At 38.0% G+C, this 57671-nt stretch carries 62 protein-coding genes, 1 tRNA gene and 2 pseudogenes (2 of these 65 running past the window's edge); 23 read left to right on the forward strand and 42 right to left on the reverse strand.

Annotated elements, in window-relative coordinates; translation table 11 throughout:
- Together PI20285_RS11855 and PI20285_RS11860 are read right to left on the reverse strand one after the other, a co-directional pair.
- Nucleotides 1-284 carry the 5' portion of an ABC transporter substrate-binding protein gene (locus PI20285_RS11855; protein ID WP_245080686.1) on the reverse strand. The gene continues 613 nt to the left of window position 1, outside the view, so only the first 284 of its 897 coding nucleotides appear in the window; it begins with the start codon at nucleotides 282-284; its stop codon lies beyond the left edge, outside the window.
- A 5-nt stretch (nucleotides 285-289) separates the two neighbouring features.
- The gene (locus tag PI20285_RS11860; RefSeq protein ID WP_231908626.1) at nucleotides 290-1006 is read right to left on the reverse strand and encodes an ABC transporter substrate-binding protein; all 717 of its coding nucleotides are present in this window, start codon (nucleotides 1004-1006) and stop codon (nucleotides 290-292) included.
- 217 nt (nucleotides 1007-1223) lie between these two features.
- On the opposite strand from PI20285_RS11860, the gene PI20285_RS11745 reads away from it, so the two are divergent.
- Nucleotides 1224-1550, forward strand: coding sequence for a hypothetical protein (locus PI20285_RS11745; protein WP_082623282.1), 327 nt, complete (start codon nucleotides 1224-1226; stop codon nucleotides 1548-1550).
- Here the strand turns inward: PI20285_RS11745 and PI20285_RS09200 are convergent.
- Nucleotides 1547-2212, reverse strand: coding sequence for an endonuclease III domain-containing protein (locus PI20285_RS09200; RefSeq protein ID WP_236698833.1), 666 nt, complete (start codon nucleotides 2210-2212; stop codon nucleotides 1547-1549). The genes PI20285_RS11745 and PI20285_RS09200 overlap by 4 nt on opposite strands.
- A 5-nt stretch (nucleotides 2213-2217) precedes the next feature.
- Complete coding sequence (locus PI20285_RS11645; RefSeq protein ID WP_156406522.1) at nucleotides 2218-2355, reverse strand: hypothetical protein; 138 nt, start codon at nucleotides 2353-2355, stop codon at nucleotides 2218-2220.
- A 252-nt stretch (nucleotides 2356-2607) separates the two neighbouring features.
- Between PI20285_RS11645 and PI20285_RS09205 the strand changes: the two genes are divergently transcribed.
- A complete protein-coding gene (locus tag PI20285_RS09205) occupies nucleotides 2608-4026 on the forward strand; it encodes a C69 family dipeptidase (RefSeq protein WP_057773791.1) in 1419 nt (472 codons plus the stop codon).
- A gap of 53 nt (nucleotides 4027-4079) precedes the next feature.
- Here the strand turns inward: PI20285_RS09205 and PI20285_RS09210 are convergent, their stop codons facing one another.
- From PI20285_RS09210 to mutY, 4 genes are all read right to left on the reverse strand, one after another.
- Nucleotides 4080-5714 (reverse strand): peptide ABC transporter substrate-binding protein, encoded by a 1635-nt coding sequence (locus PI20285_RS09210; protein ID WP_057773789.1) that lies wholly within the window; start codon nucleotides 5712-5714, stop codon nucleotides 4080-4082.
- Between the two features lie 341 nt (nucleotides 5715-6055).
- Complete coding sequence (locus PI20285_RS11710; RefSeq protein ID WP_169790703.1) at nucleotides 6056-6232, reverse strand: hypothetical protein; 177 nt, start codon at nucleotides 6230-6232, stop codon at nucleotides 6056-6058.
- Entirely contained in the window at nucleotides 6233-6925 is a 693-nt protein-coding gene (locus PI20285_RS09215; protein ID WP_057773788.1) for an NAD(P)H-dependent oxidoreductase, read from the reverse strand.
- Nucleotides 6926-6941: 16 nt separating this feature from the next.
- Nucleotides 6942-8063 carry an A/G-specific adenine glycosylase gene (gene mutY / locus PI20285_RS09220; RefSeq protein ID WP_057773786.1) on the reverse strand — a complete coding sequence of 374 codons (1122 nt, stop codon included), beginning with the start codon at nucleotides 8061-8063 and terminating at the stop codon, nucleotides 6942-6944.
- A 167-nt stretch (nucleotides 8064-8230) separates the two neighbouring features.
- Between mutY and PI20285_RS11650 the strand changes: the two genes are divergently transcribed.
- Both PI20285_RS11650 and PI20285_RS09225 read left to right on the forward strand, forming a co-directional pair.
- Entirely contained in the window at nucleotides 8231-8383 is a 153-nt protein-coding gene (locus PI20285_RS11650; RefSeq protein WP_156406521.1) for a hypothetical protein, read from the forward strand.
- Between the two features lie 88 nt (nucleotides 8384-8471).
- Nucleotides 8472-9665, forward strand: coding sequence for an MFS transporter (locus PI20285_RS09225; RefSeq protein WP_057773784.1), 1194 nt, complete (start codon nucleotides 8472-8474; stop codon nucleotides 9663-9665).
- A gap of 62 nt (nucleotides 9666-9727) precedes the next feature.
- Here the strand turns inward: PI20285_RS09225 and PI20285_RS09230 are convergent, their stop codons facing one another.
- From PI20285_RS09230 to PI20285_RS09255, 6 genes and pseudogenes are all read right to left on the reverse strand, one after another.
- Nucleotides 9728-9943: a P8 family protein gene (locus PI20285_RS09230; protein WP_057773781.1), complete on the reverse strand. Its 216-nt coding sequence runs from the start codon at nucleotides 9941-9943 to the stop codon at nucleotides 9728-9730.
- Nucleotides 9944-10163: 220 nt separating this feature from the next.
- Nucleotides 10164-10397: a DUF2922 domain-containing protein gene (locus tag PI20285_RS09235; protein ID WP_057773779.1), complete on the reverse strand. Its 234-nt coding sequence runs from the start codon at nucleotides 10395-10397 to the stop codon at nucleotides 10164-10166.
- A gap of 59 nt (nucleotides 10398-10456) precedes the next feature.
- A complete protein-coding gene (locus PI20285_RS09240) occupies nucleotides 10457-10663 on the reverse strand; it encodes a DUF1659 domain-containing protein (RefSeq protein ID WP_057773777.1) in 207 nt (68 codons plus the stop codon).
- Between the two features lie 529 nt (nucleotides 10664-11192).
- Nucleotides 11193-12026, reverse strand: a pseudogene (locus tag PI20285_RS09245) (energy-coupling factor transporter transmembrane component T family protein).
- 4 nt (nucleotides 12027-12030) lie between these two features.
- Nucleotides 12031-13728 carry an ABC transporter ATP-binding protein gene (locus PI20285_RS09250; RefSeq protein WP_057773775.1) on the reverse strand — a complete coding sequence of 566 codons (1698 nt, stop codon included), beginning with the start codon at nucleotides 13726-13728 and terminating at the stop codon, nucleotides 12031-12033.
- A 4-nt stretch (nucleotides 13729-13732) separates the two neighbouring features.
- Nucleotides 13733-14290, reverse strand: a complete 558-nt coding sequence (locus PI20285_RS09255) for an ECF-type riboflavin transporter substrate-binding protein (protein WP_057773773.1) — start codon at nucleotides 14288-14290, stop codon at nucleotides 13733-13735.
- Between the two features lie 184 nt (nucleotides 14291-14474).
- Here PI20285_RS09255 and PI20285_RS09260 point away from each other — a divergent pair, with 184 nt between their 5' ends.
- Nucleotides 14475-15764 carry an ISL3 family transposase gene (locus PI20285_RS09260; RefSeq protein ID WP_245080589.1) on the forward strand — a complete coding sequence of 430 codons (1290 nt, stop codon included), beginning with the start codon at nucleotides 14475-14477 and terminating at the stop codon, nucleotides 15762-15764.
- A 381-nt stretch (nucleotides 15765-16145) separates the two neighbouring features.
- Here PI20285_RS09260 and PI20285_RS09265 read toward each other — a convergent pair.
- Nucleotides 16146-18163 (reverse strand): annotated as a pseudogene (locus tag PI20285_RS09265) (PTS sugar transporter subunit IIABC).
- Nucleotides 18164-18395: 232 nt separating this feature from the next.
- Between PI20285_RS09265 and treR the strand changes: the two are divergent.
- A complete protein-coding gene (gene treR, locus PI20285_RS09275; RefSeq protein WP_057775350.1) occupies nucleotides 18396-19112 on the forward strand; it encodes a trehalose operon repressor in 717 nt (238 codons plus the stop codon).
- A gap of 13 nt (nucleotides 19113-19125) precedes the next feature.
- Nucleotides 19126-20778, forward strand: a complete 1653-nt coding sequence (gene treC / locus PI20285_RS09280) for an alpha,alpha-phosphotrehalase (protein WP_057775352.1) — start codon at nucleotides 19126-19128, stop codon at nucleotides 20776-20778.
- A 71-nt stretch (nucleotides 20779-20849) separates the two neighbouring features.
- Here treC and PI20285_RS09285 read toward each other — a convergent pair whose 3' ends face one another.
- The 8 genes from PI20285_RS09285 to PI20285_RS11660 all read right to left on the reverse strand — a co-directional run bounded on the left by PI20285_RS09285 (nucleotide 20850) and on the right by PI20285_RS11660 (nucleotide 29361).
- Nucleotides 20850-21452 carry a hypothetical protein gene (locus PI20285_RS09285; protein ID WP_156406543.1) on the reverse strand — a complete coding sequence of 201 codons (603 nt, stop codon included), beginning with the start codon at nucleotides 21450-21452 and terminating at the stop codon, nucleotides 20850-20852.
- 190 nt (nucleotides 21453-21642) lie between these two features.
- A complete protein-coding gene (locus PI20285_RS09290) occupies nucleotides 21643-22245 on the reverse strand; it encodes a hypothetical protein (RefSeq protein WP_057775356.1) in 603 nt (200 codons plus the stop codon).
- An 8-nt stretch (nucleotides 22246-22253) separates the two neighbouring features.
- Entirely contained in the window at nucleotides 22254-22835 is a 582-nt protein-coding gene (locus tag PI20285_RS09295) for a hypothetical protein (RefSeq protein ID WP_057775358.1), read from the reverse strand.
- A gap of 222 nt (nucleotides 22836-23057) precedes the next feature.
- The gene (locus tag PI20285_RS09300) at nucleotides 23058-23960 is read right to left on the reverse strand and encodes a DMT family transporter (RefSeq protein ID WP_057775360.1); all 903 of its coding nucleotides are present in this window, start codon (nucleotides 23958-23960) and stop codon (nucleotides 23058-23060) included.
- A gap of 769 nt (nucleotides 23961-24729) precedes the next feature.
- A complete protein-coding gene (locus PI20285_RS09305) occupies nucleotides 24730-25881 on the reverse strand; it encodes a baeRF6 domain-containing protein (RefSeq protein WP_057774251.1) in 1152 nt (383 codons plus the stop codon).
- A gap of 148 nt (nucleotides 25882-26029) precedes the next feature.
- Nucleotides 26030-28543 carry an excinuclease ABC subunit UvrA gene (locus PI20285_RS09310; protein ID WP_057774254.1) on the reverse strand — a complete coding sequence of 838 codons (2514 nt, stop codon included), beginning with the start codon at nucleotides 28541-28543 and terminating at the stop codon, nucleotides 26030-26032.
- Between the two features lie 125 nt (nucleotides 28544-28668).
- The gene (locus PI20285_RS11655; protein ID WP_156406528.1) at nucleotides 28669-28818 is read right to left on the reverse strand and encodes a hypothetical protein; all 150 of its coding nucleotides are present in this window, start codon (nucleotides 28816-28818) and stop codon (nucleotides 28669-28671) included.
- A gap of 393 nt (nucleotides 28819-29211) precedes the next feature.
- Nucleotides 29212-29361 (reverse strand): hypothetical protein, encoded by a 150-nt coding sequence (locus tag PI20285_RS11660; protein ID WP_156406529.1) that lies wholly within the window; start codon nucleotides 29359-29361, stop codon nucleotides 29212-29214.
- A gap of 88 nt (nucleotides 29362-29449) precedes the next feature.
- Here PI20285_RS11660 and PI20285_RS09315 point away from each other — a divergent pair, with 88 nt between their 5' ends.
- On the forward strand, nucleotides 29450-29983 hold the full coding sequence (locus PI20285_RS09315; RefSeq protein WP_057774257.1) for a hypothetical protein: 534 nt from the start codon (nucleotides 29450-29452) through the stop codon (nucleotides 29981-29983).
- Nucleotides 29984-30048: 65 nt separating this feature from the next.
- On the opposite strand, the gene PI20285_RS09320 is transcribed toward PI20285_RS09315, so the two are convergent.
- From PI20285_RS09320 to PI20285_RS09370, 10 genes are all read right to left on the reverse strand, one after another.
- Nucleotides 30049-31350, reverse strand: coding sequence for a D-serine ammonia-lyase (locus PI20285_RS09320; RefSeq protein ID WP_057774259.1), 1302 nt, complete (start codon nucleotides 31348-31350; stop codon nucleotides 30049-30051).
- Between the two features lie 1025 nt (nucleotides 31351-32375).
- The gene (locus tag PI20285_RS09325) at nucleotides 32376-32690 is read right to left on the reverse strand and encodes a hypothetical protein (RefSeq protein WP_057774262.1); all 315 of its coding nucleotides are present in this window, start codon (nucleotides 32688-32690) and stop codon (nucleotides 32376-32378) included.
- A gap of 675 nt (nucleotides 32691-33365) precedes the next feature.
- The gene (locus tag PI20285_RS09335; RefSeq protein WP_057774263.1) at nucleotides 33366-34115 is read right to left on the reverse strand and encodes a response regulator transcription factor; all 750 of its coding nucleotides are present in this window, start codon (nucleotides 34113-34115) and stop codon (nucleotides 33366-33368) included.
- A complete protein-coding gene (locus tag PI20285_RS09340) occupies nucleotides 34116-35462 on the reverse strand; it encodes a sensor histidine kinase (RefSeq protein WP_082623296.1) in 1347 nt (448 codons plus the stop codon).
- A gap of 304 nt (nucleotides 35463-35766) precedes the next feature.
- Nucleotides 35767-36573 carry a PHP domain-containing protein gene (locus PI20285_RS09345; RefSeq protein WP_057774268.1) on the reverse strand — a complete coding sequence of 269 codons (807 nt, stop codon included), beginning with the start codon at nucleotides 36571-36573 and terminating at the stop codon, nucleotides 35767-35769.
- A gap of 12 nt (nucleotides 36574-36585) precedes the next feature.
- Nucleotides 36586-37050 (reverse strand): RrF2 family transcriptional regulator, encoded by a 465-nt coding sequence (locus PI20285_RS09350; protein WP_057774271.1) that lies wholly within the window; start codon nucleotides 37048-37050, stop codon nucleotides 36586-36588.
- 129 nt (nucleotides 37051-37179) lie between these two features.
- Nucleotides 37180-38088 (reverse strand): ROK family protein, encoded by a 909-nt coding sequence (locus tag PI20285_RS09355; protein WP_057774274.1) that lies wholly within the window; start codon nucleotides 38086-38088, stop codon nucleotides 37180-37182.
- A gap of 111 nt (nucleotides 38089-38199) precedes the next feature.
- A complete protein-coding gene (locus PI20285_RS09360; RefSeq protein WP_057774276.1) occupies nucleotides 38200-39639 on the reverse strand; it encodes a 6-phospho-beta-glucosidase in 1440 nt (479 codons plus the stop codon).
- A 167-nt stretch (nucleotides 39640-39806) separates the two neighbouring features.
- Nucleotides 39807-41192: a PTS sugar transporter subunit IIC gene (locus tag PI20285_RS09365; protein WP_057774279.1), complete on the reverse strand. Its 1386-nt coding sequence runs from the start codon at nucleotides 41190-41192 to the stop codon at nucleotides 39807-39809.
- 229 nt (nucleotides 41193-41421) lie between these two features.
- Entirely contained in the window at nucleotides 41422-42057 is a 636-nt protein-coding gene (locus tag PI20285_RS09370; protein WP_057774282.1) for an SDR family oxidoreductase, read from the reverse strand.
- A 111-nt stretch (nucleotides 42058-42168) separates the two neighbouring features.
- Between PI20285_RS09370 and PI20285_RS09375 the strand changes: the two genes are divergently transcribed.
- Nucleotides 42169-42945: an alpha/beta hydrolase gene (locus PI20285_RS09375; protein WP_057774285.1), complete on the forward strand. Its 777-nt coding sequence runs from the start codon at nucleotides 42169-42171 to the stop codon at nucleotides 42943-42945.
- Nucleotides 42946-42954: 9 nt separating this feature from the next.
- On the opposite strand, the gene PI20285_RS09380 is transcribed toward PI20285_RS09375, so the two are convergent.
- The 5 genes from PI20285_RS09380 to PI20285_RS09400 form a co-directional block, all read right to left on the reverse strand.
- Nucleotides 42955-43623 carry an MgtC/SapB family protein gene (locus PI20285_RS09380; RefSeq protein ID WP_057774288.1) on the reverse strand — a complete coding sequence of 223 codons (669 nt, stop codon included), beginning with the start codon at nucleotides 43621-43623 and terminating at the stop codon, nucleotides 42955-42957.
- A 101-nt stretch (nucleotides 43624-43724) separates the two neighbouring features.
- On the reverse strand, nucleotides 43725-44051 hold the full coding sequence (locus PI20285_RS09385) for a thioredoxin family protein (protein WP_057774291.1): 327 nt from the start codon (nucleotides 44049-44051) through the stop codon (nucleotides 43725-43727).
- A 48-nt stretch (nucleotides 44052-44099) separates the two neighbouring features.
- On the reverse strand, nucleotides 44100-45038 hold the full coding sequence (locus PI20285_RS09390; RefSeq protein ID WP_057774293.1) for an aldo/keto reductase: 939 nt from the start codon (nucleotides 45036-45038) through the stop codon (nucleotides 44100-44102).
- 169 nt (nucleotides 45039-45207) lie between these two features.
- Nucleotides 45208-46155: a diacylglycerol/lipid kinase family protein gene (locus PI20285_RS09395; RefSeq protein ID WP_082623298.1), complete on the reverse strand. Its 948-nt coding sequence runs from the start codon at nucleotides 46153-46155 to the stop codon at nucleotides 45208-45210.
- Nucleotides 46156-46300: 145 nt separating this feature from the next.
- Nucleotides 46301-47221 (reverse strand): alpha/beta hydrolase, encoded by a 921-nt coding sequence (locus PI20285_RS09400; protein WP_158694992.1) that lies wholly within the window; start codon nucleotides 47219-47221, stop codon nucleotides 46301-46303.
- Nucleotides 47222-47429: 208 nt separating this feature from the next.
- Here PI20285_RS09400 and PI20285_RS09405 point away from each other — a divergent pair.
- Together PI20285_RS09405 and PI20285_RS09410 are read left to right on the forward strand one after the other, a co-directional pair.
- Nucleotides 47430-47502: transfer RNA gene (locus PI20285_RS09405), tRNA-Ala, on the forward strand.
- Between the two features lie 187 nt (nucleotides 47503-47689).
- On the forward strand, nucleotides 47690-47917 hold the full coding sequence (locus PI20285_RS09410) for a hypothetical protein (protein WP_105782230.1): 228 nt from the start codon (nucleotides 47690-47692) through the stop codon (nucleotides 47915-47917).
- Here PI20285_RS09410 and PI20285_RS09415 read toward each other — a convergent pair.
- Nucleotides 47914-48798, reverse strand: a complete 885-nt coding sequence (locus PI20285_RS09415; RefSeq protein ID WP_105782231.1) for an IS3 family transposase — start codon at nucleotides 48796-48798, stop codon at nucleotides 47914-47916. The genes PI20285_RS09410 and PI20285_RS09415 overlap by 4 nt on opposite strands.
- A complete protein-coding gene (locus PI20285_RS09420) occupies nucleotides 48783-49040 on the reverse strand; it encodes a transposase (RefSeq protein WP_017866964.1) in 258 nt (85 codons plus the stop codon). Before PI20285_RS09420 ends, PI20285_RS09415 begins: the two co-directional genes overlap by 16 nt.
- Nucleotides 49041-49275: 235 nt before the next feature.
- Between PI20285_RS09420 and PI20285_RS09425 the strand changes: the two genes are divergently transcribed.
- The 10 genes from PI20285_RS09425 to PI20285_RS12015 all read left to right on the forward strand — a co-directional run bounded on the left by PI20285_RS09425 (nucleotide 49276) and on the right by PI20285_RS12015 (nucleotide 55232).
- A complete protein-coding gene (locus tag PI20285_RS09425; RefSeq protein WP_057775643.1) occupies nucleotides 49276-49812 on the forward strand; it encodes a hypothetical protein in 537 nt (178 codons plus the stop codon).
- A gap of 51 nt (nucleotides 49813-49863) precedes the next feature.
- On the forward strand, nucleotides 49864-50121 hold the full coding sequence (locus PI20285_RS09430; RefSeq protein ID WP_063698079.1) for a transposase: 258 nt from the start codon (nucleotides 49864-49866) through the stop codon (nucleotides 50119-50121).
- The gene (locus PI20285_RS09435) at nucleotides 50106-50990 is read left to right on the forward strand and encodes an IS3 family transposase (protein WP_105782154.1); all 885 of its coding nucleotides are present in this window, start codon (nucleotides 50106-50108) and stop codon (nucleotides 50988-50990) included. Before PI20285_RS09430 ends, PI20285_RS09435 begins: the two co-directional genes overlap by 16 nt.
- 350 nt (nucleotides 50991-51340) lie before the next feature.
- Nucleotides 51341-51691 (forward strand): hypothetical protein, encoded by a 351-nt coding sequence (locus PI20285_RS09440; protein ID WP_057775616.1) that lies wholly within the window; start codon nucleotides 51341-51343, stop codon nucleotides 51689-51691.
- A 669-nt stretch (nucleotides 51692-52360) separates the two neighbouring features.
- Nucleotides 52361-52618 (forward strand): transposase, encoded by a 258-nt coding sequence (locus PI20285_RS09445; protein ID WP_017866964.1) that lies wholly within the window; start codon nucleotides 52361-52363, stop codon nucleotides 52616-52618.
- Nucleotides 52603-53487 (forward strand): IS3 family transposase, encoded by an 885-nt coding sequence (locus PI20285_RS09450; protein ID WP_105782191.1) that lies wholly within the window; start codon nucleotides 52603-52605, stop codon nucleotides 53485-53487. The genes PI20285_RS09445 and PI20285_RS09450 overlap by 16 nt, the downstream gene beginning before the upstream one ends.
- An 85-nt stretch (nucleotides 53488-53572) precedes the next feature.
- On the forward strand, nucleotides 53573-54160 hold the full coding sequence (locus PI20285_RS09455; protein ID WP_057774427.1) for a hypothetical protein: 588 nt from the start codon (nucleotides 53573-53575) through the stop codon (nucleotides 54158-54160).
- Between the two features lie 139 nt (nucleotides 54161-54299).
- Nucleotides 54300-54845 carry a CvpA family protein gene (locus tag PI20285_RS09460; RefSeq protein WP_057774430.1) on the forward strand — a complete coding sequence of 182 codons (546 nt, stop codon included), beginning with the start codon at nucleotides 54300-54302 and terminating at the stop codon, nucleotides 54843-54845.
- Between the two features lie 2 nt (nucleotides 54846-54847).
- Complete coding sequence (locus PI20285_RS09465; RefSeq protein WP_057774433.1) at nucleotides 54848-55081, forward strand: hypothetical protein; 234 nt, start codon at nucleotides 54848-54850, stop codon at nucleotides 55079-55081.
- A gap of 19 nt (nucleotides 55082-55100) precedes the next feature.
- Nucleotides 55101-55232 (forward strand): hypothetical protein, encoded by a 132-nt coding sequence (locus tag PI20285_RS12015; RefSeq protein WP_269084009.1) that lies wholly within the window; start codon nucleotides 55101-55103, stop codon nucleotides 55230-55232.
- Between the two features lie 72 nt (nucleotides 55233-55304).
- Here the strand turns inward: PI20285_RS12015 and PI20285_RS09470 are convergent, their stop codons facing one another.
- On the reverse strand, nucleotides 55305-55949 hold the full coding sequence (locus tag PI20285_RS09470; protein ID WP_057774436.1) for an NAD(P)H-binding protein: 645 nt from the start codon (nucleotides 55947-55949) through the stop codon (nucleotides 55305-55307).
- Between the two features lie 184 nt (nucleotides 55950-56133).
- Between PI20285_RS09470 and PI20285_RS09475 the strand changes: the two genes are divergently transcribed.
- Both PI20285_RS09475 and PI20285_RS09480 read left to right on the forward strand, forming a co-directional pair.
- Entirely contained in the window at nucleotides 56134-56343 is a 210-nt protein-coding gene (locus PI20285_RS09475; RefSeq protein WP_057774438.1) for a CsbD family protein, read from the forward strand.
- A 137-nt stretch (nucleotides 56344-56480) separates the two neighbouring features.
- The gene (locus PI20285_RS09480; RefSeq protein WP_057774441.1) at nucleotides 56481-57008 is read left to right on the forward strand and encodes a GNAT family N-acetyltransferase; all 528 of its coding nucleotides are present in this window, start codon (nucleotides 56481-56483) and stop codon (nucleotides 57006-57008) included.
- On the opposite strand, the gene addA is transcribed toward PI20285_RS09480, so the two are convergent.
- On the reverse strand, nucleotides 57005-57671 hold the 3' end of the coding sequence (gene addA / locus PI20285_RS09485) for a helicase-exonuclease AddAB subunit AddA (protein WP_057774444.1). It continues 3098 nt past the right edge of the window; the window shows 667 of its 3765 coding nt (coding positions 3099-3765); the start codon falls outside the window, past its right edge; the stop codon is at nucleotides 57005-57007. The genes PI20285_RS09480 and addA overlap by 4 nt on opposite strands.

The raw sequence follows: 57671 nt of genomic DNA on the forward strand, positions 1-57671 counted from the left end.
GGTACCATGTTTAGTGCTGGTACAGAGCCGTCTGCCAAAACCTTGGAAGTCATGGTTTTTCGATCCAAAAGTAAACTAATTGCTTTAGAAAGATTTTCATTGCTGGTGGCAGATTTCTTGTAGTTAAATTCCAAGAAAGCCATCCGTGAAATAAGATGCGTGTTTAAATTTTTTGAATTAGCAAACTGACTCACTGTCTGACCAGAAATGGCAGTTTCTTGAACTTTGTTTCCTTTAAATAAATTCGTCCCGGTTGTATCATCTTTAACAACTTGAACTTTGATTTTACTTAACTTAACTTAACTTGTTTAGCATTCCAATAATAAGGATTTTTCTTGTACGTCCAAGTATCCTTAGTTCCGTTCCAACCGACTAACTTATAGGCACCGCTGGAAACCACTTTACTGGAAGAACTACCATAATTACTACCATATTTTTTAACATATGCGCTATTAACTGGGTATAAAGATGTGGCTAAAACTGTCTGTAAATAAGGCTCTGGTTTTGATAATTGCATCTGTAATGTATCTTTATTCAGCGCCTTGACTCCTAAAGCAGATGGCTTCACTTTTCCGTCTTGAACCGCCTGGTAATTTTTCACATAGGTTAATAAATTAGCGACTTGTGATTTTGTGTTTGGATCAACTTGGCGTTGGAAAGAAGTTGCAAAATCTTGAGCTGTAATGGCCTTACCGTTTGACCACTTTGCATTTTTCTTAATCTTGAATGTATAAGTTTTGCCATTGTTAGTTGGCTTCACAATTTTTGTTGCAACTCCAGCGACCACCTTTTGATTCTTATCTAGTTTATACAATCCTTCATCTGTTTGGGCAAAGAGACTACCACTATTGGTATCGCCGCCTTTATTTGGATCGGCAGTGGCAGGATTACCAGCCAAGGTTACGTTCATGGTTTCCGGACTACTACTTGCGCTACTTGATGAACAACCTGCGAATAAAATTCCTGAAAATAAAATGGCTCCCATTGCTAAAAATTGTTTTTTCATATTTTCAAACTCCCTATAGTATTAATATTCATATTCCTTGTTTTTATTAGAATAAATATTCAATAGATGTATATTACCACATGTATAGCAGAAGTCAACTCGATTTTAAATATTTATACATAAAAAGGACGTTTTAAATGATTTTTAATCATTTGTAGCGTCCTTATACCGTTATTTATGCAAACTAATCTTCTTACTCCGCCATTTTTGCTGCTGTTTGCTTTGTGTCTCAGCAACCTGTTTTAGAATTACTGACATTACCTGTGAAGCTCAGATTGGGCGAGGGACTTTTTACATTCATTATGTTGATAAATATGATCTGCTGGATAAAATTAAGGATTTAGTAGACAAAGAACTATTCTCAGTAAGCCGCATTTCAACTGATGAACTACCAGATGATTATGCACATGAAATTGTTTTGCAAAGTTTACTTAATGTCATTTATTATTGGCTACAAAAAAAAAGATCCCGAAACTCCCGCAGAAGTCTCAAGGATCATTTTAAAAAGTCGATTACTGGCGCCTTATCAGCTACTAACTTCTAAGTAAGTTTAAGTTGCCCGGCGTATTGTCCCAGAAAACTCAAATTAAAATCGGCTGCTTTTTTTACATCTTTTCCATAGTTCACAATTAATGCATGAAAATTTTGCCACTCAGACAAGTCAAAATCTAATTGCGACTCAATCAGGCTTTGAGCTTGCCCATATTGGCTCGGCAATTTGCAACCAAGCCAACCAAATAAGCGCCGAGAATATGCGTCAACCATGAAGCTAGGTTTATCAAGCACATACATTAAAATGTAGTCGGCCGTTTCATTACCGATGCCCTTTAGGCTCATTAATTCATGACGTAACTTTGTTTGTGACTCCGCCTTTATTTTGGGAAGCTCAAATTGATATTTTTCTAGCCAGTGACAAACATTATAAATAGTCTGCGTTTTACGCGTGTAAAATCCACTAGTTCGAATCAAGTTCGTCAACTCATCTAAAGGAAGATTTTCTACCCTTTTTGGATCAAACTTAGTTGCCTCTTTTAGTTTAAGTAAGCTCGGCGCCACATTTTTCCAATTAGTATTTTGAACCAAAATTGCCCCATAGATAACTTCCCAGGGAGATTCGGCCCAATCTGTCCCATCTTGGAGCCAAACTTGTGGCCCCATGTGCGTATTCATAATTGTGTATAAATCTTTTAACGTAATTTTTTCCATTGCCCTCATCTGCGATTTTGCCACCAATTGTAAAGATAGCCACCAATGACAATGATCAAAAGTGCCAAAATTTTAGCCGTCGTTCGTGGAAACGGAATATGCGTTAAACCGCCATATCCTAATATTAAATGTGAAAATAACATTTTATTGATCACTCCATTTCTGTATTTATCTTCATATAAAGTGACGTATAAAGCAACTAAAAGTAATTGCACAATTAAAAATGTTCAAAAGCTTTTCTGAATTTACGATACTTTGCCAAAATCTAATATTATTGGTACCGCTTTAATATAAGCCAATAGTCTCCACACAGCTCTTTAACTTGTCACTCATGAAGTCTTTTTCGATTTGAGTTAAAATGAGGATATCAAATATATATAAAGGGAGTTTTTACATTGATGGAAAAAGCTTGTACAACTGTTTTAGTCGGTAAAAATGCTTCTATTGACGGGTCAACAATGATTGCCCGTAATGATGATACATTCTTGCCAGTCGCACCTCATCGTTTCTATATGCATCCCGCAGAAAAAGATGTTAACGAAACTATTACGTCATCACAAAATGGTTTCACTGCCAAGTTGCCAAGTAACGGCTACCGACACAGTGCCGTTCCTAATATCAATCCTACTAAAGATGGGATCTATGACGAAAGTGGCTTCAACGAAAAAAATGTCGCTATGAGTGCAACCGAAAGTGTTTACGGTAGCTCTAAAACATTAGCTTACGATCCTTTCGTTGTTGATGGTTTGGCTGAAGACAGCATGCCAACCATGGTTTTGCCATATATTGACTCTGCCAAAGAAGGAGTCGCATATTTAGGTAAACTAATTGCTAAATATGGTTCGCCTGAAGGTAATGGTGTAATTTTTAGTGATAAAAATGATGTTTGGTACATGGAAATTGTCACTGGCCATCAATGGGTTGCTCAACGCATTCCAGATGATGCTTACGCTGTTGCAGCTAACCAAGTTGCTATTCAACAAATTGATTTCAACGACTCTGACAACTTTATGTGGTCAGAAAATATTCAAGACTTCGTTGAAACAAATCATTTGAATCCTGACAAAACTGGCTGGAACTTCCGTCATATTTTTGGTACTTCAAATGAAAAAGACCGTCACTACAACACACCACGAGTTTGGTTTGGTCAACATTACTTGAATCCAGAAATTGAGCAGGATCCTCAATCTCCTGAATTACCTTTTATCTGCCATACAGAGCATAAGATTTCTGTTGAAGATGTGGGTTACATTTTGAGCTCACATTACAACGAAACACCTTACGATCCATTTGGTCACGCTGCTGACAAAGATCGTTTGAAGTTCCGTCCAATTTCAATGAACCGGACTCAAAACTCGCATGTTTTGCAAATTCGCAACAATGTGCCTGAAGAACTTTCTGCCATCTTCTGGTTAAACTTCGGTGTCCCAGCATTCTGCCCTTACGTGCCATTCTACAACAACGCAACGGACACGGACCCAAGTTACAGCAACACTTCGGAAACCATGAATTTGGACGATGCTTACTGGATGTATCGTGCCCTTTCTTCAGTTGTCGAAGGCCATTACAGCAAGTTCATCCAAGAAGATACTGACTACATCACCGCTTCTCAAGAACAATTACGTGGCTTAGTCGCTGAAATCGACAAGAAAGCCGCTGATTATTCTGGTGACCAACTCACTGAATTCTTGACAAATGCTAACCACGAAACAGTTGCCGCAATGAAGAAACGCACAATGTCCTTGTTCTACCACTTGTTAACTGAAGGTTTAACCCTTTCTAAATTAACATTTAATATGGACAAGAATCTTTAAGATTTCTGCAAACTAAAAGAGCTAACCTCACAGGATTAGCTCTTTTTTGCTACCTATTTTTCAACGTGGACCCACTTATAATCATAAGGGGCACCCGTTGGATGGTACACAATTCCTTTAACCTTGGTATTTACCAATTGCGTTTGAACCGCTTGATAAAGTGGCACTACTGCTTCTTGATTCATCAAAAGTTTTTCAGCTTTGACAAAATCTTCGTAACGTTTTTGTTCGTTATTAGCATCTTTACCATTTGTGGCAGCTACTAAACTATCATACGTTTTATTAGAGAAGCTTCCATAGTTATAGGTATTGCCGGTTGTTTGTAGTTGTGCAAACGTTAAGGGATCGGTGTAATCACCAATCCACCGAACAACGGTCATATCGAAATTACCGCCAAGTTGCGCACTCTGCGCACCTTTAGTTGGTAGTGAGCGAACTGTAACCGTAGCCCCAGGCAAATTCTGCTCAACGGTACTTTGAACAGCTTCGGCTACTTTCTTTTGTGAATCATCGTCACTTACAACTAATTCAAAGTTAACTTTTGTTTTACCAGTTTCTTTGAGTCCTTTTTTCCAATACTTCTTAGCTTTGGCTACATTATATTCAACTGCCTCTGACACATTTGCATCTTTAGTGAAATCAGTACCTGTTTTTGGATTCTTAACAAAGTCAGATGGCATAAATCCGGTTGCTGGGGTGGATCCATCTGCCAGAACTTTTGAAGTTAACGTTTTTCGATTAACAACTAGAGACACTGCCTTACGAACATTTACATTAGCCGTTGCTTTGCCTTTTTTAAAGCTCATGGCAAGATAGGCTGTCTGTCCTTGTTCATACTTTACAAAGGCCTTGTTGCTCTTTTCTTGACTGGCTTGTTCGCCAGAAAGTAAGGCATCACTTAGCTTACCAGATTGATACAAATTCAAAGCCGTGTTAGGATCCTTAACAACTTTAACGGGAATCTTGCTTACTGCAACATTCTTTTTATCCCAGTACTGATTATTCTTCACAAGTTTCCAGCTCATATTTATTCCAGTCCAGCCTTGCAATTTAAATGGACCACTGTAAACCATGTACTTGCTTGCTGTCCCATATTTAGAACCATATTTTTCTACTGCATTTTGATTCTGTGGGAAAAATGTTCCAAAAGCCATCAAATATTTAAAATACGGCGTTGCATGCGTTAAAGTTACTTGCAAAGTTCGCTTATCTAAAGCCTTTACCCCTAATTTACTTGGTTTCATCTTTCCTGCATTAATTGCCGTTGCATTCTTCACATTGTCCATAATGTAGGCATATCCGGCTTTCGTATCCGGATTAACCGTGCGTCGCCAAGAATAAACAAAATCTTTTGCTGTTAAGGCATCTCCATTACTCCATTTGAGTCCCTTACGAAGTTTAAATGTATACGTTTTGCCATCATTTGTCGGTTTAACTACTTTCTCTGCCAATCCGGCAACTACCTTATTGCCTTTAGCAACACGATATAAACCCTCCTGACTATTATTAATCATATTAAAAGACGTTAAATCAATCGACTTAGATCCATCTGTCGTTAACAAATCCGATTGTTCCATAACGCTAAAACTTTCATTTTTAGATTCAGAGCTTTTTGCGCTTCCACAACCTGCCAGTAAAACTGATAATAAAAGTGTCGCCGTGCCTAGCTTTTTCCACTTATTTTCCATGTTCAAATCCCCTTAAAAATATTTTTTTAACTGCTAAAACTATACAAAAAGAGGATAAAAAACACCCACCGCATCTTTCCTTAGAAAGCACGATGGGCGACTTTTTATCCTCTTTTTTCGTTCGCTAAAAAGTTATTAGCTAAAAGGTTAAAGTCACAGCACCGTGCACTTTAATAATTAAGCTAATAATGACTAAACTGATCAAACTAACTAATTTATGTGTACGCTGCATGTGACTTCATCTCCTTTGATTTAATAAACTTATTATAGCGAGATTAAATTAGAAGTCAACATATTTTTTAATTTATTTTTAATTTTAGTGCAAACCTCTAAATAATGCTCTACCACTTGCTTGGATTCCATGTCCGGCCATCCACCTCACTTTGACCTTGTGCCAAACGTTTTTGTTGTTCTTTTACGAGGTCAAACAAAGCAAGATAAAATGCCCTATCTTCGTACTGCTTGCTAGTTTTAGCTAATTCATGCAATTGTTCTTCTACCCAATCATTCGTGTCCATCTACTCATCCTCATCATCTTTAATCATGGAAAGCGTCCAACCTAATTCTTCTAAGTTTTCGCGATTATCTTGAATTACTGATAAAATCTGCGCGAGTTTCTGTGAATTAGATGAGTCCTTTGTCTTACTAATTTTATCAGCCAACTGCTGTTCAAACCAAAGTTCTTGTCCGTGAAAACTCTCAAAATCTGGATTCGTGATGTATTGCTGATACGCAGCCACCAATCGCTGCTTGTCTTTTTCAGATAGATACGCAAACTGAAAAATTGGAAAAGGTTGCAAATATGTCATTTGCGCTTTGTAAGCCAAAGCTTGATAAGGACGCAGTAATTCAGATAATGTGAATTGTTCTTCACCACCGGCCACAAAACCTTTTTGCCGATCACCAGTCGAAACCACGATTCCTAACTCTTTGTTGGCGAGTGCGTGTTCCGTGCCATAAACAAAATTGCGCGTTAAGACATCATCTTCCCACTGTTTCAAAATTGCGGGTGCGCTATACCAATACAGGGGAAATTGAAAAATGATCCGATCGTGTTCGCGGAGTAAGCGCTGTTCGGAAGCTACATCAAAAGATCCCTGATTTAAAACATGCCAAGTAACTGAGTCCATTTTAGAAAGGCTCGTTTTCAAAAATTTTTGCGTGCCAGAATCCACTAAATTAGGATGAGCCACGATAATTAACGTTTTCACAATTTTTACCTCTTGTCTAAAATAATTGAATTTGTCGTTTTTTGAAAGCTTGCCATAATTTCTTTTGCACCGTTGGCCAAGCTAAGGTTGAAAACTCTTCAACCGGCACCACTTTCCCAGAAAAATGACTAAGATCAGGTTGTTTTTGAAGATTGGCATACAACAACGTGACATGCCATTTTTGATGTGTAAATGTGTGATTCACAATGGGAATATCTATAAATTGAAGTTCAGTCTGAATTTCAGTTTCACTAGCAAATTGATCTTCAATTGCCTTAATAATCGTTGTTGTATTAAGCTCTGGTTGGTCTGCTTTCAATTGATCTGCATCAACCAACGGAAATACCCACAGTTTAGCTAACAATTCGTTACCAGCACGCTGCTGAAACAGGAATCCTGATGGAGTTTCAATCACCAGCGCAAAATACTGCTTATCAACTGGCTTTAACCGTTTCGAACGCACTGGAAATTCATCCAAACGACCATCCAAATATGCTTGATTGAACTTTCGAACCGGTGAATGCTCATTGTCTGAATTTTTGGCCGTCATATAACTCGATCCCAGATCCATAATGGCTTGATTAAAATCGCCAGGACGATCGGTTGGCATAACTTTACGAATGGCTTCCTCAAATAAGCTACGGGTCTGCGGTTTTGTAATATCTGCATCAATCTCCAAAAGTTGGGAAAACACGCGAAACGCATTCCCATCAACAGCCGGTTCCGGTTGATTAAAGGCAATGCTGGCAATTGCGCCTGCCGTATATGGACCAATCCCAACCAGCTCCTGCAACTCAGCCTTTGTGTGGGGCCATTGACCATCATCATCGTTTAACAATTGCTGCGCCGCGCGTTGCATATTGCGCACCCGAGAATAATAACCCAAACCTTCCCACGCTTTCAGTAGTTGTTCCTCCGGTGCATTCGCTAGCTTCTCAACCGTTGGAAATACCATCATAAAACGCTGATAATACGGGATCACGGTATTTACTTGTGTTTGTTGCAACATGATCTCAGAAACCCAAATATGATAAGGTTCATGATCCCGACGCCATGGCAAGTCACGCCGATTGCTATCGTACCAATCTAATAGCGTTGTTTGAAACTCTTTAATTTTTGGTTTCGACCATTTAATCATTTTAAGGATTCCTCATAGCTTCTACACTTTTTTTCGTCAATAGATCATTGTATATCTAGTATACTGATAAATTGCTTACTTGTCTTTTCAAGTCTTCTAACCACCTTGTAAGAAAGAAACGGATATGCTAGAATTTTAGTAACATTACACGGAAAGGAACACGCATTATGTCAGTCATAGCAACGTTAAAACACACTACTGACTACCTTGAATTTTCAGGGATTGTTTGTGCGGAATCATACATTTTGAAGGCTAACGGGACAAGTCTGTCCATTTTTAACTTTCAATCTAACTATGCGACCACTCAAATGCGTGCTTAATTTCAGCCACAATTGCATTTACTAAAGGCGGGTCGTGAATTTTTGATCCGCCTTTTTGATGGTCGCTGCCAATTATAGGAGTGACATCATGAAAAACAAACTAACGAATCATTTATCCGTTAACCGCACCATTCACGCTAATTATCATTATAGTTTTTGGGCATTCTTTAGTATTACCAGCCTTTGGGTAATCTATTTAACCCAACACGGCATGAGCCTAATTCAAGTGGGACTACTTGAAAGTATTTTTCATACTGCAAGTCTCCTATTTGAAGTTCCATCCGGGACGCTAGCAGATCATTTTGCTTACAAAACGGTTCTGGTTATGGGCCGTCTCATGGCGATCCTATCCGGGATATTATTCTTATCGGGTACCGGTTTCTGGTGGTTTGCCCTAGCTTTTATTATTCAAGCTTTTTCTTACAACTTAAACTCCGGGACCAATGAAGCCCTTGTCTTTGAAACTCTTAAAGCAGACCATTTAGAAAAACATTACTTAAAAATTACGGCTAATCTCAATGCAATCTATGAACTAGCCGATATGCTAGGTCTGATCGTCGCGGGCTTTTTCGTCCACTGGCATTTTTCATTAACCTATGTAATTTATATCTTCACATCATTTTTAGCAATTGGCGCCATTTTACGCATGCAAGAACCATACTCCCAAATCAGCGCAGAAACCGTTCCGGCAACTAGTTTTGCCGTGATCATCAAAACAAGTTGGCAATTTTTAATCAGTCATCTGATTGTCGCAGGGTTGATGCTTTTTCTAGCTTGCTATGAAGCGATTGGAACAACGTATTTCTTTTATTTTCAAACGCTCATGACCCATTATCGCTTTACTGGCTGGCAAATTAGTCTCGTCATTGTCATTGCTTCCTGTTTTAATATTTTAGGAGCTAAAAGTGCCCCTACTTTGGAGAAACATTGGTCCAAACAGCAACTTATTTACGGACTGGTTGGCTTAATGATTGCTGGTTTACTTTTCAGTATTTTTAAAAACATCATTATTTTAACCATTTGCTTTATACTAATCGGCTTGATGACTACCATCGTGGAACCTATTTTTAATGATTTTTTGCAACAACAAATTCCATCAAATGCACGCGCCACCTTGCTTAGTGTAATGAGCATGATGTTTAGCTTAGTCATGATCGTCTTATTTCCAGTCGTTGGCAAATTAATTACTTTAGTACAGTTCAATTTAGCCTTCTTCATTATTGGGATTTTCCTGCTATTGATTGGCTTATCATTAATTGGTCTGCACTTTATAAAAGCATAAAAAAGAATTAGCGAAATAAAATTCGCTAATTCTTTTTTAAGTTAACCATATTAATTTGTTTACTATTTCAACAATTTTTCAGCTGCAGCCTTCAAGTCGGAATCGTTCATGTCTTCCCACTTTGCAGCTTGTTCGGATGTTGCATCCGTATTATGGTTATTGCTTTCCATGACCTTGTTCCACATTGAATCACGCAATGGGGTTGCGTCGTCACTCCAGTCAAAAATATCTTTGGTTGCCGTGTCTAAAAGCGCGGTTTTTTCTGCTACTGCTGCCATATTAAAACCTCCAATTATATTTTTGGGTGAAGCACAATAAAGTTCAGTAGCCACCAAGTACTACACCACTTCATTGTGTTTAATGTCTTTGATTTTAAATCCCCCAACACCTTCGTTATAACACAAATTTTAAAAATGTGTTTAGAAAAGCACTTTCTTTTTACCTTTTACAAAATAAGACCCAAGCCTCTTGAAATCAAGAATCCTTGGGTCTTGCTTATTAAGCTTTTACCGCTTTATCATCAAACAATGGTGTATTAATTGTTTCAATATACTTAGCTGCTTGAGGTTGTGCATATAATTCTTCATCGTCTTTCACGAATACCTTCAAACCAGCAAGTTGAGCCATTGCTGACTTAACTGCAGTTGGTTCCAAGTCTTCACTCACGTATTTTAACTTAATGTGACGGACCTTACCTAAGCTACTTACAAATTCCATATCTAATTGTTTCATATTTGTTTCCTCCTAAATTTTGGTATACATAGTCATTAATCGTGCAGGGATTATTTTTCTTAGTTATTTACAATTTTTTCTGTAGTGGTAACTGTCGCAAAATCAAATTTGTCTTTTGAAACTGCCTCAAGGACGCTGCCAAGGCCTTTGATCTGATCATCAGTGACTGTTTCTGGCATATTGCCGAAGCTTCGTTTGAGACCTTCCTCATGACCTTCACCTGACATTGTTACTGTAACTGCGGTCTTTAACCAATTTTTTTCCATCTTCCATTCTCCTGTTCTCATTTCATATTAGTAAGTGTCGCGACGGCTTACATCTACTGATAACGTTTGAGAGGACCAAAAGTACACAAAGAAATTAAAAAAGAATCAAAAAATTCGGATTCTTTTGGGTAGATGGTTGATAGATCGGCTTTACAAGGCGATTTTTAATTTTCAGAAACTTGGACTGGATACCTTTTGAACTGATTTTCCGCTGAGACTTAGGACAGCTCGACAAAATAAGAGGCAAAATATAAGCATGACTCCCGCGGGATTGCGATCCCGCATACGTCCACCTACTATGTTTTTTTCCACTGAGACTTAGGACAGCTCGACAAAGCAAAGAGATGAAAATAGCCAAGGTTCCCGCGGGATTGCGATCCCGCATCCACCACCTACTATGCTTTTTTTGCTGAGACTTAGGACAGCTCGACAAAATAAGAGGCAGAATATAAGCATGACTCCCGCGGGATTGCGATCCCGCATACGTCACGCTTATATTCTGCCTCTTACCATTTTGTCTCGCTCACTTTTAATTAAACGGATCATAAAATCTTCCCGCATTCACCTTAAATAGATACACACCAATCAGCACCACCAGTACAATCACGATCAATGCCAAAAAGTCATTTCTCTTCATCGGTCGCGCCGCATACCAACTTCTTTTCTTCAGCTTTCCAAAGCGACGGAGCTCCATTGCCTGACTGATCGTTTCAATTCTATCTAAACTCGTAAAAATCAGGGGCAACAAAATTTGAGCCGCCACCTTCACTCGATGAGTAATTTTACCCTTCTTAGAAATTTCATTACCTCGTGCCTGTTGCGCCCGACTAATTTGTCGATAATCGTTTTGCACATCTGGAATATATCGTAATGCCAACGATACGGCATAACTAATCCGATACGAAATTCCAATTCGATTCAAACTGGAAGAAAATTCACTGGGATTCGTTGTCATCAAAAAGATTAATGCCAGTGGCACCGTGAATATATACTTCAAAAATAAATTAAATTCATAAAATAACTGTTCCCAGGTTAAATTGTATGGTCCAATACCTTGCCAAATCACGTGTTCAGATCCATACAAATGGACCCCATATCTCGGTCCAAAGATATAGACTGCAATCAGGTTCAGGATGGAAAACACCGTAATGAAACCCAACACAAAGGATACTTCGTGAAACTTAATCCCCGAAATTCGAAATAACGCCAACGAACAAATCGTTAACACTAATAGGAATCATGTATCAAAACTCACCATTCCGATCACCGAAAGCGCAATCATCCCAATTAATTTAGTTGTTCCAGTTAACCGATCCACAAAGTTATCTCGCTGCTTATATCCAATCAAGACATTGTTATTCATTGCTCTAACCTACCTTTTCTTGATCAATAAAACTAGCAATCAAAGCTTCTGGATCAACCTTCACGCGCTGTGCCAACGTAAATAGACTTGTTTCCACCAAAGAAGCCTTCTTCAAAAGATCTAAATCGGCAAAAAGCTTCATTGGCTGGTCATCATAGGCGATCACCCCGTTATTCAGCACTATCACGCGATCCGAATATTCCATCATTAAATGCATATCATGTGTAATGAAAATGACTGAAATACCTGTCTTTTGATTTAAGTCACGAATAAATGTCAACATCTCTGTATAATGATGCCAATCTTGACCAGCAGTCGGTTCATCTAAAATAAGCAACTCTGGATTCAAAACTAAAATAGCCGCGATCGTAACCCGCTTTTTTTGACCAAAACTTAAGGCCGAAATAGGCCAGTGACGATATTCAAACAAACCACAGACTTTTAGTGTTTCGTTTACACGTTTCTCAATATCATCAGACTCAACCTGCCGTAGTGTCAGCCCTAACGCCACTTCTTCGGAAACAGAATTTTTGGAAATCATCATATTTGGGTCTTGCAGAACGTAACCAATATGATCGGCGCGCTCCTTAATAGAATTATCATCAATTACCTGTCCATTTAGTGTCAAACTACCTGAACTTTGATGCAAAAATCCAGTAATGATGTTACTCAAAGTTGTTTTGCCAACTCCGTTTCTGCCAACCAAGCTAACCATCTCACCAGCCTGAATACTTAAATTTAGGTTGTTTAAAACCTGCTTCGAATCATAACTAAAAGAAATATTTTCAGCCTTCAATAAAGGTTCTTTGTCTGTTAAATGTGATTGAATGTGCCGTGGCGTGACCCAATTTTTCACGTCTTGAATAGCGTCATTACTTAGCGCTACCTCATTTACACTATCCACATGATCAACTTGACTTAAATCGATGCCCGCATATTTCAGCGCAGACAAATAGAGGGGTTCACGCAACCCTAATTTTGCCAAGATACCACTTTTTAAAATTGTGTCAGGCTTATCATTTGCGACAATCTTGCCTTGATCGACTAAAATAATCCGATCCACGGATTTATATAAAACATTCTCAATTCGATGCTCGATAATCACTGTGGTCGTATCACCACTTTTTTGCATCTCATCAATTAATTCGATTGATTCACGACCAGCAACCGGATCAAGGCTGGCGAGGGGCTCATCAAATAAGAGAATTTTACCTTCATCAACTAAAACACCGGCCATCGATACGCGTTGTTTTTGACCACCCGAAATTTCTTGAGGATGATTATTAATAATTTCAGGGATTCCCAATCGTTTTGCCCACTCACTGGCCTTCTGTTTCAAAACGGACTGCTTTTCACCATCGTTTTCCAATGCAAACGCAATATCTTCAGCAACGTTTAAGCCAACAAACTGCGTGTCTGGATCCTGCAAAACAGTCCCAACCTTCAAAGACAGATCAAATATTGTTTGATCTGCCACTGATTGTCCATTAATTAAAATTTTGCCACTCAATTTTCCAGGATAAGCTGACGGAATTAGTCCATTCATTAACCGACTAATCGTGGTCTTTCCAGACCCAGATGGGCCAGCAATCAACACTTTTTCACCAGCATAAATGTCAAAATTTAAATGACTTAACGTTGGTTCTGACTGGCTTTGATACTGAAAGCTGACATCCTGAAAACTAATAATTGGGTTCTTCATAAATTTATGACTCTTTCTTTAAGCTGCCTTTCTTGGAACGGGTCCGGGCATAAGCCACCAATAAAATTGTCCCTAAAATTCCGACTGAAAGTGCATTGCAAATAACCGACGTAATTCCTTGTAAATAAACTTTGGAAGCTGGTTCTGAGTATACCAAAACATCGCCGGTTGGTGCAATAATTCCCCAGACAACAATACTGATGATTACTTGGTAAATGTTGAAGAAAACTAACTTACGTTTTGTTAAATCACCAGTTTCAATATTCAAGTATTTTCTAGTTAATCCAAATAGGACTCCGTAAATACCATCGGCAACAATCCATGTCCACCAAGGCTCGCCCCATGTTAAATCAGTAAACATATGACCGAGAAAGGCAATTAATCCCCCAGCTACTGGTCCGAAGATTGCACCCATTAATGCTAAAAATCCATATGCCAAATTAATATTTGTATCTGGAACTCCGGTTGGAATCGGAATATAACGCATCAAGACAAAGAAAATTGCCGTCCCAATCCCAATTGCTACCACTGTTCTTACTGAAATACCTTGCTTCTTATTCATAAGCTTCTCTCCCTATACCAATATTTTTTTAATTTTTATTACCAAAATAAAAACGCCCTCTACTTCAAAAACGAAGTAAAGGGCGTTTGACCGCGGTACCACCTTTATGGGTCTACACTTTCTGGTATTGGTGAATAACTGATACCAGTTTTTATTTTGAAAATTAAAAGGACATCTGTCCTCTTTGTGCTACGATTTAATCGCCAAACAAAATCGAAAAGAGGAAAAACAGATGTCCCTAACTAATTCTATTTTAAGCTTGTTTGAAATGACAGACCCAAATATAACCGTAACTGGTGTTACCAAGAAACGTTGCCCGAATGGACAACGAATTCATGTCGTTCACGCCAACCTTTCTTATCAGCTTGTGAAATGTCCCCATTGTGGCCATAAAAGTCTAATTAAAAACGGTACCCACGTTAGTCATCTAAGGTTGGGAACCTTATCAGGCGGACGTTATGAAATGCAGCTAAGACGACAAAGATATCAATGCCAACATTGTTTAAAAACCTGTAGAGCTAAAACTAACCTCGTTAGACGTAATGAAACTTTTACCCACAATGTTAAACATCAGGTCATTGTGCTAGCTCGTGACATGCTGACCAGTAAAGAAATCGCTAAAATTTGTGGCATTTCACCAAGTAGTGTTCAACGTATTTTAAATGCAAATATTCACTTGGCTTACCGTGTTAAGCAACTTCCGCCAAATCTTTGTTTCGATGAATTTCGTTCCTGTAATCATCTAATGTCCTTTAACTGTTGCGATGCCGTTAGTCATCGCCGCATTGTGACCCTCAAAGATCGTCTCAGTAAGGATATCATTGATTACTTTGAAGCTCGTTATTCAGTTCAAGAACGTGCGAAAGTTCAAACAATTACTATTGATATGAACGCCGAATATGCTAGCTTTATTCATCGTTTATTCCCGAATGCTGTCACGATTATTGACCGTTTCCACATTATTCAGCTTGCTGGTCGTGCACTAGACAATGAACGTACATGTATTATCCGTACTTTTCAAGATAAGCATTCACGCATTTACCGCATCCTTAAATCTCAATGGCGTTTATTTCATTTGGCAGAAGAGAAAATCAATGACACTAAGCTTATCTATTTACGAGGCATTAACGAGTATATGACCCAACAGAACGCCATCGACCTTGCCTTAGATGAATTTCCAGAATTCAAAACTGTGTATCAAACTTATCAAGGCATTCTAACCGCTATTCACCAAAAGGATGCCACGGAATTTAAAAATTTGATTACCAACTACCAAGTAGCTGGTAATCAAATGGACGTCACCATTTCAACCTTCGTTAAGAACGGCTCAGCAGTGCTCAACAGTTGTCGTTATCCGTATTCTAACGGTCCTATTGAAGGACTTAATCGTAAAATCAAGGTATTAAAGCGTAGCTGTTTTGGTTTTCGAAATATTCATAACTTCTTCATTCGTATCAGTTTAATTCATGAGTAAACAAAAAGCACATTCACCGAAGTGAACATGCCTTCAAAAATCTCTACCAATACAGTTTGACAGAGACCCACCTTTATTTGAACGCAAACACGTTCCTTAATTCATAAGGGCTTTTAAACCCGCGGCTTTAAATTTTCTTGAGCCACAACGCTCCCAGACCATCTTCAGCAAAAACTTCCCACTAGATTTCAACATTCCTAGCTCTCTGTAATTTCCGTTCTTGCGTACTCATCTGTTCACAGCATTTTTTAATATTCTGAATAAGTTTGATGATACTCCAAAATCGCTTTTTAGACAAGTAGTGAAAATCGTTTTCTGAAAATAAAAATAGTGCGTGTTCTGTATTTTCAAAGAGCACTCACTATTTTTAAAATTTATTTATTAAGCATTTTTACCAATTGTTTTGCGACGAACAACTTCCTTTTGAGCTGCAACATCGGCATCTTTGAATCCAAATGCCCATGTGCACCCAAACGCAACAACTAACGTAACCACCGTTGCAATCCAGAAATTAATTTCATTACTCATCCCACCACCAAATTTAGCAGGGGTGAAGAAGGAAGGAAATCCGATAATTGATCCGGTAAATCCGTACATGTTTACATTCAAAAGTCCGGAAACTAAGCCACCGGCCGCGGCACCAATACTAGCCGTCAAGAATGCCCGTCCGTATTTCAAGTTAATCCCGTAAATGGAAGGTTCCGTAATTCCGACAAAGGCTGAAATTGTAGCAGCACCAGAAAGTTCTTTAATAGATGCATTTTTTGATTTGATGAAAATTGCTAGAACTGCAGCACCTTGAGCAACCATTGTCATTGAAACAATCGCGTTTAAATAACTGTATCCTTTAGATGCAATATCGTTTGCAATCAATGGCACAATCGCCCAGTGTAATCCGAAGATAACCAAACTTTGATAGAAGCCACCAATGATTGCTCCGGCAATTGGATAATTGAATTTCAAAATTGCATCTAATAGCCATGAAATTCCGGTACTTACTAAGGTAATCGCAGGTCCCACAACGATCATGATGATTGCTGATACAAGAATAACTTCAAATAATGGCACAAAAATCATTTGGAGAATTTGAGGAATCCATTTTTTTAACCAAATTTCAATGTAGTGGGCCATCCATGCCCCCGCAATGATTGGAAAAATACTGTACGTGTAATTTACCATGTGAATTGGCAGGCCAAACAGATTCGTGTTCAAGGCCATTCCTAATAAAGTACCCGTTGTTTTGGTTCCGGAAGCAATTGCAAATAATGACGGATAAACTAACACCCCACCAATAATAGCCATTATAATTGGATCCGATTTAAGCCTTTTGGCAGCCGTAAACCCAACAATAATTGGTAAGAAGTAAAAGGCAGAATCACCCATTGCTGAGATAATAATGTAAGTTTGTGATGTTGCAGTCGTCCAGTGAAAATCCACGGCCATTTGGAGTAATCCTTTAAGAATACCACTCGCTGCCAATAAACCAACGACAGGCATCATTGAACCCGTGATAACCCCAATTAAGGAATTAAAACCGTCTTTAATTTTATCCTTAAAGCTTCGATTGTCAGGGCCTTTAGCCGCAGCTGATGTTTCCGCTACAATCGCCGCTGTTGCATCTGGATCCGCATATTCTTGTCCAATTTGTGCAATCACTGCATCATAAACTTCAGTAACTGCAGCACCAATTACAACTTGGTATTGGCCTTGTGCATGGCGCACGGTAATGACATCTTCAAAGTTTTGAATCACATCGTCTTTTGCAATGCTTTCATCTTTTAAATAAAACCGCAGACGCGTAATACAATGAATCAGACTTTTTATATTTTCTTTGCCACCAACATTCTCGATAATGTCGGAAGCAAGCTTTGTATAATCCTTTGCCATTTTAAATACCCCCTTTATTATGCTTTAACTGTGACAGTCCCAATCTTAGCTTTGGCTTTAGTTTGTCCTGTAGATACATCCAAATGATCTAATTTATCAGCAGAATTCGGAAAGACCACAATAATCACATCATCTAACTTAGCTTCATGAACCTGATCTAAATCAATGGTGGCAATATCATCCCCACCATTAACAATGTCACCAGGTTGCACGCTAATCGTAAATGGAGCGCCCTTCAAATCGACAGTATCAACACCCATGTGAATTAAAACTTCCATGCCATTGGCCATCGTAAATCCCAACGCGTGTTTTGTGCTGGCAACCATCGTCACTGTTCCAGCCACCGGACTCACAATGTGTCCGTCACTAGGCTTTACTCCAAGGCCTTCCCCCATCGCTTTTTGTGCAAAAACTGGATCGCTGACTTCACTCAAGTCGATAACTTGTCCAGTTACTGGTGCGTAAACTGAATTATCATCAGCCACCTTTTTCTTTTTTCCAAATCCAAACATTTCCATTACCTCCCAACTGAATAATAAAACTTGGCTTTAAAATTAATCGCTTTCTTGTTAACGGTGTCATCATACATCCTGTATATACATGTTGTCAAATTTAAAGTGCTTATTTTTTTAATTGCTTATTTATCGGCTTTTAAATGCATGGTATTTTAAAATATTATCTTTTTATCTTGTCTATACTTGTAATTTTATGATATGATGGAAGCGCTTTAGGAGGCGAGTAGTTATGCAAAATAAATTTAACGCCATTTATCATGATTTAGCAGACAAAATCATTCATCATATCTATCCGGTTGCTAGTTATCTTCCTAGTGAAACTCAGTTATCTGAACTATATGGAACATCTCGTGAAACAATCCGAAAAGCATTATCAGAGTTGCTTACAAACGGTTTTATCCAGAAAATTCGGGGGAAAGGTTCAGTTGTTTTGAACCTGCAGCGCTTTAATTTTCCAGTTTCTGGCATTACTTCTTTTAAAGAACTAAACAAGTCTCAACACATGAATTCCAGTACCGAAGTTCTATGCATTGAAGATCAGCATGTGCCACTCGAAAACTTTGATTATCAATCAGCTACCCCACTAAAGGCAACCTATGTGGAACGGCTTCGAAAAATTGACAACGAACCCATTGTTTTAGATCGCGATTATATTTTAAAAAATATTGTCCCTGAGATTTCTCAAACGGTAGCAGCCGATTCTTTATATGACTATTTTGAAAACCAGCTTGGTTTAGTCATTAGCTACGCAACCAAGACCATCACAGTTGAGCATCCTACTAAAGAAGAAGCTAAATTGCTTGAGCTAAACGAACAACAAGATATAGTTGTTGTCCGCAGTCAAACCTATTTAGAAGACACAACTCTCTTCCAATTTACAGAATCCATCCACCGGCCCGACAAATTTAGCTTTGTTGATTTTGCCCGCCGTCAAAAAATTAACTAAGGAGTGTTTAAATATGTCATTTCAAGACAAAGTAATCTATCAAATTTATCCAAAATCTTTTTATGATAGTGACGGTGACGGAATCGGGGATCTTCGCGGGATTATTGAAAAAATTCCTTACATTGCCAAACTTAACATTGACATGATTTGGTTTAATCCCTTTTTTGTATCTCCACAAAATGATAACGGTTATGATATCGCAGATTATTATAAAGTTGATCCTCGTTTTGGCACCATGGCCGATTTTGAAGAACTAGCTCAAAAATTAAAAGAACATCATATTGGAATTATGCTAGATATGGTCTTAAATCACACTTCTACAGCTCATGAATGGTTTCAAAAAGCCTTGGCTGGCGACACAAAATACCAAGATTTTTATTATATTCGGGATCCGAAGCCCAATGGGGATCTACCAACAAATTGGGATTCTAAATTTGGCGGCCCAGCTTGGGGCAAATTCGGTCAAACTGGAAAGTACTATTTACATCTCTATGACCCAACTCAAGCCGACCTTGACTGGCATAATCCTATCGTTCGTCAAGAACTCTATAAAGTGATTAACTTTTGGCAATCAAAGGGAGTCCATGGTTTCCGCTTCGACGTAATCAACGTCACGGGGAAAAAAAAAGAACTAATCGACGCTCCGGTTGGTGTGGCCAGCAAGTCTCTATATACTGATACACCAGTCGTTCAAGATTATCTAAAAGAAATGAATCAAGCAAGTTTTGGGCAAGATCCAGATGCGATTACCGTGGGCGAAATGTCGTCAACATCGATTGCTAATAGTGTTGAGTACACTTTACCCAGTAACCACGAATTGACGATGGTTTTCACTTTTCATCATTTAAAAGTTGATTATATAAATGGTGAGAAATGGACAAAAACGCCATTTGACTTCATGAAGCTCAAAAAAATCCTAAACGAGTGGCAAATTGGCATGGCCAAAGGCGGTGGTTGGAATGCCCTTTTCTGGAATAATCATGATCAACCCCGCGCGATTAATCGATTTGGTGATCCTGTTCATTACCGGGCAAAATCAGCAGAAATGTTGGCAACAACGATGCATTTATTGCGAGGAACTCCATATATCTATATGGGGGAAGAAATCGGGATGAGCGATCCGGATTACACTTCAATGAGTGATTATGTAGATGTGGAATGTCAAAATGCTTATCAAGAACTTTTAGCCACTGGTAAATCTGCAGCTGAGGCTTTTGAAATTATTAAAACTAAATCACGGGATAATAGTCGGACCCCCATGCAATGGGATAATTCCAAATATGCTGGTTTTTCAGCTCATAAGCCTTGGTTAATGCCCACCAATCAGGATGAAGTAAATGTTAAAGATGAATTTGCACACGGAGAAATTTTTGCTTACTATCAAAAACTAATTAAATTGCGAAAAACTCAGCCAATTATTGCGCAAGGCGATTTCAAGCCGCTAATGATTGATAATAAACAAGTTTTTGCTTACTTAAGAAATTATCAAGACCAGACCTTGATTGTCTTAAACAACTTCTACGGAAAATCGACAACTGTGGAATTACCAGACAAGCTATGCGAACAAAATAGTACAGTATTAATTTCAAATTATGATAATGCAATTGAACTTCAGAAACAGATTGAACTTCAACCCTATCAGTCTGTAGCGTTTTTACTGAATTAAACACAAAGAGCCTCTTCTGTATCCATTATGTTGGCTACAGAAGAGGCTCTTTATTATCAGAATCTAAAAAATCAAATTTTCCAATCGTACTTATAATCAGCATACGAAACATAAAAAGTACCAAACCGTCTAATCTTAAAGCTAATATTACCAACACCTTTTATAGAAATTCTTGACTGCTTTGGTGTAACAATAGTCAGCTTATTTTTCTTTAATTGGTTTATGTTACTATCAGTCAAAACAATTTCAGCCTTCGCAGCGGCAAACGGATCTGCATAACTACTACTGGCCAAGCGGGCACTCAGCTTGGGAGATAACAAGCAAAGGCAAAATAGGACCCCAATTATAACGGCCATTTGGTTTACATATTTAGCAGGTCGATCCTGATTGCAGATGATCACCGTTAAATAGGCATCGCAAATCAGCACAAATACTACGCCAAACATTGCGACTGGAAGTAAATATATTGGTGGTTTTGCAGTTATAGTTGCCAAAATCAAAAATATCAACGCAATCAGATTAATCGGACGCCACTTAAATAAGGTCATCAACAAAAGTACTGTGATTCCCGCAAGAGGCACAAAATTTAACACCATTCCTTTGCCGACCAACATAGTGGATTCAACGGTCGGGTACGAAACGGCTCGCAAAGCCCATAAAATATTTAACCCCATCCAAACACAAAAATAGATTGGTATCCTTAGATTTCGATATCTCATCAATAATTTCCTCTAACTCACTTAAGCAATATTATTTATCACACGATCGTTGTTGCTTGTCTAAAACATAACACTACACAATGTAAAAAACCAACCCAAATATACAAACAAAAGTGCTCACTTTCGCTATTCCTAAAATGGGCACTTATTTTATATTAGTTTGAACTTCTTCCGGATAATTTAAATTGACTGCCTTAGCCACTTGAGTAACAAATATTCCATCAAATAGTTCTGTCCAAGTAGCAGGACCGGTGGTAACAGAAGCCAAATCAAATGGATCTTCAATCAAGATGTTTTGTTCCTCACACCAAGCTGTTAAGCGTTTATAAATCTCAAGATTATTATTTTCATTTAAAAGATAATAATTGCCAGCCGAAGTTCCAATTGTTATTGATAATTCGTAATGAATACTGGGTGCAACAAAAGTAGTCATTCTTCGAATTACACCAAACTGAACATACTGAATATCTGCTGTCTTTGTGGTCTCAATCACTTTTTTGTTATTGTCGATTAATTGAATCCCTGTATCAATAAAATTAACCTCTTCTGATGCTTTTTCCCCAAATACTTTCCTACCGATTTTATGATTTCCCGCATCTGAATTTATTGAACTACGCGGAGAAATTTGATCATCGAACGAAATACGTATTTGTGTGAAACATTTCTTAACATACCGAATTTTATCTTTCACATACATACTACTATTAGTAAAAGCTGTTTTTGAAATTTCATGCATTTTCTTTGCCAATCTTTCAATTAAAATTTGGTTTGAACTTCTTCTGGATAATTCAGTTTTTCTGCTTTAGCAACTTTATCTACAAATGTACTATCAAGATCGTTTTTCCACGTGCTAGGTTCGCCCGTGATAGACTCTAACTCAAACGGATCTTCAAGCGAGATGTTTTGCTGGTTACACCAAGCCTTTAATTGCTCATAAACCGCAAAATCATCATTTAACAAATAATAATTACCACTGTCTATTCCGATTGTTATCGCTAATTCATAATAAAAACCAGGTGCCAAATAGGTAGACATTTTGCGAATCACACCAAATTGAATGTATTGAATATCACTTGATTTCGTGGTCGCAACTACTTCCTTATCCTTACCAATCACCTGCATTCCAGTGTCATCAAACTTCACCGTTTCTGGTAGTACCAGTCCAAACAGTTCTCCAACCACTTTATTACTTTTTTTATCTGAATTCTTCTGACTCTGTGGAAAAATTTGGTCATTAATTAAAATACGCATTGATGTAAAACAATCTTTAATATAAGCTACTTTTTCTTTTTTATAATTACCTGTTTTAGCAAAAGCCGTTTTTGGAATTTCATGCATCTTCTTCACCAATCTTTCAATTAAACCTTGAGTATTTCACAACAACAATATATGAAATTAGCTTAATCGAACCCTTGCCATTTTACAGATTTATCACTACTAACAAATTTCACTAACATGTTATCCCCCCAGAGAGCTGTTTAAAACGCTTTCATTAAATTCTATTTTAGTCTCTTTTCTAAAAAAGACAACTATTGCTAGAAAACTCAAATTTTCGTTAGTTTACGCAGAATGGCGATTGGCAATTGCCAAGATAAACACGGTGCTTAAGATTAAGATGGTCCCAATTGTTTCCATCAAACCAAACTTTAAGTTTAGAAACACTACCGATACGATCGTTGCTGATAACGGCTCAAAAGCATCCAATAAACCAGTGGCAGTTGCAGAAATGTAGGCTAAACTGGCTAGATAAATAAAGTAGGCTATGACGGAACCAAAAATGACGATAAACAAATATCCTGCCCAGCCGGCCGCGTCAAATTTTGGCACATCACGCCATGCTGGCTGAATAAACATGAACAACGCGCCACCAACCACCATTGACCATGAAGAAACGGTCAAAGATCCGTATTGATCCAGTATTTTATCCGGCAACAAAACATAAGCAGCCGCGGCCACTCCCGTTACCACACCCCAAAATAAGGCTGCTGGCGAAATAGTCAAAGACGTTGGATTCCCGCCCGTAATCAAGAGATAGGTTCCGACCAAAGCCGCAACAATGGCCCAAACATCTCCGCGTCGTGGCACCTTTTTATAACGCACGATTGTGAAGACGACAATAAAGACCGGCGCTAAAAACTGTAGAATAGTAGCCGTAGCAGCATTTCCAACTGCCACTGCCTTGTAGTAAACAGCTTGCATAGCAGTCATGCCAAAAATGGTAAAAACAAGTAATTGAATAATCGCCTTTTTATCGTGCCAAATCGCAAATAGCTTTGGTCGTTGTTTTGCTTGAAGCATCCCAAATGCAAGTAATAATAATCCACCAAAAAACATCTTGGATCCAATTAACCAAGTTAATTTCATGTGGTAATCAGCAAATAGAATCTGCGCAATCGGTCCTGAAATCCCCCAACAAATAGCCCCAATTGACGCGTACAAAATTCCTCGTGTTGATTTGCTCATACTTGCATCCCCCGTTTAGTGTTTCCCGTATTTAAAACTCATGCTTCTAATTATCGGACTATTAGGAAACGAACGCAATGAGGATTTTGTATTTAACTAACTAGCATTTCAAATATTTGCCACTGAGACGGAGGACAGCTCAGAAAAGCAAAAGACAATAAATAAGTACATCTCACGCGGGATGGCGATCCCGCACCGGTGCCGCTCGTTGCCTTTTTTTCTCCGCCGAGATTTAGGACAGCTCGACAAGTCAAAAGGGCGCGGATAAGTATGACTCACAGCAGGATTGCAATCCTGCCTCCGTCACCTTGCTCGTTGCCTCTTTTTATCCGCCGAGACTGAGGACAGCTCAGAAAAGCAAAAGACAATAAATAAGTACACCTCACGCGGGATGGTAATCCCGCACCGGTGCTGCTCGTTGCCTTTTTTTCTCCGCCGAGACTGAGGACAGCTCAGAAAAGCAAAAGACAATAAATAAGTACACCTCACGCGGGATGGCAATCCCGCACCGGTGCTGCTCGTTGCCTTTTTTTCTCCGCTGAGATTTAGGACAGCTCGACAAGTCAAAAGGGCGCGGATAAGTATGACTCACAGCAGGATTGCAATCCTGCCTCCGTCACCTTGCTCGTTGCCTCTTTTTATCCGCCGAGACTGAGGACAGCTCAGAAAAGCAAAAGACAATAAATAAGTACACCTCACGCGGGATGGTGATCCCGCACCGGTGCACTTATTTAGTGTCTTTTAGCGCTTTTCTTCGCTCACTTTATTTCTAATACCTCAATATTCCCGCCGCCACTTTATCGGTTGGCATATCTTCCGTATCCAGCAAGACGATCCTTCCACCTGTCTGCATCGTTTTATCCACAATATCGTTCACAAGATTATTATTTTGGGCCTCCGTCGTTTCTGTATCCAACTTGCCCTCTTCATCAATCATGCCAACCACCGTTGTGTCATTTCTTACAAACAGCGTATCAATTTGACCGGCCACCGCACAGCGCACCAACTCACGCATATCACTCGTTGCCTTATTCCTATCTTTCGCCGTTTCATAACGCTGCTTTTGCACATCCATAATTCCTTCAAACCATTTCCGTACAACTGGACGCATCTTATTTTCTAATTGATCAATTTTTGAGCCATTAGGTGATTCTTCAACACACAAATGACGTGATAGATTCTTATTCTTAGTGACCTGACGGAAACGTGCCTGATTTTCAGGTAACCCAAACACAATCGTCATCAAACCTTCCGGATGCGCATAATTTTTTGTCACATACGAATCGACCATCTGATAGTAATTAATTTGGTCATTAGTAACTTCTTGGCTCTTCTCGTTATGCCCATGATAAGCCACCGCAATATCGCCCCCATGATTGGAAGCTCCACGAAACGACATCTCACCACCGACTAATTCATTATCGCCAAGTGCTTCCTTCAATGTTCGCGGCGCATCTTCACCAAGCGTAATTTCTTCTAGGTCATACCCACTTCCGCGATAAAGCTTAAATGACGTTTGATTAAGTCCGATTAATAAGTACTCAAATTTAAGCTGTAACTCCTGGATAATTGGCAACACATTAGGTTGACGTGAAACGGAAACTTGATTAACACAATTTCCGGAAAGCTGGAATGTCTGTACCTTGTCCATATCACCAATTAAAACCACTGCTTCGCCTGCATCATCCAACCAGAAACTACTATCATCACCATAAATACTCCAACGACTTAAGTAGGCCTCGTGATCAACTTCAGGAAACAATTTTGTTAACTTATCTTTTGCTTCCTTCAACAAATTTTTGAAAGTGATTTTTGTGTGCTGAATCTCTTTTAAATCAGCAGGGTTATTCACAATCATCGTGATAAACGGGCCGTGTTCTGAGCTCAATACATCGTTTAAATCATTCTTGTTAATTCGCATAGGTTATTCCTCCAGTAAGAATATTGATATGAAAGCCTTTTCTATTTCTACCCCAAGCATAGCATCTTTCTATCAAAATATCCAGTATAGTTATAACGTTCATAAGCAGAATATTATTTATAACCCATATGAAAGTCTAACTTACATTTTACTGAAACAACTCAAAGTGCGGTTTCAAATACTTTCCCGTCTCACTTTGAGGCGTATTTGCCACCTCTTTTGGCGTACCGGCGGCAATGATTTTTCCACCAAATTGGCCACCTTTTGGCCCAAGATCGACCACATAATCTGCATTCGCAATCACGTCCAAATCATGTTCAATGATAATAATTGTAGCTCCTTGATCAATCAACCGATCAAACACATGAATCAACGTTTGAATATCAAGTGGATGTAACCCTACAGATGGTTCATCAAACACAAATAATGTCCCGCTTTGTTTCCGGCCCATTTGTGAAACTAACTTCAAACGCTGTGCTTCACCACCGGATAGAATTGGCGTACTCTCACCTAATACAAGATATCCCAATCCCATTTCATCAAGTTTTTCCAAAATTGATTTGATTGCAGGCACGCCTTTAAAAATTGGTAAGGCATGCTCTACATTAAGCGCCAAAATATCGGCAATGGTATAGCCGTGCCATTTTACCGCCAATGTTTCATCATTGTATCGCTTGCCGTGACAAACGGGACAAGTTTCTACCATGTCTGGCAGGTACTGAATATCCAGTGAAATTGTGCCGGTCCCCTTACAGTTCGGGCAAGCCCCTGAAGCCACATTGTAAGAAAAATTGCTGGCGGTCCACTTCCGTTGTTTTGCCTCCGGAGTATCAGCGAATAAAGCCCGGAGCGTATCCAAAATTCCAGAATAAGTTGCGACTGTAGAACGGACGTTTTTCCCGACTGGTACCGAATCCACCATGACCACCCGATGAATATGGGCGCGGTCTAACTGACTAATGTGGGCTGGTAATGGTTCTTTTTTAATCGCCGCTTTAATTGCTGGAATTAAACTATCTAAAATCAGCGTTGTCTTCCCAGCACCTGAAAATCCTGCCACAACGCTGAGCCGTCCCTTGGGGAAATGAGCGACGACATTATGCAGATTATATCGATCAGACACACCAATCGTTAGATCGCCCTTATCAAACAGTTTAGCTTTCGGAACCTGCTTTCTAACCAATAATTGCGCTGTTCCATTTAAAAATGGTGCAATGAGCGATTGCGGGCTCTGCTTAATAGTAGAAACTGTTCCTTGGTCAACAACTGTACCCCCGTTTTTACCGGCGCCTGGGCCAATCTCAATCACATAGTCCGCAGCCGAAATAATCCGCGTGTCATGATCAACAACTACTAATGAATTTCCTTGCGCAACTAACTGATGCAAAATCTTAATTAAGCCACTGACATTGGCTGGATGTAGCCCAACAGATGGTTCATCAAGAACATAAAGCACCCCGGTCGTTTGGCTGCGTAAAGTTCGCCCGAGTTGAATACGCTGTAATTCCCCGGTTGATAAGGTGTCGCCCTCTCGATCCAAGGTTAAATAATCCAGTCCTAAGTCTAAAACAGGCTGAACACTATCTTGAAGTTCACCTACCAAATTAGCGCCAAGTTCGTGCATCGTTTCTGGTAACCACGGCACAATTTTAGGCATAAATTGGGTTAATTCGGTGATGGTCATTTTTGAAACTTCAGAAATATCTTTATCCACTAATTTTGTGTTTAATAATTTGGGCGCAAAACGCGTTCCATGACACGTTGGGCAAATATCAAATGAATAAAATCGATTGAGCCGTTTGATTGCTCGTTCATTGGTTGTTGTCGCTAAACTATCTTCAACCGCCGAATAGGCATTCTCAAATTGCGCGTTGTCCATATGGAAAATCTTGCCCGTTTTAGATGGAATGTTAATCGCATATTTTTTATTTTCACCATGCCAAACCATTTCTTGATCTTCCGCACTCATTTGATTAAATGGCGTATCAATTGGAATCCCAATCTGTTCAGCCACATAAATCATAAAATTACGGCCTGGCAATCGCCATGAAGCCACCGCCCCCTCACGAATGGTTTTCGTTTCATCAGGGATCAACCGGCTTTTTACAATCTGGCGGACTTTACCGACACCATTACAAGTTGGGCAGGCACCTTCTGAGTTGAACGCAAAACTTTCTGCACCGGGTGCCATGAATTTCACTCCACAAGTCGGACAAATTACGTAGCCCATATTTTCTGCAACTTCTAAAGTTGGTGGCACACGATGCCCATTGGGACAAACATGCGAACCTAATCGTGAAAACATCAGACGCAGAACGTTTAAACTCTCTGTCATTGTTCCAACAGTTGAACGAACGCCAGGAACGGTTGGTCGTTGCCTTAACGCCAATGCAGAGGGCAAATACTTCACTTCATCAACATCAGCTTTGCCAGCCTGACTAATCCGGCGTCGCGTATAGGTTGAAAGAGAATTTAAATAACGGCGGGCCCCTTCAGCATAAAGAACACCCATCGCTAGTGAGGATTTTCCTGATCCTGATTTTCCCGTAATCGCTACAAATGCGTTTAGCGGAATTGTCACGTTCAAATTTTTTAAATTATTAACATGCGCCCCAATTACTTCAATGTTATCGGGAATCGTTTCTTTATGTTGAATTGCCATGTAAACCGCCTTACCTTTCTGTTACACTTCCCCTTCAGTATAACGCGCGTTGATATTTAGCAAAAATAAAAACACATTCTGAAGTTCAGATTTAACTTCAGAATGTGTTTTTCAATCAACTTATTTTAAACTAAATAAATTACAATAATTAGTGCCGCTAACGCCACAATAGCAGATATTCTTGCCAACCGCTTATTGGTACTTCGTTTCTTATAAGCATAATATCCACAAATAATCGTAACAATAAATGCAGCAAGCAAAACCCAAAAGCCCATCTAAATCATCTCCCAAATTAAACTCTAAATAACGCTAATATTACGAATACATAAACAATCTCTACAGAGTTAATAAAGCTCCCAATAGTCTTTTAAAAAAGTTACCTTGAAATCTTGGTAAAAGCTCAAAGTATGTCCCGATTCTTAAAATTCCAGTTCTTCAACACCGATTCCAAATTCTTGCCATAAGATTGTTAACCAAGGCCCTGCTATAAGACAAAACACCGCGAAATAGAGAACATACTTTAATACCTTGGAATTTGAAATTTTTTCACTCATTGATATGACCCTTTTGGAAATAGAACTGATATCTAGTTCAATAAGTTCATTTTTAGAAACATTTTGTAGAAATATCTTTTCATAGTTATATTTCTTTAAATAAGTTAATCTCTATTATGTTAAATAAAGAACAACCGCTAACGCTATGACCATTATCACGGTGAGCACAATTGCCAATGGCCGATTCTTATTTCTCTGTTTAGTTGCCATAACTCCACATCCGATGGCAGTGATAAATAACGCTAAGAGTAACCACAATCCCATTTCATTTCCTCCATTACTTAATAAATATAGAACAGCTAATTAATTTATGCTATGATTAGATAAAAACATATAATGTAGAAGGGCTATTATGCAAAAATTAATTGTATTTATAATCAGTATATCCTTACTTTCATCACTTTCTGCGTGTGAAAAAAATAATTCCGCAAAGGTTTCTTCATCTCATTCAGAAGCTCATACAAGTAAAGCTAGCAATAAAAAGATAAATTCATCGAAGAGCACTAAAACTAGTTCTTCTAAAAGAATTACAACCGCCAACAGTAAAAATGTACATCATACAGCTGCAAAAAAGGCCACTGCGACATCAGCTTCAGAAACTAAAAGTTCATCCTCAGCTTCTTCAAACAATACTGGACTCAATCAAACGCGAGCAGCAATAACAGCGGAAGAAAAATCAAATGATAACAAACCTTTAAATTGGGAACCTATAAAAAACGCCCAGCAAGCAGAGGCTCGTGTCACTAAATTATACGGTAACAAAGGATGGATAACAATGCACGGTACAGTCGGTATTAGTTCTCCAATTTATTTTTCTGAAACTAGTAACGCTACTAACACAACATATGTTATCTATGCTACTGGTAAAGTAACTGCCATGCATTAGCCTAAGATATTTACCTTTATATTGTACAGAAAAAGGACCAGTTCAAACTGATCCTTAAACTCTATTTATTTAGTTAGTTCCTCACGGCCAACTTCAAGATAATGTTTCATATCATCTTCTGGTACCATGCTACCACCAGTTGCCCAAACAATATGATTAGCATTCTTCAATGGAAAATCAGCTGCCAATTCGCCTAATGATTGATCCATAATTGAGAACCCAGCGGCTGCTGAAGGTTCCAAACCAATCTTTTCTGTATCATATAGTCGTGCAACATCTTTCATCATTTCTTCGTCCTTGAAAGTTGCCGTTCCTAACAACAAAGTTCGCATGTTTTTACCAGCAATTCGTGAAGCACGACCAACAGCCAAACCATCTGCTTTGGTAGTCCCATCAATCCCAATATCATAAACGGAAATTTTATCGTTTAAACCAGTTACCATCCCCAACGTCACGGACGGAATGTGAGTAGGCTCTGCAAAAATTGCATGCACATGTTCACCCAAGACCTTCTTCAAGCCAAAGGTAACCCCACTTGGGCTGCCACCAACTCCAGCTGGTAGGTAAACAAATAAAGGATGGTCCTTGTCAACTTTGATATCCTGTGACTTCAATTGGGCTTGCAAACGCAAAGCAGCTACTGAATAACCCAAGAATAAATCGTATGAGCCTTCATCATCAATAAAGTAAGTCATTGGGTCTTCAGCTGCCATCTTACGAGCTTCTGTAATCGCATGTGTGAAGTTATCATTGTACTCCACGACATTTACACCAAAGGCACGCAATTTGTCTTTCTTCCACTTTGAGGCATCAGCCGACATATGAACAGAAGTCCGAAAGCCTAATTTCTGGGCCACAATTCCAATTGAAAGACCCAAGTTACCAGTTGAACCAACTGCAATCCCATATTTAGAAAACAAATCATGGTATTTTTTACTGGCCAATACAGCATAGTTATCTGCATAAATTAGACCACCTTCACGGATGGCAACTTTTTCGGCAAACTTCAAAACTTCGTAAATACCACCACGAGATTTGATAGACCCAGAAATTGGTAAATAGTTATCTGCCTTTAAATATAAGTTACCTTCAATCTTATTTGTAAATGTTTCATTTAGGCGAGCTTTCATATCTGGCAGGTCAACCAATGGCGATTCCAAAATTCCTTGGGTAGCTAAAGTTTCTGGAAAAGCGACCTCAAAATAAGGTGCGAAACGGTGAAAACGCGCTTCTGCATCAAAGATATCCTCAATTCCAACTGAAAGTTTAGCATCTTTCCCATAGTCTGGATTTCGCCAAAAAAAAGGCTTCAAGTCCTTCATGGTCTTTACTTCTGGATATTTTTCGATCAAATCATCGACATTCATTTTTAGATCTCCTCAAATTAATATAGTTGTCTTACCCATGTTTTTCTCCATTAATCAGTATAACAACAATAGATTAATTTTTTAAGAGGTCTAATGAAAATAATGCTACCTTTGCCAAAGCAACATAAAGTTCTCAGCGTTTTAATAATCGGACTAATTCTATTTTCCTTAACATTTAATCTCCCCCAAATACTCTGATATGCAAATCTACACCCTAAATACTAGTCGGGTAATAACTTGGACCAGCACCAGCAAAACAATTAACTCACTTGATAACCTCATTCTGCTAACAAGCAGATAGCTCAACAAAAAGTTCAGCAAAGTCATCAAGATTCCCCACCAAAAAACATGACCGTAGCACAAAGCATCCCAAACAATCGTTGTTAACGTTATGACTGTCCATAGTTTTGCGCTTTCAATCAAAACTCTGCTATTTTCGGCTTTTCTCGATCTAAAATACGCCATATTTTGTATTGCATATGGTAAACAGCTTTGTTTCACTTTTTTTCAATACCTACGAAAAAATAAGAACCGGTAAAAGACTACCAGCTCTTATTTATATCCCAACCTCGTATATGACCAGTTTTCATTGTCACACATTCAGATTGAATTTTTATTAACTCCCCCCAGAGCTTGGATACTTATCTCGCGTTGTATAAAATGTGAATCTTAATTTTACTAAATCAACAAAAATAATTATGCCAGTAAATAAGTTGATTGCACAGAAGCCAGTAGTTTACATTCCAGCAACTATCAGTTTACATGCTCATTATTTATGCATGCTGAACTTCAATGAAGTTGAAAATTGTTGTTGACCAATTTCTATTTGTTGTTTTAGAAATTTTCTATAAATATATTGTATATTCATACGACCTAACATAGGAAAAGAAAAAATTAACGTACATTTTTCAAAGATTAACGTAAGTAACAAACCCTCATCAACATCATCTAATTACTTTTTGATTCCTTTAAATTCTCAATTTATTCAACAATAGCAATCAACTATTCTTTTGGATTTCACACTTTTAAATCCATTTAAGCAACCTAAAAATTACAATGATTAGTAATACAACAATTTGAATAGGTAACAAAATATCGACATTTAAAATTAGATACTGAGTTATAATAACGGTAACTCCAACAATAATCGTATCGTTAAAAAAGAATGGCCAAGTTGGTTTGAAGAACCATAAAGCAATGGCCACAAAAATCCAATATAAGCCTGCTAACAATGCCGTTCGTGCTGGTTCATCATTTATGGTAGATGCTGCACCTGATAGATATATATAACTACCAAGTATAAATGTAATTATGGAAAGGATAATTTTTTTTATTTTCATGTTTCGCCTCAATAAGAAGTAATTTTATGAATATTAGTTGGTTTGAAAGAACCTTTAAAATTGCCGGTTAGTCCGTGTGGAGTCACAATATGAGTGTTTGTTTTATAGGAAATTAGAGCTGACTTAGTTGCTTCCTAACCAATATGATAAATAAACATACTTAGAACAATAGCTCGGAGACTTATGATATAAATTTGTAGAAATAAAGTATGTGGGATTATCCTTTTTATACATGTATTTGTATGCATATGTCGATGCAGCATCTGCGTAATGTGGATGTGCTTTTATTCGATAAACATACACAAATCTATTTTTACCTGTATTGCGATAAAAAAAGCCTTTTTTTTGAACTGTGCCAAGCTCCGTGGTTCAACCCCCGGCATTTCCATCACATATTTTGAAGATGTTACAATGGCAGCGTGCCCAATTATTCGTGATTTGCAATCTGAATTCCGCCCATAAACAGTCCCCATTCTATAATACTTAAGGTTTTATTATCTGCTTTTATGTTAACACCCCTTTCTTAACCTTTTTTCCGCTCTCTTAAATTACACTCTTTTAGATGTTTATAGTATATAGTCAAACGGTCTGGTGTGAGTAAATAAAAAATAAACGTACCAATTTCAATGGTTAACGTAAAAAAAAGGATTTACAGTTTTATACTGTAAATCCTTTTTAAGATACATGATTTTTCATCAATTTAGTCAAATCCCGGGCCTTGCGAAATGATACCTTGCAAACTAATCCCTGATTAAACTGTAATTGTCTGGCTTGCGCATCAAAACTTGTCACATGATCTAAATTAACCAAATAACTTTTATCACAGCGAAATAAATTAGTATATTTTTCTTCTAGATTATTGAGATTGCCTGGAAATTCAGCCTGCCGATTTTGGGCAATCATCGTAACACTTCCTGGTCGTTCCTTAACCGTATATAGCATCACCAATTCGTTCATCGGGACGGAAAAATAACGCGATCCGATTCGATAGCCGAATAGTTTTTGCTGATGATACAGTGCTTCAACGTACTGAGCCCGCGCTAAATTGATATCCTCGATTATTTTACTTTTAATACCTTCAAGCGTTTTATCTTTCAAGATATAATCCAATGGTGCAATTTTTCGCTCTAACGTTAAAAAGGCCAGTTCATCATGAGTTGTGATAAACACAATTTGAGCAAAGGGCATCTTTTGTCGAATTTTACTAGCTAGTTTTAATCCGGCATCTGTTTGCGATCCAATTTCCATATCTAAAAAGAACAGTCCCTGCTCTTGATCCAGGATACTGCTTTCTAACTTTTCAACATCATTGGTTGCACAAACCAACTTCATTGCATAATTGTTAATCATGATGGTATTTTTGATAACTTTCGCATAATACGCTTGTTGTTCAAGATTATCTTCTAGTAAATAGATTGAAAACACTTATTTCTCCCCCGTAATAATTAAAGTGATCCGCAGCTTTTGTTGTATCAACTGTGTGTCCAAATAAAAGTTTGCATTTTGATTAACCAACTCTTTGACATTTGCCAGACCCAAGCCTCGATTTGATCCTTTTGAGGAATAACCCAACTTGAAAATAGTTTGAATATCAAACGGTAATTCAACAGAATTTTCCACTGAAATTTCAACTGTATCATCTGTTTTAATAACCGCACAGGTCACCTTCTGATCGGGCATTTTACTAGCCTGTTCAATTGCATTATCCAGCAAGACACCCACAATCCTAACAATATCGACAAGTTGTTTTTCGATCAAGAGATCATCTTGTTCAATTTCCAAATCTAATTCAACTTTTTGTTTGCGTGCTTCAAAAAATTTCTGAATGATCAATCCACGCAGAGTTTCATTTTTTAGATGATCCAGCGCACCAATACTAACTTTACTTAGCGAACCATTTAAATGCTTTTTATTTTTTAATTCGTTTAAATACTCCCGCAATTCTGTTTGATCATCGTTTTTCACCAGTTCCGTCATTGAAAGTATAATATTCTGATAATCGTGCTTAAATTGACGCAACTCGGTATACTGCTGTTCGATACTAGCCAAATAATCATGTAATTGCTGATTTCTGATTCCTTCATCCTTCATATTCTGTTGCACAGCATACGTTTTGATAAAAACCTGCATTTGCCAACCCATCAAAAGAATAATTAGCATAAAAATTACAATACTAGCTGCCTGAATGATCGCCGTAATGTTTTGAATATCGCTAATAATCAAAATCGTTTGAATAGAACCATAAATCATCATTAACATCCCACAAATCCGGGTGGATAATCCTAAATCTTCAATCTGATCCACCAAATGACGCCACCAAGCATGATGTCGATAAACCCAAATGAATAAGAGAATGGTAAAAAGTAAATCAATCGTTATATCCTGAAATACCAGTACACCACCGACACTCGAAAGTGACTTAATGGAATGAAAATGGTTTGTCCACAACGAAATTGTCGTACTAATGTATCCACTAATGGAGATTAAGATTATTTGAATAATGACACTGATTAGCATTGTATTGATGTATCTGGGATCAATTTTCAATTTTCTCTGCCTGATCATTTCAATAATAATTACCCCTAAAACTAGTGGTAGATAGGCAGCATCTTCCAAAATCATACTTAAAAATGCGCAAAAAACACTGACAACAAAATTTAAAACGACTACTTTCAGCCTGAAATTATGATTTAGATAAGCATTTGTACTTAAAACAATAAAAATCAATGCAAAATTCTCAACGAGATACTCAATAATTCCAAATTCTATCATTATCTGTTAGTTTAGATGAATAACAAAATTCATTCATCGCTGGCTCCCTTTAAACCAAATCTACGTCTTGCATCACATTCTTTAGTTTAACTAAATTGTATCAACAGCGCAATGCGAACCGTATCGTTTTCGGTTAAAGTACAATATTTTGTAAGTGAACAAATATACAGCTTTCAGTTAGGAAAAATTTATGACCTAATCATATCCTAAATGAAAACATTTTTTAAAAATCTCTCCGAAACAAAAACAGTAAATAAGGGATTGAAAATCAAAAACTGATTTTCAATCCCTTATTGCTTAAATTTTAGTACTTAATTCCTTCGTCTACATCATCCAACGGCACAATGATCATTGCGTTCTTGCGATAAACATTTACATGATGAATATCATGAGCCTTCAACATATCAACCGCATTTTCATAGTTACGCATATACTGATTACTATCATGTGCATCTGAGCCAATTGTGAATCGTTTGCCACCAAGTTGTTTGTAAATTTCAACTGCATAATCATACAACCCGATATTATGATACTTATACATGCTAGTGGTATTCAACTCAAACGCCATATTATAACGGACAGCTAACTTCAAAATGTTAGCTAACAACACACCGGCCGTTGTTTCAAACATCCCTGAAGTTAAATTAAGGTTACGCACACCATAATCAAAGTGGGCTAACACATCAGCATCGTGAAAAGCATTAATGCCCTTCCACATTAACCGATAGTATTTGTCCGTGACCATCAATGGATCCATCGTCGATACCATACTGTCACTAAAATCATACTCAGCACTTCGGTGGAAACTCAACAATTTAATGTCAAAATCGTGTTGTTTTAGATAAGCATGCATCTCTTTTTCACGTCCGGCAAAGTAACCGATCTCCACACCCTTAAAAATGTGTTTCCCAGTTTCTTTTTCTAAACGATTAATCTCACGCGAGTAGGCGTCATAATCAAGCAGGTCATCCCCGCTTTTGTCGTCTTTTGCTTTGAAATCTAAATGCTCAGTGCTAACAAAATTGTCACCAGCGAGTTTTAAATATGCAGCCATTTTTTCATCTGAATCAAATGAAAAGTCTGTATGTACATGTTGATCATAATAATCCATAGAAAACTCATCTCACTTATCATTTTTTTTGACTAATTGTTTAAAATATCCATGATGATATAAATCTTGTTTCAGGTCCGCTAAGGTAAAGCGATGATAGAACGAGCGATACTGATCATCTGCAAGAGTAAACAAATCGGTTAGTGTTTCTGACATATTATCAGAAATAGGATCTGCCTGATTGACCCCTTCAGATTTTCCCGTGATGAACCGCGCATAACTTATTGTAGGCGGAATCGTCAGGTCATATAATTCACCCACATTAATATCTGCTAGTGCTCTTTTTAACTGATAACCGCCATTCTTTCCTACTGATCCCTCAATGTACCCTTTTTTATGGAGGACGGATAAAATGTTACGAATGACCACGGCGTTTAGATCCAACGAAGCGGCTAATTCTCGGCTAGCAATCTTTCGTGGATTGTTCTCTTCCAAGTAAAACAAACTGTGCACCGCAACTGAAAAATCCAATTTCATTCGATCGGACCTCCTTGTTAATGTTTACACTTACATTTTAACACAATTTCCTATTTTCTTGGGAAAATTGGTCGAAAATGAAAACATCAAGAAAGCTTGCAAAACACGTTTATTTTTTTGCGTTTTTTTCTATTTGCCAGCCTGAATTGCGCGGTAAACAGCCCCGATTATACCAGCATCATTTCGTAGTTTAGCAGGTTTCACTTCCGCAAAGGTCAAATCGCGGACATCTGAATTACGGGCTTTCATATCCGCAATTTTAGCATGCAAACCATCAATAAATTTCGGATTAGCAGAAATGCCACCACCAATTAAGACAATTTCTGGGTCAATTGCCACCATCAAATTAATAATCCCTTTAGCGAGGGCCGTATAGAAGAAGTCTAGGCTTTCAAGCGCCATTTTGTCGTTCTTATCTGCCAAATCATAGACAACACGCGCATCAGTCACTTCTGGTTTGCCGCTATGCTTGTTGTAGTAATTTAAAAGACCAAACACAGTTGCACCAGTAAAACTCAAACTGTTAAGCTCCAGATTTTGATCGTTATTCACATTCATGACGGACATCATCCCTAACTCGCCAGCCATTCCGTGACCACCACGGTAAATTTGGTCGTTAATGACGATCCCGCCACCAATTCCAGTGCCGACAACCATGCAATAATAACTATGAAAACCAACCGCATTGCCTTTCCACTGTTCCGCAAAGGCCGCCGCATTGGCGTCATTTTCAACGGTTGTCGTAATATGGGTGCGTTTTTCAATTTCTTGTTTCAGGTTAATCCCGAAGAAATCTTTAATTGCGCCACCAGTGGTCATGAAACCATCTTTTTGAACAATCCCAGGGGCACTCACACCAATCGCAGTAATGGTTTTTTCTGCTGTAAATTTATTAACAATTGTGGCAATGTTTTTGAGGATCTCTTCACCTTTAATGCTGGTTTTAACCGCATCTTTTTCAAGGATTTTGCCAGTTTCATCAACTAGGCCATATGTAATCGTCGTGCCACCAATATCGAGTCCAATATAATATTTCATATTTTTAACTTCCTTTACATTATGTATGAAAAGAGGATTGAAACAAAACGCTACGTTCAAACAAGATGACCGCAACATTTTTATTTCAGATCCTCTTTTTTTAAAACGTTTTTATTTCAAGTCCTCACCATTGCTGGCAATTACTTTCTTATACCAATCAAACGAATCCTTCTTAGAACGATCCAATGTCCCTTTACCGTCATCATCTTTATCAACATAGATGAAGCCATAACGTTTGGACATCTGGCCTGTTCCGGCAGAAACAAGATCAATGCAACCCCATGGTGTGTAACCCATTAAATCAACACCATCGAGAGCCACAGCCTTTTCCATTTCGGCAATGTGGGCACGCAAGTAATCTACACGATATGGATCATGAATGCTACCATCCGCTTCAACTTTATCACGGGCACCTAACCCATTTTCGACGATGAATAATGGCAAATGATAACGGTCCGTCAACCAGTTTAGAGAGTAACGTAAGCCAACTGGATCAATTGGCCAATCCCATTCGCTAGTTTCCAAAGTTGTATTCTTGGTGACCGGCTCTTCAGGATTAATATCACCATCTAAGTCGATGCCATCTGCTTTAACAGTCATCGAATTGTAGTAACTTAAACCAATATAATCAACGGTGCCTTGTTTCAAGATTTCACGATCTTCATCGGTAATATCTTTACGGTATCCCTTACGTTTCAAATATGTCTCAATGTTATTTGGATAAGCACCATTTGCATGCACATCAGAGAACCAATAACGACGTTGCATCATGCGTTCTGCCAACATAATATTCTTTGGATCGGCATTCAATGGATAAATTGGCGTCATGTTAATCATGCAACCAATTTGGAAATCAGGATTAATTTCATGACCCACTTTAACTGCTTTAGCACTTGCGACTAACTCATAATGGGCAGCCTGATACATAGCAGCTTCGCGGTCTTCTTTTTTTACATTGCTAAACAAAATTCCTGAGTTTGTGGCAACTGAAAATTCACTGTTGAAATCACTTTGGTTATCAATTTCATTAAATGTCATCCAGTATTTCACTTTGTTCTTATAACGTTTGAAACAAGTTTCCGCAAAGTTCATGTAAAAATCGATCACTTTACGATTTGTGAAACCACCATACTCTTTAATAAGATGATATGGCATTTCAAAGTGAGCCAAGGTAATAACTGGTTCAATACCGTATTTATGGCATTCATCAAATAAGGCGTCGTAAAATCTCAATCCTGCTTCATTTGGCTTATCTTCATCCCCATTTGGAAAGATTCGCGTCCAAGCAATCGATGTTCGGAAACACTTAAAGCCCATTTCCGCGAATAACTTTACGTCTTCCTTGTAACGATGATAGAAATCGATGCCATCATGATTAGGATAGTTCTTTCCAGGCAACACACCATCCGTGATTTCACGCGGCACGCCATTAGCTCCTGCCGTCATCACATCTGCGACACTGACACCTTTGCCGCCTTCTTGCCAACCACCTTCTAGTTGGTGAGCTGCAACTGCGCCGCCCCATAAAAAGCCATCCTTTAATTTACTCATATCTAATGAACTCCTCTCATTTTAGTATTCATGTACATTTCAAGTATAGCGCACTTTGAAAACGTTTTACACAGAAAAACAATTATTTTCATAGCGCTTTCAATAACTTTTATAAAAAAATCTATTCACTTTGATTTTCATCGCCATAAATAGATTTTTTAGGTAAGCTAGTCTGTTGCGTGTTCTGTTGTTGCAGCAGCTTCAGCTTCTTTAGTATGTGCTTCTGAGTCCAAAGCAGCTTGTTCTTGTCCATACAAGATTTGATCTTGCTTGTGAGCGAATGGTAAGTATACGAAGAATGATAATACTAAGACAACTGCTTGCCAAATCATCATCTTCCAACCACCGACTAACAAACCAGAAAGAATTGGTGGGGTGGTCCATGGAACTTGAACACCTGTGAAGTATGGAATAACACCTAATTTAATTAACCAGTATGTGGAGCCCATTGAAATTGCAGGCATAAACATAAATGGAATGATTAAAAGTGGGTTCATAACAATTGGAACCCCGAATAAAACAGGTTCGTTAATGTTGAAAAGCCCTGGTAAGAATGACAAACGACCAATACTCTTCATTTGAGCTGATTTGGCCATAAACGCCATGAAGAAGACTAATCCAATTGTCATCCCAGAACCAGTTACGGTACCAAATTGATCAAGTAGTGATTGAACAAAGACATGGCCACCGTTTGCGGCAGTAACAACACCGTGTGCTTTAAAGATTGCGGCATTTTGTAAACTGTTAGCAGTCAGGATTGGTGTCATAATACCACTGACAATAACCGCGCCATGAACACCAAAGAACCAGAAGAATGGAATCAATAGTGAAATAATCAAAACTCCACCAAATGAATCTGTTAATCCTTGTAAAGGTGTTTGGATGGTTTGGTAAATCCACTGTGTCATTGTTGTGTGAGCTGTTGCATCAAAGAGCATGTATACAATCAACCAACCAGTAATGATTACAAATGCAGGGATTAAAGCGACAAATGATTCTGCAACTGCTGGTGGAACCTGCTCTGGTAATTTAATTGTAATATGATGCTTGATAAACCATGAGTAAATCCAACCAGTTAATAATCCAATAATGATAGCAGCGATCATTCCTTGACCACCAAGCCAAGTCCGATCGATAAATCCAGTTAACATTGTAGGAGCTTGTGTAGCTGAAACAACTGTTTTACCAGCTGCGTTCATAACAGCTGTTGTAGGACGCATGATAAGGAAGAAACTTACCAACGCGGTCATCCCGGCTGGAAGTGGTTCAAACCCATCATCTTTTACCCAGTTGTACGCAATCCCAACTACGGCAAAGACGGCTAAGATCCCAAATGAAGCATTGTATGCTTGTGTCCAGTAAGGCGTTAAACCAGTATTATCCATGAAAGTGGCAACTGCTGGTAATGGAAATGCACTTAGCAGTAAGAAGATTGATCCGACCATAATGAATGGTAAACTGACTAACATCCCATTCTTTAAAGCCGTGATCGCTTTTGTATTAACAAACTTCATAATTGGTGGCAGAAGTTTGTTGTTAATCCAATCGTTCATTAATATCACCTCAACTAATAATTGCTTATATATGTTCTAAAGAAAATAATTGAAAAATCTTTGGCCAAAGATTATGTAACGTGAAGCGCTTTCAACAGATACATTATAACCACTCTCTTTTGTTATTGTACAGGTGTTTCGCAAATAAAAAACATGTTCCAATTAGGGTTCAAGTACCTAATTTGGAACATGTTCCATGAAACAGCTTTGAGTGTTTACATAACGCGGATTAGAGCTGCTTTACTGCATCACTAATTGGCGTTTCTCCACTGCTAACTGCAAATTCTTTTTTGATTGTCTCCGGATTATGAAGAACCGAAACGAGGACAGCTGCCACATCTTCACGCGCAATTTTACCAGTTTGCTGATCCAAAACAATGCCACCTTTACCAGCATCATTTGTTAACGCACCAGGTTTTACAATTGTGTAATCTAAATTCGTTTCATCCTTTAAATATAAATCGGCGTAATGTTTCGCAACATAATACGGTTTGATGGCCGTCCAACGCGTACGATCTTCGGCATTCATGGCACTCACTAAGACAAAACGTTTGGTGCCGGCTTTTTCAGCGGCTTCCATGCTCTTAACAGCACCATCTAGATCAATCAAAAGCGTCTGGTCATCACCGGTTTTACCACCAGATCCAGCACTAAACACAATCGCATCAACATCAGATAAGGACTTTGCCAGTTCTTCCGGCTGTTCATTTAAATCATAGTGCCGGGTTTCTGCACCCTGATCTTTAAAAAAGTCACTCTGTTTATCGTCACGAATTCCGGCTACTACTTCATCACCGTTTGCCAACAATTGTTTGACTAAGAGTTGCCCGATTTGACCATGTGCGCCAATTACAAATACTTTCATGTAAAAACCTCCTATTGTTTAAACTTCCGTAATTATTATGATTCCTAAATTTACACTATCATTTTTACATGCTATGTTAAAACAAAAATGCTTGAAGGGTTCTTATTTATTATGAAACAAAAGTTAGTTCGCGGCTTCCTTTTACTTATCGTTCTTCTAATTGGGGTAACTGTTTATTGGCAGCATCGTGATACACCGCTAAATCATGTCAAAGTCACTGGTGATAACACAGCAACTATTTTTATTCCCGGCTATAAAGGCGGTGCCCATACTTTTAATGGTATGATTCACCGCTTAGATCATAAAAATTTAGCTCATGCAGCTTTAAAAGTGAATATTGATACTCGCGGCCAAGCCCATATTCAAAGAAAGGGTGTGCTGACCAATAATCCACTCATTCAATTAACCTTCACGGACAATACAGATCCTCAAAAACAAATGCAGTTTCTACCAGCCTTCATGAAAGAACTAAAAACTGTTTACCACATTAAGAAAGTTAATTTTGTTGCCCATTCAATGGGTGGCAGTGTGGTGTTGCGGTATTTGGAAAACAAACAGGCCCAAACCAACCAATATCCAACGGTTAATAAATTTGTCGCCATCGGAACGCCGTTTGGCTATATCACACCCGACAATGGCTTGGCAATTACCGCCGCCAATATTCCAGCCAATCTTAAAATTCTCAACATTGCGGGTGACTTGAATCACACCGGTACTGATACTGCAGTCCCCTTGAAAAGCAATGAGAATCTAAAAACAATTGTGAATGGCCATGTAGCAAGTTACCGCCACGTCACAATTACAGGTAACCGCGGCCAGGCGCAACATAGTGCTCTCCATGAAAATCCCCAAGTAGATAAATTAGTGGCCGAATTTTTGTGGAACTAACAGCAGTGCTCAATAAATTTCAATCTCCACAATTTCTGGGATAGCTTCCAAAATTTCAGTTATTTTTTCTTTATTAAACGACTCTGGATATTGAATGGTCATGCGCACAGTATCCTGGGTCTCTGCTTTTCTAACGTGCACACTCGCTACAGTTATGTCATTTTTTTCAAGTCGCTTTTGGATCATCGAGACGTTATGATCACCAACCTGCACCCTCAGCCTGACTTCACTATAATAGGGTAAATGCAGCCAGCTCAAATCACGGTGCAACATAATTTGGGTAGCCAAAACCAGTAGTGCAGAGAAAATTCCCACAATGTACATGCGAGCCCCAATTGCCATCCCGACGCCAGCCGTCGTCCATAGCCCAGTCGCAGTGGTTAGGCCGTTAACATCTTCGTGTTTTACAATGATAGTGCCGGCGCCAATAAACCCAATCCCGCTCACAATCTGAGCCGCAATCCGGGACGGATCTAGTCCAATTCCTTTATTTCCCAGCAAATCCATGAAACCATATTTAGATACAATCATCATTAATGCTGAACCAACTGCAATAATGATGTGTGTCCGCAGCCCGGCAGTTTTGGCGCGCGCATCACGCTCATATCCAATCGCAAACCCACAAGCACCTGCAATTAATACACGTAAAATCAAATCAAATTGTGTAGAAATTGACATGTTACTTCTAACCTCCTTAAAATTTATTTTCCCATACGAAAAACAGATCAACTGTATTAAGTATACAGTCGATCCTGCTTATTTTTTAATGATTCGTTTTATTATTTGCCGATACTATCTACAAAATCCTCTACTTCTTGACGAGTCTTTCGAGCGCCATTCACAAAGCGGCCAATTTCTTCACCGTCTTCTAAGGCAATGAAACTTGGAATTCCCATAACACCAAATTGTTGTGCAATCTTGATATTAGCATCACGGTCCACTGTTACCCAATCATATTGGTTGTATTCAGCTTCAATTTCTGGCATTACAGGCTTAATGAATGAGCAATCAGGACACCATCCAGCTGTGAAAAACAGCATTTTTTTACCAGTCTTAATCGTATCAAGGATTTCTTGATCCGTTAATTGTTGTTCTTGTGCATCCATTATAATTCCTCCCGTAAAATTGAAATTTATTTGTTTAATGCTTACTTTTTATAAGTCCTTAAACAATGAATTTATTGTACCATATTCTTCTTTAGATAGGGTAACTTTTTGCGCATCCGCATTAGCGGCAACTTGTTTAGCTTTTTTAGCTCCTGGAATAACCACAGAAACATCCGGATTTTTAATATACCACGCCAAAACAATTTGAGCAATCGTACTTTGATGCTTGTCCGCCATAGGTTGCAACTGCTGTACCCGTTTTACGATGTCTACAAAACGTTGCCCTTGAAAATCTGGATTGCTATGTCGAATATCATCCGATTCAAACGAAACACTGCTTGAATACTTACCAGTTAGTAATCCGGAAGCGAGTGGGAAAAATGGTACAAACGAGATTTGGTTTGCTTTTAAATAAGGCATGAGTTCTTTTTCTGCATCTCGATGAAGTAAACTATACTGATTTTCAACAATATCAACTAAACCATCTTTATTAGCCTCTTTTACTTGATCAAGAGACACATTGGAGATCCCAATTGCCTTAATTTTTCCTTCTTGACGTTTTTCTTCCAAAGCTTTAACAGCTTCATTTAACGGTGTCTTTCCATCTGGAAAATGAATATAGAAAATATCAATATAATCTGTTTGAAGCCTTTTTAGTGCATCCTCAACTGCTTGTTTGAGAAACTCCGGCGAATTATTCAATTGATCTGGATGACCGGGAGTCTGTGCTGCTTTGGTCGCAATCACAATTTTTTTACGATCATATCCCTGAATTGCTCTACCAATTAACTCTTCTGATCGGCCGAAACCATACGCATAGGCCGTGTCTAAGAAATTAACACCATGATCTAAAGCTGTTTTGACAATTTGAATACCATCCTCGTCATTCAAATTAGGAAATAGATTATGGCCACCGACCGCGTTTGTTCCTAATCCAAGTGGTGTCGCCATCACATTTGTCTTACCAATTTTTACATTTTCTACCATTTAAAATGCCCTCCGATCAAATATTGCGACTCTTTTATTCATATTCATTCTGAACGTCATTTATTAAAAAAGCATATAATCCGCCTCGGTTCAGAAAATTTAAAATAAATCTTAAAAAATCGCCACAAACGCAAGCAATCCTGCATTCATAGCGATTATTACATACTTTTTAAATCCAAAATGGTCGTTGTGTCACCCAAAAATCAAGGTCAAATTTCTGTTTTTGAATATTCTCACCGTTTACTTGACCGTTTTCAGGCATATCAGTTTCAATATGTAGTTGTTTGGTTTGAAAATGATGAACGACCGGTGATTTCAGATGATTCCCTGTCGCGAGCATTTGAACAAAGAGCTTCACAAACCGCACTGCATTCATTTTTTCGACCACAACCAAATCTAACTTACCGTCGTGTAAATCAGCAAGTGGCATAATCGGCACGCCACCACCAAAGTATTTTATGTTTGTTGTGGTAACTAAAAAGGCGTGTTGAAATTTTCTTTCGGTTTCGTCAGTTTTTACAGTTAATCCAAATGCATCTTGTTTAAAAAATGTCTTAATCAAAGACGCCACATACGCATTCGATTGCATATGATATTTCTTCAAATTATCTTTTTGACCAGCATTAGCGGCATGCACTACTGAAGCATCAAACCCCACACCGACATTATTCGTGAATAACGTTTCGTGTGCGTCTATCCGGTCTTTATAAACGCCTACATCTAATTCAGTGGTATGTTGAACTTCAAGAAACTTCTGAACTGCAGCTAAAGGCTGAGTTGGAAGCCGAACGCCGCGGGCAAAGTCATCTCCAGAACCGGCGGGCAAATAGCCCAAAGGAATCTGATCACCGCCACCTAAATGAAGCCCGTTTAGAACTTCATGTAACGTCCCATCACCACCAACAGCAACTACTACCCAGTTTTCACCTAATTTATGATGTAGCGCAAATTCTCGAGCAAGTTGCACACCGTTTCCGGGATGATCTGTCATTTCTACTCTATAATTAACTTTTGCTTCCTTCAATTGAACTTCAATTTTCTGCCAAATCTTTTTCGCCTGTCCAGCATCTGCAAAAGGGTTCACAATCATTAGGAAGTTTGGTCTTTTTTCTGTCACCGAAACTCACCACACTTAACTTTATAATCATTTCGCTCTAGTTTACCATACGAATTTAAATGAAAACCATGCGAATATCGTCATTATCAGATTTTTTGTCAAACAAAAAGACAAAACCATTTGCAGCTCTGCCTCTTATTCATAGCTATTTAGTTTTATCTACCCACTGTTTTAAAAAGTCCTCAATGGTTTGTTGATACTTTTTAGGATCAGCTGATCTAGACTGCACATGATCCGCGCCATGAACCCGATGGCTCTCTTTTGGTAACTGTTTAGCAAGTGACGACTTAATTTCAGCCATCATTTCAACTGGCACGTACCGATCGGCATCCCCGTGAATCATCAGAACCGGAATCGAAATGTTGGCCGCCTGCTGCGCAATATCAGCTTCTTTAAGCGAATAGCCACCCGTCACTCGCGTCATGAGACTTACAAAAACACTAAGAAATGGTGGCAGAAAGTAGTGGTGTCCCAAGCGATAACTAAATTCTTTTTGAGCTGAACTAAAGCCACTGTCTTCGATAACTGCGTCCACATTCTTAGGCAAGTCTGCTTCACCGGCGGTCGCCAAAACGGTGGCAGCTCCCATGCTCACGCCAAACAAAACAATTTCCTGCCTGATTTTACTGCGTTTGTTCACTTCTTCAATCCATTTGATATAGTCGCGTCGATCCAGCCAACCAAAACCGATAATGTGCCCATCGCTGACGCCATGACCACGTGCATCTGGCATTAAGACGTTATACCCCAAATCCATAAATAACTTGGCATATGGAATCATTTGGTCGTGCACATTGTGATAACCGTGCGCTAAAATAACTGTTTTATCACTATTATTGGAAAGGTAAATAGCCGCTAAATGAATCCCATCCTCAGCTCGAATAAACCAAGTCTGTTTAATTAACTGTTTATACCAATCATAACTATCAAGTGTCTTATCATTTTTATGGGCATTCTGAATAGCACGCCGTTTTTGTGATTTAGTCGTTTTAATTCCCTTTTGATAACTCACTAAACTACTAATCCCCAGGCTTGCCGCTACACCAATTAATGATATGCCTGCCACTTTTAAAATCTGCTTTGTGCGCACGTCATCATCTCCTCATATTATTTATTAACTTCATTATATCCTAGAATAATGATTAAAACATGAAGGAGCCTTATGAAATTGAATCCGCTATCAATTAATTGCCGTTAACGTATCTTTCTCACCTCAACTAATTTTAAATTCCTTCTTCTACAACTTTGCGGTATACTAATTAAGTAAACTTTTTGGGCCCTTAGCTCAGCTGGGAGAGCGCTTGCTCCGCAAGTAAGAGGTCGACGGTTCAAATCCGTTAGGGTCCATTGATAGAAAAAGGCTATCGTGGTTAAGCGTCCAAACGCCTACCATGATAGCCTTTTTTTGCAAGCTCAGCTACAAAACAAATTAATTATTTAACATTTATAAGAAACATTTAGTGAAAACTATCTTAAATTTTTGTCCAAAACTGACGACATAAAAAGCTGTATATATTTTTTTGGAGGAGCAATTATGAAGGACATTTTTAAAAAACTAATGGTACTACTAGTGATCGTTGAACCATTAGTATTAGCACCTAGCGCCATGGCAAAATCTACAAAGTACACAGTACTAAAAGTATCAAAGCTTAATACTGCATCAAGAACAGTTACGGGAACTGCCACAAAATCAGCAAAAATAACTGTAAAACATGGTTTGGATTTAGGTCAAGAATCTGGACACATTTTATGTATAATTTAAGCGACTAATTTTTCCTTTTCATTTGGAGTTAAATAATCAATGCTACTGTGAATTCGAGCACTGTTATAAAAGCTCTCAATGTAGCTGAATATTGCAGCATTTGCTTCTTCAAAATCCTGATAATGGTGTTGGTAAACCTCTTCTTTTTTCAAACTGGCGTGAAATGATTCCAAACATGAATTGTCATAGGGACAGCCACGCTTGCTATAAGAATGGCGAATATGGTGTTGCGCTAAGATCTGTTCAAAGCCAGCACTGCGGTACTGGCTACCCAGATCGGTATGCACAATTAAGTTATTAGTCGTCTTTCTAGTTTCAAAGGCTTGTTGAAAAGTGCTGATCACAAGATCAGCAGTCATATGACGGCTGATTTTATGGGCAATGATTTTACGTGAATATAAATCCTGAATGCTTGATAAATAACACCAGCCATTGGCTTTGGTGTGAATATAAGTTATGTCTGCACACCACTTTTGATTTGGACTGGTTATACGAAAATCTTGCGCGAGTATATTTGAATAATCAGTCGCATCAATATCATTAGTTTGTTGATAATGCCACTTCTTGCGCGTGATTGATTTTAACCCCATTTGGCGCATTAATCGTTGAACTAGCTTAATACTGGCAGTCTTACCTTCTTTTTGTAACGCTTTTAGAATTTTAGGTGCCCCGTAGATACGTCTAGAATTAAAGTAAATGCGTTTAATCGACTGGCTAAGTGTCTTACGACGCTTGGCTTGTGGCGATACATGATTCTGCTGATGTTCATAGTAAGTTGAGCGTGGAATTGAGAGTACTTTACAGGTTTCTTTGATACTATGGTGCTTCAAATTAATATCAACGGCTGTCTGCCAGTCATCTGGGTTTACTTTTTGGCGAATATGGTTAAGGCTTTTTTTAAGATGTCATTCTCACTTTCTAGCTGTTTCAAACGTTTTTGCAACGCTAAAACATCTGATTTGGAAATTCCACTTCCTTTGTCTTCTTTATATAGATTAATCCATTTGTAAATAGTTACATTTGATACACCATATTCGTCTGTAAGATCAGCTACCGGGGCGCCATCCTGGTACAGCTTGACAATCATTTTTCTAAAATCTACTGAGTACTTTTTCTTGGTCATAAAAACACAATCCTTCCTATTATGGAATTATACTAAATCGTGTCCATGATTTCATACTACCTTCAGTTCAAAAACTTTAGGTACTACAAAAACCTCTAGCAAGGGTAAATATAATGTCAAAGTAAACAAATTAGGTGTTTGGTCACTAACAGTTTCTGCATCTAAGAAAGGGTACCGTACTAAAACTACAACCATTAAAGTTGCAGCTGTACCTAAAACAATTAAGAACGCTACAATGATTGTATATTACAGAGATTCCACCAATAAATTACTATCAACGAGTAAGCAAACAATCAAATTGAATTCTAAATTTAAGGCTCCAAAGAAAAATATTAGTTATTACACTGCCTCCAAGTCAAAATACTCGGGTTTTACACTGAAATCCAGCAAAATCGTTAAACTAACGAAAAAACCTATTTATACGATTACATATAAATATGCTAAAAATGTATTAACTCCAGCAAACAAAAAAACATTAAAAAATAAAGTTTCAAAATTCGATAGTGCTTTAAAATCAACTGAAGATAGTAGCTTTTATAAATCAAGTAACAGTAATACAATCTCTGTATATAATAATGCTGTAACTAAATTGGATACTTACGTAGCTTCATATTTAAAAGATATGAGTACTCCTAGTAAAATCAGTTCTAGTTTTATAAGTAATGAGACTAAATTGCTGAACACTTGCCAAAGTACTCAGTCAGATTACAATAATGCTAAAAGTAAATACGATAAGCTGCATACTCTTAGTAGCAATGTGGATGTAGTATGAATCTATGGACACGATTTAGTATAATGCCATTATAGGAAGGATCGTGTTCTGATGTCTAAACAGAAATACTCAGTTGATTTCAAAAAAATGATCGTTAAACTCTACCAGGATGGCACCTCGGTAGTTGAGCTTACAAATGAATATGGTATTGCAAATGTCACTATTTACAAATGGATCAATTTATACAAAGAGGACAAAGAAACTGGTGCCTCGAAAGCTGATATTTTAGCGCTACAGAAGCGTCTTAATCGGCTTGAAAGTGAGAATGATATCTTAAAAAAAGCCTTAACCATATTCGCCAAAAAGTAAGCTCGGAAGATTGGCAAGCCGCAATCAAACCAAATCTAAAGCAACATCGCATTAAGGAGATCTGTCAGGTACTACAAGTCCCTCGTTCCACGTATTATGATCAACAGAATCATTATATCTCACCACAAGCAGAACATCGAAAGACGCTCTGCCAAGCGATCAAGCGCATTTATTATAATCACCGTCGGGTCTATGGCGCTCCTAAGATTTTAAAGGAATTGAAAAAAGAGGGACTAGCCGCAAGCATCAAGTTAGTTCAGCGTTTAATGCGCCAAATGGAACTTAAATCGATCACCCTAAAGAAGTGGCATTACCAACAAGCAAATAATATCGACGAAGCGAATTATCCGAACCTGCTCGCTCAGGATTTTAGCACGACAGCACCAAATCAAAAATGGTGTGCCGATATCACTTACGTTCACACCAAAGCTGATGGCTGGTGTTATTTATCAAGCATCCAGGATCTGTATTCACGTAAAATCATTGCCCACAAGTTGAGTCGTCACATGACTGCCGATCTAGTGCTCGACACTTTAAAACAAGCTTTTGAAACCAGAAAAGTAACAGACCAGTTGATCATTCATACCGATTTAGGCAGTCAATACCGCAGCACCACCTTTGAAGAACTTCTACGACAACGCCATATCCAGCACTCTTATAGCAAGCGCGGTTGTCCATATGACAATTCAGTTCTGGAGTCATTCCATGCCAGCTTAAAAAAAGAGGAAGTTTATCAGACCCATTACCAAAATTTTGATGAAGCAAATGTGGCTTTATTTAGCTACATTGAGAGCTTTTACAACAATGATCGGATTCATAGTGCCATTGATTATTTAACCCCGAATGAAAAGGAAGAATTAGTCGCTTAAATTATACATAAACGTGTCCGGATTCTTGACTCAGATCCAATGATAAATCTATATTAAAAAATAAAATAAACAACATTGATGACACATTTAATTCTGCAAAGAAAGATGATTTTTACAAAAATGGCACTGATAAAACAATTCAAGCATATTCAGATGCCGTAACAAAATTAGATAAGTTAGTCGCACCATACCTTTCTAGCCAATCTACCTCAAGCAATATAGATCCAAATTTTAATACAAATGTACAAAGTTTAATTGATAATGCTCAAGCCTCTCAAGTTAAATACCGTAATGCCAAAACTAGTTTTGATTCGGAAAAACCTTATCGTGATGCGCGGGACGGATATGTAATGGATAGTGCTAATTTTTTCGATACTAATTTTAAGAAAATAGATGTTACTGGCGACTATAGCCCTATAAAAATCAACGCCAACAGTGTAGTCTGGCACAATGATCATGCATACTATCTCGCCGTTCTAGACAATCAGCGAGGATATATCCTTTGTAGTTCAACCATTTATTTCGCTAATAAACCAGATACCAGCCAAAACTACTCCTTATTTACTTCAACACTAAGTCCGATTGATTGCGGAAATCCTACAAATTTTGAACCTAGCAGTACTTGGTTTCAATTAGACGTAAATGCACACAAATCTGTAATTTGGGAGTTTGATGCAGACACAAATACCTGGAAATCTTAATTAGAACATATTATAAGTATTTATAGAATCTGTCGATATTGGAGTTTTAGACAGAGTAGAACCTATACTTATTTTGACATCACTTCTGATCCTACTTTTCGGATAACACCAGAGCTTAAACTCTATTGATCAAAAGATAAGCAACAACTCAAACAAGATATTCATAGTCACTTAATTTTAGACTGGAATGTGAATTCTTAATTAATAAAAATTAATCATAAAATCCGCACAGATGCCTTAGAGAAAGTCTAATGAGCAACACGTTACGCGGTGTACTTATATAAATAAAATAAACTTTTTAGACGTTGCTTTATTTAAGAAAATAGCAAAATAATGGAGCATTGAGCACCCAGTCATTCACAGAAATCTTCAAAATTATGCTAGCCTATAACAATTAACGACACTAACAAGTTTAGAAAGTATGAATGCTTAATTAATTAGATTTAAAGTCCCTAATGAGGACCGCTGTACGATTAAACGAAACAGCTATACGCTAGTTAAAAACGCTACTGAAAATAATGATTCTCTATGAAGCTTTTAAAGAATTCAGATCAACTAATAATACTATATAACTAAATTAAAACTTTTGGTTAAATACTCATGATGAAGGTAGTATGAAATCATGGACACGATTTAGTATAATTCCATAATAGGAAGGATTGTGTTTTTATGACCAAGAAAAAGTACTCAGTAGATTTTAGAAAAATGATTGTCAAGCTGTACCAGGATGGCGCCCCGGTAGCTGATCTTACAGACGAATATGGTGTATCAAATGTAACTATTTACAAATGGATTAATCTATATAAAGAAGACAAAGGAAGTGGAATTTCCAAATCAGATGTTTTAGCGTTGCAAAAACGTTTGAAACAGCTAGAAAGTGAGAATGACATCTTAAAAAAAGCCTTAACCATATTCGCCAAAAAGTAAACCCAGATGACTGGCAGACAGCCGTTGATATTAATTTGAAGCACCATAGTATCAAAGAAACCTGTAAAGTACTCTCAGTTCCACGCTCAACTTACTATGAACATCAGCAGAATCATGTATCGCCACAAGCCAAGCGTCGTAAGACACTTAGCCAGTCGATTAAACGCATTTACTTTAATTCTAGACGTATCTACGGGGCACCTAAAATTCTAAAAGCGTTACAAAAAGAAGGTAAGACTGCCAGTATTAAGCTAGTTCAACGATTAATGCGCCAAATGGGGTTAAAATCAATCACGCGCAAGAAGTGGCATTATCAACAAACTAATGATATTGATGCGACTGATTATTCAAATATACTCGCGCAAGATTTTCGTACAACCAGTCCAAATCAAAAGTGGTGTGCAGACATAACTTATATTCACACCAAAGCCAATGGCTGGTGTTATTTATCAAGCATTCAGGATTTATATTCACGTAAAATCATTGCCCATAAAATCAGCCGTCATATGACTGCTGATCTTGTGATCAGCACTTTTCAACAAGCCTTTGAAACTAGAAAGACGACTAATAACTTAATTGTGCATACCGATCTGGGTAGCCAGTACCGCAGTGCTGGCTTTGAACAGATCTTAGCGCAACACCATATTCGCCATTCTTATAGCAAGCGTGGCTGTCCCTATGACAATTCATGTTTGGAATCATTTCACGCCAGTTTGAAAAAAGAAGAGGTTTACCAACACCATTATCAGGATTTTGAAGAAGCAAATGCTGCAATATTCAGCTACATTGAGAGCTTTTATAACAGTGCTCGAATTCACAGTAGCATTGATTATTTAACTCCAAATGAAAAGGAAAAATTAGTCGCTTAAATTATACATAAAATGTGTCCAGATTCTTGACCTAAATCCATGATGCCATAAAAAAGCCGTATAAACACTTGGAGGAGTTTTTAAAATGTATAAACTACGAATCACATTAATATTGGTTGTGAGCATTGTTCTTTTGGGAGTATCAACTAATGTTAGTGCACACAGTTTCAATTGGTGGACATTCCCTAGAAAAGTCATTGTAACCAAAACAACAACAATCAGCAAAGTTCACCCGGTAAATCCGGACTATTTAAGTTACTATTGTGCTACTGCTAATTTACATCGAGGCGATGTGATTACTATTCATCATTCTGTCAGCCATGCCTGGATTGTAAACAAAAAGGGTTTTGCTAATGGACTTGGTAGAGCACATTACTATTGGGTAAATGATCATACCAGCAAAACAAACTGGGTCACGCTCTACAATAAAAATTTTGTCATATGGTCAAAATCGATGCCAACTACTAAATACCTTCGTAAAAATAGCAATGCATGGATCTATTCAAAACCAGGCGGTAAAAGATTACATCATTTAAAAAACTATCCTCGAACAAAATGGATGGCAACCAAACAAGAAAAAATAGAAAATGGTGCAGTTTATTACTATGTTAAATCTCAACATGGCAAAGCAAAAGGTTGGGTTTGGCAAGGAAACGTTCGACATATTAACTAGAAAAGATTGTTACTTTGCCCATTCAACTAACAGTAAACGTTTAACTTCTATTTAAATTATGTTAAGTTTTTTGAATCTCACTGAAAATACCCCCATTTTATGGTAAATTCAGAGTATTCAATTTAAAGGAGGTGGCGCGATGCTTCTCTCGATTATCATTATTGCAATTTTGTTGTGGAAATTTACCAGCGGACTTCACAAAGGTTTTGTTATCGAACTACTGTATACAGTCGGTTACTTCGTTGTCTTTATCTTTGCCAAAGTCCTTTGCACACCACTGGCTTCATTCCTCTCGACATCTTTTAATAGCAATCAAAGTTCTACCAGTAACACCGCCGTCATGAGCTCCGTTTCCTTCATGATTCTAATGGCGATTGGTTGGTTATTGATTCGCCTGATTGCGCGCTGGTCACGAATGATTACCTGGATTCCTGTGATCAAACAAGTAAACGGTCTGGCAGGTGGAATTATTAGTATCGTAATTGCTTATTTTGTAATTTTCATTCTGCTAAGTGTTAGTCAATTTTTCCCCAATGACGCATATCAAGCACAACTATCAGATTCTCCAGTGGCCCAATTTATCATCAAACGAACACCCGGAATCTCTTCTGATATTTTAAATAAATATATTTTAAATACTGACGACACAAGCAATACTAATACAATTTCGAATGAGGAAAACTAACCATGAATAATCGATTAATCAAAAAATATATTGCTTCTCATTTGGCCACACCAACGGCATCCTTAACTGAAGTCGACACTCCTAAAACTGGCATTCTCTTTAAAAACGCTGGAAAGAGCTCTTTTTTCTATCTAGATTCAAAAAATGACAACACCTTTTTTGAAGAACATGACGGCTCACTATTTAAACATGAATACGACCCAGTGACCCATGATTTCAAAACGTCGTCACTTTAAAACTTCCGGGGGGATTATTATGAAAGAACCACTAATTTTTTTAACACTGGCAATCAGTCGGGTTATTTTTACGTTGTTTGCGATTGGATCCATTAGCGGATTGCTATTCATCGGTTATCGCTTATTTTTAGTGAAAGTAACGAATAAATAAGAAATTAAAAAAGATTATTTGAAACTGGATTCAACATCCGAGTTTTAAATAATCTTTTTTGTCTGTCTAAATTTAATAGAAACTTGGCTTATCACCATCAGTATTTGGTTTATTCAAACCTATTGATGTGCGAACATCTTTTGTCGGATCTTGAATTAGCTTAACCACGTAATCTGCCACAGACTTACGAGAAACTTCGGTCCCTTTCATTTCATCATGTCGTCCAGTTGTTTCATAAGTAACTTCATCGTTATTTGTTAACCAGTTGGGACGAATGATAGTGTAATCTAAATCCGATGCTTCTATTTCGCTAGCAGCCTTCGATTGTGTTGGTAAATAACCACTTGGATTAAGCATTTGTTTATTCCAATCGCCAAATTTACCGGGCACTTCATCGAATACACCCAATGTGGAAATCCAAATCAACCGTTTCAAACTAGCGGCATGCATTGCGTTCACAATATGTGGAATCATCTTATCTGTATCGTCTGGACCCAAGTTTGCATAGACAAGATCTTGACCTTTCAAAGCAGCTGTCAATTCAGTTTCATTATTCACATCGCCAACCACGACCGTTTCACGCTTTTTATCCACATCCGTTAGCTTATTTGGATGACGCACAAATAATGTCAATTGTGCATCTGTTTCCTTAATTAACTGTTTTGCTGCGAGCCGAGCAATGTGACCGGCAGCCCCCAGGATAATAACTTTATTCATTTATAAAACCCCTTTTCTTGATTTCAATTGTAATTATAATACTTACAGTTCAAGTTTCAACTATTTACACTTTCATAGAATTCCCCCGCTAAAAAATAATTACACTATATTAATAAGCAATTCCTTTGACGTTATCTCTAATATCTAAGATAATATTTATATAAACCATAAGGAGGTGTCTATTATGTCAAAGACTAACGACAAGTTCGACGCATTGAAAGATAAAACCATTGGTAAAGCCAAAGAAATGGCTGGAAAAGTCACTGGTGACGATTCCAAAGAGTTGGAAGGTAAAACCCAAAAGGAAGCTGGAAAGCTTAAAGACAAAAAGGCTGATTTGAAGGACAAGGCAGCCAAAAAAGTTAACGAAGCAACTGATAGAGACAAACGATAAACAAATTAGGAGCTGTTTTAACTGCAATTGTAGTTAAAACAGCTCCTATTATTTTGGCTTAAAGCCACCATTCAGATGACATTCTCAGTAATTTGCGGTAAAATTAGGGCTTAAAAATTACTAAGGAAGTGGCTCCATTGGCAAGTACATATTTACGGAAAACAACTCTTCAAGATCTACCAACAGTTTCAAAGATTATTGATTCTGCTAAAGCATTTCTTAAATCACAAGGCATCGATCAATGGCAAGATGGTTATCCTGCATTACCAGATCTTCAATCTGATGTAACCAACCAAATTGGTTATGTTTTGATTATTGACGGTCAAATTGCAGGCACCGCCGCCTTGTTGCATGATCATGATAAAAATTATGACGTCATTAATGACGGTTCATGGCTGGGACCTGAAGACGCAAAATACACTGCCATTCATCGGATTGCTATGTCCCCCAATTTCCGGGGACAACACCTTTCGGAAAAAATGATCTCTGGTATGCTCACCTTATCAAGCCAATTAGGTTATCAACAAGTCCGAATTGATACCCATCCTGATAACAAATTGATGCAACATCTAATCATTAAAAGTGGCTTTATCTATCGTGGAAACGTCTTAATGGATGAAGATCCAACTGATATAAGACGCGCCTATCAATTAATCTTAAATTAATGAACTTCAACCAATTCACCAATTGAAAGTAAATACAAATAACGTTCCTCAACTGGGTGCTTTAAAATATCAGTAAGTGCTGCCGCGTATAAATTCACTTGACCAGCATAGCGGCTAATGATATTTTGAACCCCGTTTTTTGTACTTCCTGGTTTCACGTAATCAGTCTTGTAGTCGAATAAAATAGCCCGGTCGTCTAATTCAACATAACCATCAATAATTCCGTGAATCAGAATTTGGGTTTCTTCGTCATTTGAAAAATCCTTAAATCCGTTGAATAGCTGTTTAGCAGGCATTAGCAAGGAAAATGGTACTTCACGGTGCACCTTATCTGGCGTGTCTAATAATATTTGGCCTAAACTAGAATCAAAAAATCTCAAAATATTATCTATATCAACAAGGTTTGCAACCTCAGGCATTAAAACTTTATTCATAACCAACTGGCCGATAAGATCTTCTACACTTTTTTCGGTGGGCATTTCAGTTAGCGGAATTTCTTGTAAAATTAAATGAGTTGCCGTCCCAATTTCTGTTGGTTTTGGTTTTACTGTGGTTTGCAAAAATTTCGGTGTGGCTAAATTACTAGAAACGTAACGATTTTGCGTTTTTAGTTTATGGTCCGCTTCAACGGTTGAAAGTGTCATTTCAAGACTATCTGGATCA

The sequence above is a fragment of the Pediococcus inopinatus genome, assembly GCF_002982135.1.
Lineage (GTDB): Bacteria > Bacillota > Bacilli > Lactobacillales > Lactobacillaceae > Pediococcus > Pediococcus inopinatus.

Bases quoted from the DNA above. Each gene is read 5' to 3' on its own strand.
- PI20285_RS11860 (WP_231908626.1), bottom strand. From the start codon at position 1,006: ATGAAAAAACAATTTTTAGCAATGGGAGCCATTTTATTTTCAGGAATT.
- PI20285_RS09200 (WP_236698833.1), bottom strand. From the start codon at position 2,212: ATGGAAAAAATTACGTTAAAAGATTTATACACAATTATGAATACGCAC.
- PI20285_RS11645 (WP_156406522.1), bottom strand. From the start codon at position 2,355: ATGTTATTTTCACATTTAATATTAGGATATGGCGGTTTAACGCATATT.
- PI20285_RS09210 (WP_057773789.1), bottom strand. From the start codon at position 5,714: ATGGAAAATAAGTGGAAAAAGCTAGGCACGGCGACACTTTTATTATCA.
- PI20285_RS11710 (WP_169790703.1), bottom strand. From the start codon at position 6,232: ATGGACACGAATGATTGGGTAGAAGAACAATTGCATGAATTAGCTAAA.
- mutY (WP_057773786.1), bottom strand. From the start codon at position 8,063: ATGATTAAATGGTCGAAACCAAAAATTAAAGAGTTTCAAACAACGCTA.
- PI20285_RS11650 (WP_156406521.1), top strand. From the start codon at position 8,231: ATGTCAGTCATAGCAACGTTAAAACACACTACTGACTACCTTGAATTT.
- PI20285_RS09225 (WP_057773784.1), top strand. From the start codon at position 8,472: ATGAAAAACAAACTAACGAATCATTTATCCGTTAACCGCACCATTCAC.
- PI20285_RS09230 (WP_057773781.1), bottom strand. From the start codon at position 9,943: ATGGCAGCAGTAGCAGAAAAAACCGCGCTTTTAGACACGGCAACCAAA.
- PI20285_RS09235 (WP_057773779.1), bottom strand. From the start codon at position 10,397: ATGAAACAATTAGATATGGAATTTGTAAGTAGCTTAGGTAAGGTCCGT.
- PI20285_RS09240 (WP_057773777.1), bottom strand. From the start codon at position 10,663: ATGGAAAAAAATTGGTTAAAGACCGCAGTTACAGTAACAATGTCAGGT.
- PI20285_RS09250 (WP_057773775.1), bottom strand. From the start codon at position 13,728: ATGAAGAACCCAATTATTAGTTTTCAGGATGTCAGCTTTCAGTATCAA.
- PI20285_RS09255 (WP_057773773.1), bottom strand. From the start codon at position 14,290: ATGAATAAGAAGCAAGGTATTTCAGTAAGAACAGTGGTAGCAATTGGG.
- treR (WP_057775350.1), top strand. From the start codon at position 18,396: ATGCAAAATAAATTTAACGCCATTTATCATGATTTAGCAGACAAAATC.
- treC (WP_057775352.1), top strand. From the start codon at position 19,126: ATGTCATTTCAAGACAAAGTAATCTATCAAATTTATCCAAAATCTTTT.
- PI20285_RS09285 (WP_156406543.1), bottom strand. From the start codon at position 21,452: ATGGGGTTAAATATTTTATGGGCTTTGCGAGCCGTTTCGTACCCGACC.
- PI20285_RS09295 (WP_057775358.1), bottom strand. From the start codon at position 22,835: ATGCATGAAATTCCAAAAACGGCTTTTGCTAAAACAGGTAATTATAAA.
- PI20285_RS09300 (WP_057775360.1), bottom strand. From the start codon at position 23,960: ATGAGCAAATCAACACGAGGAATTTTGTACGCGTCAATTGGGGCTATT.
- PI20285_RS09305 (WP_057774251.1), bottom strand. From the start codon at position 25,881: ATGCGAATTAACAAGAATGATTTAAACGATGTATTGAGCTCAGAACAC.
- PI20285_RS09310 (WP_057774254.1), bottom strand. From the start codon at position 28,543: ATGGCAATTCAACATAAAGAAACGATTCCCGATAACATTGAAGTAATT.
- PI20285_RS11655 (WP_156406528.1), bottom strand. From the start codon at position 28,818: ATGGGCTTTTGGGTTTTGCTTGCTGCATTTATTGTTACGATTATTTGT.
- PI20285_RS11660 (WP_156406529.1), bottom strand. From the start codon at position 29,361: ATGGGATTGTGGTTACTCTTAGCGTTATTTATCACTGCCATCGGATGT.
- PI20285_RS09315 (WP_057774257.1), top strand. From the start codon at position 29,450: ATGCAAAAATTAATTGTATTTATAATCAGTATATCCTTACTTTCATCA.
- PI20285_RS09320 (WP_057774259.1), bottom strand. From the start codon at position 31,350: ATGAATGTCGATGATTTGATCGAAAAATATCCAGAAGTAAAGACCATG.
- PI20285_RS09325 (WP_057774262.1), bottom strand. From the start codon at position 32,690: ATGAAAATAAAAAAAATTATCCTTTCCATAATTACATTTATACTTGGT.
- PI20285_RS09340 (WP_082623296.1), bottom strand. From the start codon at position 35,462: ATGATAGAATTTGGAATTATTGAGTATCTCGTTGAGAATTTTGCATTG.
- PI20285_RS09345 (WP_057774268.1), bottom strand. From the start codon at position 36,573: ATGGATTATTATGATCAACATGTACATACAGACTTTTCATTTGATTCA.
- PI20285_RS09350 (WP_057774271.1), bottom strand. From the start codon at position 37,050: ATGAAATTGGATTTTTCAGTTGCGGTGCACAGTTTGTTTTACTTGGAA.
- PI20285_RS09355 (WP_057774274.1), bottom strand. From the start codon at position 38,088: ATGAAATATTATATTGGACTCGATATTGGTGGCACGACGATTACATAT.
- PI20285_RS09360 (WP_057774276.1), bottom strand. From the start codon at position 39,639: ATGAGTAAATTAAAGGATGGCTTTTTATGGGGCGGCGCAGTTGCAGCT.
- PI20285_RS09365 (WP_057774279.1), bottom strand. From the start codon at position 41,192: ATGAACGATTGGATTAACAACAAACTTCTGCCACCAATTATGAAGTTT.
- PI20285_RS09370 (WP_057774282.1), bottom strand. From the start codon at position 42,057: ATGAAAGTATTTGTAATTGGCGCACATGGTCAAATCGGGCAACTCTTA.
- PI20285_RS09375 (WP_057774285.1), top strand. From the start codon at position 42,169: ATGAAACAAAAGTTAGTTCGCGGCTTCCTTTTACTTATCGTTCTTCTA.
- PI20285_RS09380 (WP_057774288.1), bottom strand. From the start codon at position 43,623: ATGTCAATTTCTACACAATTTGATTTGATTTTACGTGTATTAATTGCA.
- PI20285_RS09385 (WP_057774291.1), bottom strand. From the start codon at position 44,051: ATGGATGCACAAGAACAACAATTAACGGATCAAGAAATCCTTGATACG.
- PI20285_RS09390 (WP_057774293.1), bottom strand. From the start codon at position 45,038: ATGGTAGAAAATGTAAAAATTGGTAAGACAAATGTGATGGCGACACCA.
- PI20285_RS09410 (WP_105782230.1), top strand. From the start codon at position 47,690: ATGAAGGACATTTTTAAAAAACTAATGGTACTACTAGTGATCGTTGAA.
- PI20285_RS09420 (WP_017866964.1), bottom strand. From the start codon at position 49,040: ATGACCAAGAAAAAGTACTCAGTAGATTTTAGAAAAATGATTGTCAAG.
- PI20285_RS09425 (WP_057775643.1), top strand. From the start codon at position 49,276: ATGATTGTATATTACAGAGATTCCACCAATAAATTACTATCAACGAGT.
- PI20285_RS09430 (WP_063698079.1), top strand. From the start codon at position 49,864: ATGTCTAAACAGAAATACTCAGTTGATTTCAAAAAAATGATCGTTAAA.
- PI20285_RS09440 (WP_057775616.1), top strand. From the start codon at position 51,341: ATGGATAGTGCTAATTTTTTCGATACTAATTTTAAGAAAATAGATGTT.
- PI20285_RS09445 (WP_017866964.1), top strand. From the start codon at position 52,361: ATGACCAAGAAAAAGTACTCAGTAGATTTTAGAAAAATGATTGTCAAG.
- PI20285_RS09455 (WP_057774427.1), top strand. From the start codon at position 53,573: ATGTATAAACTACGAATCACATTAATATTGGTTGTGAGCATTGTTCTT.
- PI20285_RS09460 (WP_057774430.1), top strand. From the start codon at position 54,300: ATGCTTCTCTCGATTATCATTATTGCAATTTTGTTGTGGAAATTTACC.
- PI20285_RS09465 (WP_057774433.1), top strand. From the start codon at position 54,848: ATGAATAATCGATTAATCAAAAAATATATTGCTTCTCATTTGGCCACA.
- PI20285_RS12015 (WP_269084009.1), top strand. From the start codon at position 55,101: ATGAAAGAACCACTAATTTTTTTAACACTGGCAATCAGTCGGGTTATT.
- PI20285_RS09470 (WP_057774436.1), bottom strand. From the start codon at position 55,949: ATGAATAAAGTTATTATCCTGGGGGCTGCCGGTCACATTGCTCGGCTC.
- PI20285_RS09475 (WP_057774438.1), top strand. From the start codon at position 56,134: ATGTCAAAGACTAACGACAAGTTCGACGCATTGAAAGATAAAACCATT.